Source organism: Cellulomonas sp. GTC20042 (genome assembly GCF_055389595.1).
Window position 1 is genome coordinate 1,999,158 of the sequence record NZ_AP043678.1, and the last position, 56,130, is coordinate 2,055,287.

Here is a 56,130-nt window from a genome sequence, read left to right on the forward strand (position 1 = left end):
CGCCTGGCCGGAGGACGGCCGTGGACGGTCGCTCGCCTATGCCGCGCTGGCACCGACCCGCACGGCGGAGACCTTCGACGAGTGCTGGGCGACGGTGTGGCCGATGGACGAGCGCACCTCGGACCTGATCACCTCGGTGCTGCTGGCCTCGGCGGAACCTCCGTCTGCCTCGACGTCGGTGCTCAACACCTCGTGGGGCACCGAGTTCCGGCCGCGTGACACCTATCTCGGGCGGGACACACGATTCGCGCCGTGGGTGGCAGCTGTGGCCGGGCTGGTGCTCGGCGGGGTCCTGGTGCGGCTGCGTCGCGTGGAGCTGGCCTCTGCCCGGCAAGCCGGGGTGCAGCGGCTCGCGCTCGTCGCGCAGCTGGTGGTCGAGGCATCGGCCACGGCGCTGGTGACCGTCCTGGTCGGCCTCGCGGTGCTCGTGGTCGTGGTCCGGTCGGCGGGTACGGCGGAGCCAGGGCTGCTGACGACGGTGGCGTGCCGGTCGGTGCTGGCGGGCCCCTTCGCGTTCGTCGTGGCAACAGCGGCGGTCGGCGCGACCGCGCGAGCTGCCAGCCTGTTCCGCGACGTCCGGTCGCGCTGACCGCGGCCAGGTCGCCGGCGACGAACGACGCGACCCCGCGGCCCAGGAGGGCGGCGGGGTCGCGTCGGCACGGGTCAGGCGGGGGCGCCGACCTCCGCGACGGCGGCTGCGTCGACGAGCCAGAGGGTGGCCTTGGTGCCGAGGGCGCCGGCTGCGGGGGTGACCTCGACGGGGGCGTCGGCGAGGGCGCTCGCCACTGCGGCGGCCTTCTCGGGGCCGGCGGCGACGACCCAGACCTCACGGGCCGCGCGGATCGCCTCGAAGGTCAGCGAGACGCGCAGCGGCGGGGGCTTGGGGGAGTCGTGCACGCCCGTGGTCGACACGCCGGTCACGCCGACGCCGGGGTGGCCCGGGAACAGCGACGCGACGTGGCCGTCGGGGCCCATGCCGAGCATGAGCACGTCGAACACCGGCACGGCCGCGCCCTCAGGGGCGAAGGACGCGAGGGTGGCGGCATAGGCCTCGGCCGCGACCTCGGGGGTCGGGGTGGAGTCGCTGAGCGCGGGAACGGCATGCACGTTCTCGGCGGGCAGGGCGTCGCCGAGGGCGCTGATCAGCGCGTCACGGGCCTGGGTCTCGTTGCGGTCCTCGTCGCCGTCCGCGAGGAAGCGCTCGTCGCCCCACCACAGGTGCACGCCGGTCCAGTCGACGGCGTCGCGCGCCGGGCTGGCGGCCACCGCCGCGAGGGTGGCGATGCCGACGGTGCCGCCGGTGAGCACGACGTGCACCGGGGAGTGGTCGGACTGCCGGTCGACGATCCGGGTGATCAGCCGGGCGGCGACCGCCTCGGCCAGCACGCGGGCGTCGGGGTGGACCAGCACGGCGCGCTGGTGCGGGGTCGTGGTGCTCATGCGCTCACTCTCGTCATGCCCTTGCGAAGGACCTCGCCGTACACCTCGTCGGCGTCCAGCCGCCGCAGCTCCTCGGCCAGGCACTCGCGCAGCTGGCGGATCGGCAGGGCGATCCGGTGCTCGGGCTGCTCGGGCTGGTGCAGGGCGGCGGTCTTGCCGTCGGGGCGGTCCAGGACGATCGCGCCCGAGCGACGCTCCAGGCGGACCTGAGTGATCGCCGGGGCGTCCGGCTGGCGCTCGATCTCGACCGGGCAGTGCAGGGAGTGCGCGAGCCAGGCGGCCATCAGGTCCACCGAGGGGTGCGTGCTCTCGCCGGAGACGACCGCGCGCTGCACCGGCTCGAAGGGCGGCTGGTCCAGCGTCGCAGCGATCAGCCCGCGCCACAGCGTCGTGCGGGTCCACGCGAGGTCGGTGTCGCCGTCGGTGTAGGTCTGCGACAGGGCGCGCAGCCGGCCGGTGGGGTCGTCGCACTCGGTGGAGTCGGTGATCCGGCGCCGGGCGAGTCGACCGATCGGGTGCTCGCTCGGGTTCTCCGGCATCGAGTACGGCCACCACGCGACGATCGGGGCGTCCGGCAGCATCAGCGGCAGCACCAGGGTGTCCAGGTGCGCGACCTGGTCCGCCGAGGGGCGCAGCACGATCACCTCGCTGGCGCCGGCGTCACCGCCGAGGCGGATCTGCGCGTCCAGGCGGCTGGTGGCGTCGGCGTGCTCCTCGGTCAGCACGACCACCCGGCAGGGGTGCTCGCGGCTGGCGTCGTTGGCCGCCTCGATCGCGGCCTCCGGGTCCTGCGCGCCGACGTCGATGATGAGCGTCAGCACGCGGCCCAGGGCCACCGCGCCGCCCTCGTCGCGCTCCTGCACCAGCCGCTTGTTGATGTCGCGGGTGGTGGTCGCGGGCATGTCGATGATCACGGTCGCCTCCAGGCGCGTCCGTCACGCGCCATCATCTCGTCGGCCGAGTCCGGCCCCCACGTGCCGGCCCGGTACTGGTCCGGCTTGCCCTTGGACGCCCAGTACTCGGTGATGGGGTCCAGGATCTTCCAGGACAGCTCCACCTCCTCGTGCCGGGGGAACAGCGGCGGGTCGCCGAGCAGCACGTCGAGGATCAGCCGCTCGTATGCCTCCGGGGAGGACTCGGTGAACGCGTGGCCGTAGCCGAAGTCCATCGTGACGTCCCGGACCTCCATGGCGGTGCCCGGCACCTTCGCGCCGAACCGCAGGGTGACGCCCTCGTCGGGCTGCACCCGGATCACCAGGGCGTTCTTGCCGAGCTCCTCGGTGGCGGTGGACTCGAAGGGCAGGTGCGGCGCCTTCTTGAACACGATCGCGATCTCGGTGACGCGCCGGCCCAGCCGCTTGCCGGTGCGCAGGTAGAACGGCACGCCGGCCCAGCGGCGGGTGTCGATGTCGACCCGGATCGCCGCGAAGGTCTCGGTGGTGGACTCCGGGTTGAACCCGGGCTCCTCGAGGTAGCCGAGCACCTGTTCGCCGCCCTGCCACCCGGAGGTGTACTGGCCGCGGGCGGTGTGCTTGCCGATGTCCTTCGGCACGCGCACGGCCGAGAGCACCTTGATCTTCTCGGCGGTCAGGTCGTGGGCGTCGAAGGTGACCGGCTCCTCCATCGCCGTGAGGGCGAGCAGCTGGAGCAGGTGGTTCTGGATGACGTCGCGGGCGGCGCCGATCCCGTCGTAGTACCCCGCGCGGCCGCCGATGCCGATGTCCTCGGCCATGGTGATCTGCACGTGGTCGACGTAGTTGGCGTTCCAGATCGGCTCGAACATCTGGTTGGCGAAGCGCAGCGCCAGCAGGTTCTGCACCGTCTCCTTGCCGAGGTAGTGGTCGATCCGGAACACGTCGTCCGGCCGGAACACCTCGGACACCACGGCGTTCAGCTCGCGCGCGGACTTCAGGTCGTGGCCGAACGGCTTCTCGATCACCACGCGACGCCAGGCGTCGGTGTCCGGCTGCGAGAGGCCCGAGCGGGCGAGCTGCTTGCAGACCACCGGGAACGCGCTCGGCGGCACCGACAGGTAGAACGCGTGGTTGCCGCCGGTGCCGCGGTTGACGTCGAGCTCCTCGACGGTCTCGCGCAGCCGGTCGAAGGCGTCGTCGTCGTCGAAGGATCCCTGGACGAACCGGATCCCCTCGGACAGCTGCCGCCAGGTCGACTCGCGGAACGGCGTGCGGGCGTGCTCCTTGACCGAGTCGTGCACGATCTGCGCGAAGTCCTGGTCCTCCCAGTCGCGCCGGGCGAAGCCGGTCAGCGCGAAGCCGGGGGGCAGCAGACCACGGTTGGTCAGGTCGTAGACGGCGGGCATGAGCTTCTTGCGCGCGAGGTCGCCGGTGACGCCGAAGATCACCAGGCCGGAGGGCCCCGCGATCCGCGGCAGGCGGCGGTCGCGGGGGTCGCGCAGCGGGTTGTGGTCCGCGCTGACCTTCGCCGGCCTCACGCGGTCACCCGGTCCAGGCCGGCGCGCACGGTGCCGAGCAGGTCGGTCCAGGACGTCTCGAACTTCTCGACGCCCTCGATCTCCAGCTGGTCGGTCACCTGGTCCAGGTCGATGCCGAGCGCGGCCAGCGCGTCGATCACGCCCTGGGACTCCGCGACGGTGCCGGTGACGGTGTCGCCCCGGAAGTCGCCGTGGTCGGCGACGGCCTGGAGGGTGCCCTCGGGCATGGTGTTCACCACGCCGGCGACCACGAGCTCGTCCACATAGCGGGTGTCCGGGTAGGCCTTGTCCTTGACGCCGGTGGAGGCCCACAGCGGGCGCTGCCGCTTCGCGCCGGCGGCGGCCAGGGTGGTCCAGCGCTCGGCGGCGACGACCTCCTGGTACACCCCGTAGGCGAGCCGGGCGTTGGCGATGGCGGCCTTCCCGCGCAGGGCGGCGGCCTCGTCGGTGCCGATCTCGTCCAGGCGCGGGTCGATCGCGGCGTCCACGCGGGACACGAAGAAGGATGCGACGGAGGCGATCGGGGCCAGGTCGATGCCGGCGGCACGCGCCTGCTCCAGGCCGGACTGGAACGCGTCCAGCACCGCGCGGTAGCGCTCGAGGGAGAAGATCAGCGTGACGTTGACGCTGATCCCGTCGGCGAGCACCTGCGTGATCGCGGGCAGGCCCTCCAGGGTCGCCGGGATCTTGATGAACACGTTCGGGCGGTCGACCGTGGCCCACAGCGCGCGCGCGGAGGCTACGGTGCCGGCGGTGTCGTGCGCGAGGCGCGGGTCGACCTCGATCGACACCCGCCCGTCCACGCCGTCGGTCGCGTCGAACACCGGGCGCAGCACGTCCGCGGCGGCGCGCACGTCGTCGGTGGTGATCGCGAAGACCGCGTCGTCCACGTCCGTGCCGGCCTGCGCCAGGGTCGTCAGCTGCTCGTCGTAGGCGTCGCCCTTCGCGAGGGCGCCGGCGAAGATGGTCGGGTTGGTGGTCACGCCGACCACCCGGCGGTGGTCCACGAGATCCTGCAGGTTCCCGGTGCGCAGCCGCTCGCGGGACAGGTCGTCGAGCCATACGGCGACCCCGGCCTCGCTCACCTGGTCGAGCGGCGTGGTGCTGCCTGTCATCGTGTCGTCACCTCACTCCCGCCCCGACGGTGCACGTCAGGACGTCGACGGACGGTGCCCGGTCGGGGGATCGGGCGCCGCTCACGCCCGGTGCCAAGCAGCCCCGAGCGCGTGTGTCGAGCCTAGTCCCGCCACCAGCAGGTGCGCCGTCCGAGACCCTGTCTCGCCCGTCACGTCGTCTGCGGGAATGCGCGCGGCGGGGTCCGACTGCGCCGAGTTGTCATCTCTTGTCGCTTCGAGGCCGCGTGAAGCGACAAGACGTGACAACTCGGCGAGGGGTGGGGGCGGGATGCGGGGTCGGTGCGGGGTGCGGGATGCGCGCGGCGGGACCGCGTGGGACGAGGGTCGGCAAGATCACAGGGGTGGGACCGAGGTCCTGGGCCCGGTCGGCCGACGTCGGCTAGCCACCAGGCCGTACGATGACGAGGAACGCCGCGGACGGCTCGACGCACCGCGGCCCGACGCCCGGCGGACCGATCTCGGACCGACCCGGGCCGAGACGGAGGACCGGATCGCGTGCGCACGATGAGCCCAGCCGCCCCGACAGGTGCGAGCGCAGCGAGCGCGCACCCGGGCGCCACGGCACAGCCCCGCACCGGGATCCGTGCCCGCGTCGCCGCCTACGTCGCGCTGACCAAGCCGCGGGTGATCGAGCTGCTGCTGGTCACCACGCTGCCGACGATGATCCTGGCCGAGGGCGGTTTCCCCTCGGTGTGGCTGGTGCTCGCCACGCTGGTCGGCGGTGCCGCCGCGGCCGGATCGGCCAACGTGCTCAACTGCTACCTGGACCGTGACATCGACCAGGTGATGAACCGCACGCGCCGCCGCCCGCTGGTGACCGGCGCGATCACCCCGCGCGCGGCGCTGGTGTTCGGCCTGCTGCTCGGGATCGGCTCGCTGACCTGGCTGGCGCTGCTGGTGAACGTGCCCTCGGCGCTGCTGACCGCCGGCGCGATCGTGATCTACGTCGTCGGCTACACCATGATCCTCAAGCGCCGCACCCCGCAGAACATCGTGTGGGGCGGGGCCGCCGGGTGCATGCCGGTGCTGATCGGCTGGTCCTCGGTGACCGGCGGGGTGTCCTGGGCGGCGCTGCTGCTGTTCGGGGTGATCTTCTTCTGGACGCCGCCGCACTACTGGCCGCTGTCGATGAAGTTCCGCAAGGACTACGCGAACGCCGGGGTGCCGATGCTGCCGGTGGTGGCCGCCGACGCGAAGGTCGCCCGCGAGATGATCGCCTACACGCTGGCGATGATCGCGTGCAGCCTGCTGCTGGTGCCGGTCGCCGGGATGACCTGGGTGTACGCCGTCGTCGCCACCGCCCTCGGGGTCTGGTTCCTCTGGTCGTGCATCGCCCTGTACCGTCGCGCGCAGGACCCGTCGCGCGGCAAGCTCAACGCGATGCAGGTCTTCCACGGGTCGATCACCTACCTGTCGCTGCTGTCGGTCGCGGTGGCGGTGGACGTGTTCCTCCCGCTGTAGGGGAGGAGGGCCGCGTGGCGGCGACGGTCGAGCGGGCCACGGCTGTGCCCGCGGTGCCCGCTGCCCCCGAGGCGCCGGAGGTCCCGGCTGCGCTGCGGCACGCCCTGGACGGCTACCTGGCCCACCTGACGGTCGAGCGCGGGCTGTCCGGCAACACGCTGGCCGCCTACCGGCGCGACCTCGGCCGCTACCTGGGCTTCCTCGCGACCACCGGCCGCGCGACCCCCGCCGAGGTGGTGGAGGCCGACGTCGAGGACTTCGTGACCGCGCTGCGCACCGGCTCGGACGGCGGGAGCGCGCTGTCCGCGTCCTCCACGGCGCGCGCGGTGGTGGCGGTGCGCGGCTGGCACCGGTTCTGCGTGCTGGAAGGGATCGCGTTGGACGACCCCGCCCGCGCGGTGCGCCCGCCGCAGCAGTCGCAGCGGCTGCCCAAGGCGATCTCCACCGACGAGGTCGAGCGGCTGCTGGAGGCGTCCTCGCTGGGCGACGGCGTGGTGCCGCTGCGCGACCGGGCGCTGCTGGAGCTGCTGTACTCCACCGGCGCGCGGATCTCCGAGGCGGTCGGCCTGGACGTGGACGACCTGGACCTGACCCGCGATCGTGCCGCCGTGCGGCTGATGGGCAAGGGCCGCAAGGAGCGCGTCGTGCCGGTGGGCTCCTACGCGGTGGACGCGCTGGAGGCGTACCTGGTGCGGGCTCGGCCGGCGCTGGCCTCGGCCGGTCGCGGGCTGGGCGCGGTGTTCCTCAACACCCGGGGCGCGCGCCTGTCCCGGCAGAGCGCCTGGGCCGTGCTGCGCACCGCCGCCGAGCGCGCCGGGCTGCCGGGTGCCGACCACGTGTCCCCGCACACGCTGCGGCACTCCTTCGCCACCCACCTGCTGGCCGGCGGGGCGGACGTCCGCGTGGTGCAGGAGCTGCTCGGCCACGCCTCGGTGACCACCACGCAGATCTACACCAAGGTCACCCCGGACACGCTGCGCGAGGTCTACGCCACCAGCCACCCCCGCGCGCTGCGCCCGCGCTGAGCCCGCGCGCCGGTCGTGCGGGGTGGCGCGCGGCTGCCACCGGTCCTGCTCCGGTAGGTTGTGCGGGTGGCACGCGAGGACATGACCGAGACAGCGCTCGACGCGGTGGGGCGTGCGCTCCCCGACTTCCCGGTCCCCGCGCCGCTGGCCGCCCACGGTCCCGCCCGCGTGATCGCGATGTGCAACCAGAAGGGTGGCGTCGGCAAGACGACCACCACGATCAACCTCGCCGCCGCGCTGGCCGAATACGGCCGCCGGGTGCTGATCGTCGACTTCGACCCGCAGGGCGCCGCCTCCGTCGGTCTCGGGGTCAACCCGCACGAGCTCGACCGCACCGTCTACGACCTGCTGGTCGACCGCAACGCGCAGATCCACGAGCTGATCCGGCCCACCGAGGTCGAGGGCCTGGACGTGCTGCCCGCGAACATCGACCTGTCCGCCGCCGAGGTGCAGCTGGTCAGCGAGGTCGCCCGCGAGTCGATCCTGTCCCGCGTGCTGCGCCCGGTGCTGGACGAGTACGACGTGGTGCTGATCGACTGCCAGCCCTCGCTCGGCCTGCTCACCGTGAACGCGCTGACCGCCGCGCACGGCGTGCTGATCCCGCTGGAGTGCGAGTTCTTCGCGCTGCGCGGCGTCGCGCTGCTGGTCGAGACGATCGAGAAGGTCCGCGACCGGCTCAACCCGCGCCTGGAGGTCGACGGCATCCTGGCGACCATGTACGACCCGCGCACCCTGCACGCCCGCGAGGTCGTGGCCCGGGTGTACGAGGCCTTCGGCGACAACCTGCTCCAGACCGTGATCGGCCGCACCGTGAAGTTCCCGGACGCGTCGGTCGCCGCCGAGCCGATCACCACCTACGCCCCGACGCACGCCGGTGCCCACGCGTACCGGCAGCTCGCCCGTGAGCTCGTCGCCCGTGGCGACGCCGCCTGAGCCTGCCGCGCCGGGGACCGTCGCGGACGACACCGCGGCGCCCGTCGGGTCCAGCGCCTTCGAGGTGCACCTGGAGAACTTCTCCGGGCCGTTCGACCTGCTGCTGGGGCTGATCTCCAAGCACAAGCTCGACATCACCGAGGTCTCGCTGGCGGCGGTGACCGACGAGTTCATCGGCTACATCCGCACCGCCGAGCGGGCCGCCGCCGACGGCGGGCGCACCTGGGACCTCGGGCAGGCCAGCGAGTTCCTGCTGGTGGCCGCGACCCTGCTCGACCTCAAGGCCGCGCGCCTGCTGCCCGCCGGCGACGTCGAGGACGCCGAGGACCTGGAGCTGCTGGAGGCCCGCGACCTGCTGTTCGCCCGGCTGCTCCAGTACCGCGCGTACAAGGTGGTCGCCGCCGACATCGGCAGCCGGCTCGCCGACCAGGCCACCCGGCACCCGCGCACCGTGCAGCTCGAGCCGCACCTCGCCGCGATGCTGCCCGAGCTGGTCTGGCAGATCGGGCCGGAGGAGCTGGCGCAGCTCGCCGCCAAGGCGCTCGCACCGCCGCCCCCGCCGCCCGGCGTGGACATCAGCCACCTGCACGCTCCGGCCGTCAGCGTGCGGGAGCAGGCCGCCGTGATCGCCGACCGGCTGCGGCACGGGGGAGCGACCACGTTCCGCGCGCTGACCGCCGACGCCGGGTCGACCCTGGTGGTCGTCTCGCGGTTCCTCGCGCTGCTGGAGCTGTTCCGCGAGGGCGCGGTCGGCTTCGACCAGGTGACGCCGCTCGGCGAGCTGACCGTGCGGTGGACCGGCGCGGAGGACGGGGACGTCGAGGTGCGGACGGACTACGACGACGGGGACGGCGCGGAGGTCGGCGGCGTGCCGGGCGCGGACGGGCCGGATGCGGGCGGGCCGGGCGCGGACGAGTCCGGAGATGGCGACGAGCAGAGCGTGCGGGACGAGGAGGCGGTCCGATGACCGAGCAGCAGGACGCACCGATCGACGACGCCACCCCGGTGGAGCCCGACGAGCTCGCCTTCGACGTCGAGGACCTGCCCGGCGGCGCGCTGTCCGCGCTGGAGGCGGTGCTCATGGTCGTCGACGAGCCGGTGCCCGCGGTCCGGCTCGCGGCGGTGCTCGGCCTGCCCACCGATCGGGTCGCGGACCTGCTGGCCACGCTGGCCGCCGAGTACCGCGGCGAGCACGGCGGACGCCCCCGCGGCTTCGAGCTGCGCGAGGTCGGCGGCGGGTGGCGGATCTACTCGGCGCCGATCTACCACGAGGTCGCCGGACGGTTCGTGATCGACGGGCAGACCGCGCGCCTGACCCAGGCCGCGTTGGAGACCCTGGCCGTGATCGCGTATCGTCAGCCGGTCACGCGCGGACAGGTCTCTGGGGTCCGCGGCGTGAACGTGGACGGGGTGGTGCGGACGCTGACCGCCCGAGGGCTGGTCGCGGAGACCGGCACCGACCCGACCACAGGTGCGGTCCTCTACCGCACCACGGGATACTTCATGGAGCGGATGGGGCTGTCCAGTCTGGACGAGCTGCCCCCGCTCGCCCCGTACCTGCCCGACATCGACGCGTTCGAGGGGCTGGACGGCGCAGCCGGTACGACAGGAGAAGAGCGATGACCTCAGCAGGACGCGGCCAGGGCGGCGCGGCCCGCCGCAGCGGACCCACCAACGGGCGCAGCGGCGGCGGTGCCGGTGGTGTCGGACGATCCGGGGGGTCGGGCGGCTACGGCGGCTCGCGCGACGGTGGCCCGCGCGGGGGGTCGTCCTCCGGCGGGTACGGCGGCGGGTCCCGTGGGGGTTCGTCCTCCGGTGGCGGCTACGGCGGTTCCCGTGGGGGCTCGTCCTCGGGCGGCTACGGGCAGCGTGACGGTGGCGGTCGTGACGGCGGCTACGGCGGTTCGCGTGACGGTGGTTCGCGCGGCGGGTCTTCGTCCGGTGGTGGCTACGGCGGTTCGCGCGGGGGTTCGTCCTCCGGCGGGTACGGCGGCGGCTCCCGCGGGGGCTCGTCCTCCGGCGGCGGCTACGGCGGCTCGCGGGGCGGGTCGTCGTCGGGCGGCTACGGGCAGCGTGACGGCGGCGGTCGTGACGGCGGCTACGGCGGCGGTCGCGACGGTGGCTACAGCGGCGGCTCCCGTGGGGGTTCGTCCTCCGGCGGCGGCTACGGCCAGCGTGGCGGCTCCGGTGCGTCCGGCGCTCGCGGGCGCGACGAGCGTGGTGGCTTCGGCGGCGCGCGCGGCGACGAGCGCGGCGGGTACCGCGGTGCCGGCGCAGGCGGTCGTGACGACGCGCGCGGCGGCGGTCGCGGTCCGGCCGCGGGTCCGCGCGGTGCCGGTGGCGCCTCGCGCGGTGCAGGCACCGGTGCTGGTGCCCGCGGCGGTGCCGGCTCCCGTGGCGGCGCCTCCGGCGGTGCGCGCTCCGGCCGCCCGTCCTCCCCGGGCATCGGTCGTCCGGGCTCCGCGTGGCCGTCGCGCCCGCGGGTGACCCCGGATCGTCGTCCGCGCAGCACCGAGCCCGAGGTCGACGTGCACGACCCCGAGGGCGTGCGGCTGCAGAAGGTGCTCGCGCAGGCCGGTCTCGGCTCGCGGCGCGCCTGCGAGGAGCTGATCACCTCCGGTCGCGTGACCGTGGACGGGTCGATCGTGACCGAGCTCGGCGTGCGGGTGGACCCGCGCAAGGCCGCGATCCACGTGGACGGCCTGCGCCTCCAGCTCGACGAGTCCGTCATCACGATCGCCCTGAACAAGCCGCTCGGCGTGGTCTCGACCATGCACGACCCGGAGGGCCGGCCGTCGCTGGCCGAGTTCATCGGCAACCGTGAGGAGCGGCTGTTCCACGTCGGTCGGCTCGACGCGGACTCCGAGGGCCTGATCCTGCTGACCAACGACGGCGATCTGGCCAACCGGCTGTCGCACCCCTCGCACGGTGTTGCCAAGACCTACCTGGTGACCGTCGAGGGCCGCGTGCCCGGGTCGCTGGGCGCGCGCCTGAAGAAGGGCGTCGAGCTGGAGGACGGCCCGGTGCAGGTGGTCGACTTCCGGATCATCCACGCGCTGCCGCACGCCAGCATGGTCGAGGTCGTGCTGCACGAGGGCCGCAACCGGATCGTGCGTCGCCTGATGGAGGAGGTCGGGCACCCGGTCACCCGCCTGGTGCGGACCCAGATGGGCTCGATCAAGCTCGGCGACCTGCGCCCGGGGCGCACCCGCGTGCTCGGCAAGGCGGAGCTCGGCTCGCTGATGACGCAGGTGGGCATGTGAACGTGGCCGCGACGGTCGGTCCGGTCCGGGTGGTCGGCACCGGCCTGCTCGGGGCGTCGGTCGGCCTCGCGCTGACCACGCGTGGCGTCGACGTCACCCTGAGCGACCCGTCGCGGACCGCCCTCGCGCTGGCGAGGGACGTCGGCGCCGGCCGTCCGGCCGCCCCGGACGACGCGGAGCCCGCGCTGGTCGTGGTGGCCGCGCCGCCTGACGTGACCGCGGACGTGGTGCGCGCCGAGCTGGTCGCGCACCCCGGCGCCGTCGTCACCGACGTGGCGAGCGTCAAGGGCTACGTGCTGCGCGAGCTGCGCGATGCCGGCGCGGACCTGTCGCGCTACGTCGGCTCGCACCCGATGGCCGGGCGGGAGCGCTCCGGACCGGCGGCGGCGGTGCCGGACCTGTTCGTCGGTCGCCCGTGGGTGATCGTGGACTCGGGGGAGTCGACCCCGGCCGCGCTGCTCGCGGTGCGCTCGCTCGCCACCGATCTGGGCGGTGTGCCGACCACGCTGGACGCCGACGAGCACGACGCCGCGGTGGCGCTGGTCTCGCACGTGCCGCAGGTGATGTCCAGCCTGATCGCCTCGCGGCTGCGCGGGGCGGCGCCGGACGCGCTCGGCCTGGCCGGGCAGGGTCTGCGCGACGTCACCCGGATCGCCGCCAGCGACCCTGCGCTGTGGACGTCGATCCTGGCGGCCAACGCCGCCGCCGTGCGCGACGTGCTGCTGGCGCTGCGGGACGACCTGGACGTCACCCTCGGCGCCCTGGGCAGCGCGGCGGAGGCCAGCGGCCCGGAGGACGTCGCGCTCGGTGCGCTGGCCCGGATCGCGCAGACGATCGCGGACGGCAACACCGGCGTCGGGCTGGTGCCCGGCAAGCACGGCGGCGCCCCGCGCACCTACGCGGTGGTCACGGCGCTGGTGCCGGACCGTCCCGGCGAGCTGGCCCGGCTGCTGACCGACGTCGGCAACGCCGGGGTGAACCTGGAAGAGCTACAGCTCGAGCACGCGGCGGGACGTCCCGTCGGCATGGCGTCGGTCTCCGTCGACCCCGCCCGCTCGGCGCACCTGGAGGCGGAGCTGACGGCCCGCGGATGGAGGTTGGTCCGATGAGCGCGGCGCGGACGGTGGTCGTGGCGATCGACGGGCCCTCGGGCTCCGGCAAGTCGAGCGTCTCCCGGCAGGTCGCCCGGCGGCTCGGCCTGGCCTACCTGGACACCGGGGCGATGTACCGCGCGGCGACCTGGTGGGCGCTGCACCGCGGCGTGCCGCTGACCGACACCGAGGCCGTGGCCACCCTGGTCCGCGAGATGCCGCTGGTGATGGGCGTCGACCCGGCCGCGCCGAGCGTGACCGTGGACGGCACCGACGTCGGCGAGGCGATCCGCGAGACCGCGATCTCCTCGGCGGTCAGCGCCGTGGCCACCAACCTGGAGGTCCGGGCGGAGCTGGGCCGGCGGCAGCGCGCCGAGATCGCCGCGCAGGCGGTCGGCTCGTCGTTCTCCGGCGGGCGGGGGATCGTCGCCGAGGGACGCGACATCACCACCGTGATCGCCCCGGACGCCGACGTGCGCCTGCTGCTCACCGCCTCCGAGGAGGCCCGGCTGGCCCGGCGCGCCCGCGAGGTGCACGGCACGGACGACGCCGCCGCGGTGGCCGCCACCCGTGACCAGGTGGTGCGCCGCGACGCCGACGACTCGACGGTGGTGCAGTTCATGGTCGCCGCCGACGGCGTGGTGACCGTGGACTCCTCCGACCTGGACTTCGAGCAGACCGTGCAGGCCGTGCTGGACGTGGTCGCGCGCACCGCCGGCGTCACGGCGTGAGCGCGGGGTCCCGCCCCGGTCCGTACGAGCCCAGCCCGGCCGGCCCGGCGTGGGCGCGCTGGGTCGGCTGGTTCCTCGCGCACGGCGTCTGGTCGACCCGCGTGGTCGGGCGCGAGCGGGTGCCGGTCGACGGCCCGGTGATCTTCGCGGCCAACCACACCAGCGTCGTGGACGGCCCGATCCTGATCGGCGTCGCGCCGCGGCCCACGCACGTGCTGGTCAAGGAGGAGATGTTCTCCGGGCCGGTGGGGCTGATCCTGCGGGGCGCCGCCCAGATCCCGGTGGACCGCTCCGGCGGTCGTGCTGCGCTGGTGTCGGCGCTGTCCGTGCTCCAGCGTGGGGGAGCGATCGGCATGTTCCCCGAGGGCAGCCGGGGGCGCGGCGACGTCGCCGGTGCCCGCGCGGGTGTCGCCTGGCTCGCCGTGAACGGGGACGCCCCGGTGGTGCCGGTGGCCGTGCTCGGCACCCGTCGCACCGGTGAGTCCGTCGGCCACGTGCCGGGATTCCGTCGGCGCGCGGTGGTGGAGTTCGGCGAGCCGGTGCGGGTCGATCGTCCGGAGGGCGTGTCCCGCCGGGAGGCGACCGCGCAGGCGGCGGAGCAGATCCGCGAGGCGATGTCCGCACTGGTGACCGACGCCTCCGCCCGGCACGGGATCCCGCTGCCCTGAGCCCTGCTCCGCGCGGCCCGCGCGTGCGCGGCGCCGCACGTGCGCCGAGATTGCACGGATGCAGGCTTCAGCGGCCACGAAGGGTGCTTTCGTGCACTCTCGGTGCGACCCGAGCGACAACCGGGCCCACGTCGCGGGCAGGGGGCCGCGTCTGGGACCATGGTGACCATGCGTAACGACCCGGCCGAGCCGACGACCACCGATCCCGCCGAGTCGGAGACCCCCTTCGAGGACGGGACGGACGAGGCGCTGGAGATCAGCCCCGACGCCGAGGCCAACCTGCACGCCCCCGAGACCGAGGAGGAGGCCGCCCGCGAGCGTGCCCTCCGCGTCGGCCTCGAGGAGTACGACCTGGACGACGAGGACGTCGCGCTGCTCGACGGCGAGGGCGGTGACCTCGACGAGGACGGCAACGACCGCGTCCTGCCGGTGCTGGCCGTGGTCGGGCGCCCGAACGTCGGCAAGTCGACGCTGGTCAACCGGATCCTCGGCCGCCGCGAGGCCGTCGTGGAGGACCGCCCGGGCGTGACCCGTGACCGCGTGTCCTACCCCGCGGAGTGGGCCGGTCGCCGCTTCACCCTGGTCGACACCGGTGGCTGGGAGGTCGACGTCGCCGGGATCGAGGCGCGCGTCGCCGAGCAGGCCGAGGTCGCGATCGCGCTGGCCGACGCCGTGGTCTTCGTCGTGGACGCCACCGTCGGCCCGACCGCCACCGACGAGCGCGTGGTCCGCCTGCTGCGCCGTGCCGGCAAGCCGGTGGTGCTCTGCGCCAACAAGGTCGACGGCCCGCGCCTGGAGGCCGACGCCTCCGAGCTGTGGAGCCTGGGCCTCGGCGAGCCGCACCCGGTCTCCGCCCTGCACGGCCGTGGCACCGGCGACCTGCTGGACGCCGCGATGGCCGCGCTGCCCACCGAGTCCGCGCACGGCGTCGCCCGCCCCGGCGGCCCGCGCCGCGTCGCGCTGGTCGGCCGCCCGAACGTCGGCAAGTCCTCGCTGCTCAACAAGGTGCTGGGCGAGAACCGCGTGGTGGTGGACGACGTCGCCGGCACCACCCGTGACCCGGTGGACGAGCTGGTCGAGCTCAAGGGCGTGCCGTACTGGTTCGTCGACACCGCCGGCATCCGCCGCCGCGTGCACCAGACCTCCGGCGCCGACTTCTACGCCTCGCTGCGCACCGCCGCCGCGATCGAGAAGGCCGAGGTCGCCGTCGTGCTGCTCGACGCCTCCGTGCCGATCACCGAGCAGGACATCCGCGTGGTGCAGCAGGTGATCGACTCCGGGCGCGCCCTGGTCATCGCCTACAACAAGTGGGATCTGATGGACGAGGACCGTCGGCCGTACCTGGAGCGGGAGATCGAGCGCGAGCTCGTGCAGATCCCGTGGGCGCCGCGGGTGAACATCTCGGCGCGCACCGGCTGGCACACCGACCGCCTGGTGCCCGCGCTGACCACCTCGCTCGAGTCCTGGGACACCCGCGTGCCGACCGGGCGCCTGAACGCGTTCCTCGGCGAGCTGGTGGCCGCGCACCCGCACCCGCTGCGCGGCGGCAAGCAGCCCCGCGTGCTGTTCGCCACGCAGGCGTCCACCCGCCCGCCGCGGTTCGTGATCTTCGCCTCCGGCTTCCTCGAGGCGGGCTACCGCCGGTACATCGAGCGTCGTCTGCGCGAGACCTTCGGCTTCGAGGGATCGCCGATCTCGATCTCGGTGCGCGTGCGGGAGAAGCGCAAGCGGTGACCGACCGGGGCGGGCCGGAGGACGGCGGGTCGCGCGACGACGGACGGCTGGTCCGGCGCTCGCCCGTGCTCGTCCTCGGGCTGCCCCGCGATCCGCTCGGCCCGCGGCACGTCGCCGGGTTCCTCGCGGTCACGGTGCTGACCGTGCTGGTCACCCGGGGGCTGCTCGCGCTGTCCGGCTACCCGCAGCTCGGCGGCGGCGGCGGCCTGCACATCGCCCACGTGCTGTGGGGCGGGCTGCTGATGGCCGTGGCGGTGCTCGGCGCGCTGTCCTGGGCGGGGCCGGTGGTGCGTCCGCTCGCCGCGCTGGTCGGCGGGATCGGCTTCGGCCTGTTCATCGACGAGATCGGCAAGTTCGTCACCAGCGACAACGACTACTTCTACGAGCCGACCGCCTCGCTGATCTACGTCGTGGTCGTGCTGCTGGTGCTGGCCGGCGAGGTGATCCACGGACGTCGCGCCCGCGACCCGCACGAGACCCTGGCCGCCGCCGCGGACCTGGCGGTCGCCGGGGTGGCCGGTGGCTTCTCCGTGCGTGCACGGCGGCAGGCCCGGGCCCTGGTCGACGAGGCGGGGGACGTGCGCGGCGCCGCCGAGGTGCGGGCGCTGCTCGACGTGGTGGAGGACGACGCCCGCGAGCTGCCCGACCCGATCAGCGGGATCACCGGCCTCGTGGTGCGCGTGTCGCGTCGGGTGGTGCGGGTGCGCTGGGCGCCGCGGGTGACCGTGATCGTGCTCGGCGTCGCCACGCTGTACACCGTCGTGCGCGGGCTCGTGCTCTGGTTCGGCGGGGCGTCGCTGCCCTGGTGGGCGGTCGCCGGGATGCTCGTGTCGGCGGCCGGGTCGCTGGCGTGCTCGGTGGTCGGCCTGCGGGCGGTGGGGCGGGACCGGGCGCGCGGGTACGAGTGGTTCCGGCGGGCCGTGCTGGTGAACCTGCTGCTGACGCAGATCTTCCTGTTCCGGGTGGACCAGTGGAGCGCGGTGAGCGGGCTGGTGGTGGACCTGGTGCTGCTCGGCCTGGTCGCCGCGGAGCTCGACGTGCTGCGCGGGCACGGCCCGGAGGACGCCGAGGCCGACACCAGCCCTGCCGGGGCGGTCGAGCCCGCGCGCTGAGCCCGCGCGCGCGACGCGTGCGCCGAGACTGCACGACATGCCGCGTGGTCCGCGATCGAGACGGCGTGTCGTGCAGTCTCGGTGAGCAGTGGTGTCCGCGTGGTGGACGCATGACGCATGGATGGGTACGACTGAGATACATGTAGACACCATGAGTTCCGTCGCACCGCCGCCTGCCGCCGAGATCGCCTACCAGCACGTCAAGGACGCGCTGCTCACCGGGCGGCTGCCCGGCGGTGAGATGGTCAGCGAGGGTGACGTCGCCACCGAGCTCGCGATGAGCCGCACGCCGGTGCGCGAGGCGTTCCTGCGGCTCTCCACCGAGGGCTGGCTGCGGCTGTTCCCCAAGCGCGGCGCACTGGTGGTGCCGGTGGCGGCGGGGGAGGCCGAAGCGCTGCTCGACGCCCGGCTGCTGCTCGAGTCGCACGCCGTGGAGACGGTGGTCGCGGGACCGCCGGCCGGGCGCGTCGCGCTCGTGGAGGATCTGCGCGGGCACGTGGTCGCGCAGCGTGCGGCGATCGACGCCGCGGACATCACCGGGTACGCCGAGCACGACGCGGCCTTCCACCAGGCGATCGTGGCCGCCGGGGGCAACCCGCTGCTCACCGGGTTCCTGGTGACGCTGCGCGAGCGGCAGCGCCGGATGATCGCGCTGTCCGTCGGTGCGGCGGGGGAGCGCGCGCCGGAGTTCGTCGACGGGCACGACGCGCTGGTCGCCGCGATCGAGGCCGGGGACGCCCCCGCGTTCCGCGCGCTGCTCGCCGCGCACCTGCACACCGCCCACCTCGGCGGGCCGACCGCTGGACGCGCTGCGGAGCCAGCCGTCGGCGCGACCGGGTCCGGCAGACCCGCGACCGGCGCCGCCTCGACCGGATCGGAGCGCTGAGCGTGGCGACCGACACCGCCGACCTGTCCGCTGCCGACCTCGCCACCGACGCGCCCGCGGCGGGCGACACCTCGGGGATCGACCCGAAGGCGTGGCTGCGCGTCGGCGCGCTGATGTTCGCCGTCGCCTGGGGCGGCAACGAGTTCACGCCGCTGCTGGTGATGTACCGCGAGGTCAGCCACCTGTCCGCCCTGACCGTGAATGTGCTGCTGGGCGCCTACGTGCTCGGGATCGTGCCCGCGCTGCTGGTCGGCGGCCCGCTGTCCGACCGCTACGGCCGTCGCCCGCTGCTGCTGCCCGCCGCCCCGCTCGGGATCGTCGGTTCGCTGATCCTCGCGTTCGGCCCCGCCTCGGTGCCCGCGCTGGCCGTCGGACGGGTGCTGTCCGGGCTCGCCCTCGGCCTGGTGATGGCCGTCGGCACCACCTGGATCGCCGAGCTGTGCGCCGCCACCGGCTCCGGTGCCGCGGGTCCGCGCCGGGCGTCGCTCTCGCTCACCCTCGGGTTCCTGCTCGGCGCCGGGATCGCCGGGGTGCTCGCCCAGTGGGGCCCGTGGCGCACCGGCACCCCGTACCTGCTGCACGTCGTCGTGACCGCTGTCGCCGGGGTGATCGTGCTGTCCGTGCCCGAGACGCACCTCGCACCCGCCGCCGCCGACCGGGGACGCCTGCGCGACGACCTGCGGGTGCCCGCCGTCGCGCACCGTCGCTTCCTGCGGGTGGTCGTCCCGCTCGCGCCGTGGGTGTTCGGCGCCGTCGGCTCCGCCTACGCCGTGCTGCCCGGCCTGATGCGCTCGCACTCCGGCGGCGTGCCGATCGCGTTCTCCGCCCTGCTCACCGTGATCACCCTGGCCTGCGGCTTCGGCATCCAGACCCTCGGCCGGCTGATCGACACCCACCGCTCCGCCCGGGCCTCCGTCGTGGCGCTGGTGATCGTGCTGATCGGCATGGTGCTCGCCTCGTGGGCCGCCGCCACGCTGTCGCTGCCCGTCGTCGTGCTGGCCGCCGCCGTGCTCGGCTGCGGGTACGGGCTGGCGCTGGTCGCCGGGCTGTCCGAGGTGCAGCGGATCGCCACTCCCGCCGACCTCGCCGGCCTGACAGCGGTGTACTACTCGGTGGCGTACCTCGGGTTCTTCGTGCCGGCGATCCTCGCCTGGCTGTCGACCCGGTGGACCTACCCGGCGATGTTCATCGGCGGGGTGGGCGTCGCGGCGCTGTGCCTGGTGGTCGTCGCGTGCGCCTGGCGCGCCCACCTGCCCACGGGGGACGGAGGAGCCGTCCGGGTACGGTAGAGTTATCGAGGCTCCTGCGGGGGCCATCGGGCTGTGGCGCAGCTTGGTAGCGCACTTGACTGGGGGTCAAGGGGTCGCAGGTTCAAATCCTGTCAGCCCGACGGGAAAGCCCCGATGAGGATCACTTCTCATCGGGGCTTCGTCGTTCCCGGCGCCGGTCGCCGGGCGGGGAATCGGCTGCTCTCGGCCGATCACACCCCGCTCCGCGCGCCCTGCCCCGCCGCCGGATCACCCCCGCACCGCCCACCGCGCCAGCGCCCCCACCAGCGCCCGATGCCCCGCCGAGTCGTACGACCGCGCGTCGTGCCCCAGCGCGTCCACCGCGACCCGGCTCGCCCCGTGCTCGCGCACCCACGCGGAGGCGACCTGCCGGCCGTCGTGCTCGTGCCAGGCGACGACGTGGCGGTCGCCGACGGGTTGCAGCCGCTGGTAGAGCTCGTCGTGCACGTCGAAGCCGGCGATCTCGGTGCCGTCGGGGAGGGTGCCGCCGTGCACGTGCACGGTGGCCTGCGGCGGGTGCCAGGAGATGCCGGGCAGCCACAGTGCGCCGATCGCGGGGGCCCAGGACGGGTGGTCGCGCAGCGAGGCGAGGGCGGCGTGCACGGCGAGCACGCCGATGCCGCGGTCGAGCGCGTGGGCCAGCCCGGCCACGGACGACGCGGGCGGGTCCTCCGGCACAGAGACGGCATCGTCCTCCGCGCGCCAGGGGTCGCCGGCGGCGACCACGAGCAGGTCCACCCCGTCGAGGCGGGTGAGCGCGCCGTCGACGTGGTCGTCGACCGCGACGTCGAAGCCCTCGGTGCGCAGCAGGTCAGCCAGGATCGCGCCGGTCTCGGCGAACGGGTGCCAGGGGTCGGCGTACCTGCCGGAGCCGGTGATCACCTGCGCGCGCATCGGGCATGCCTCCTGGTCCGGGACGTCGTGGGGGACATAGGGTCGATTGTCCGATCTCCCGAGATCGACCGCGCAACGAGGCCGGAGACGACGTGCACCCGAGGACCAGCACCGCCAGCCCGACGACCCGAGCGTGCACCGCCCGCGCGAGGCCGATGGCCGGGCTGCGCGCGTCCGTGCCGGTGCCCCGGTGAGCGTCCGCCGGGTGGTGATCGCGCCGGACAGCCTCAAGGGGTCGATCGGTGCCGCCGAGGCCGCTCGCGCCCTCGCGGACGGCTGGCACGACGTGCGCCCGGGGGACCGGCTCGACCTGCTGCCGGTGGCCGACGGCGGCGAGGGCACGCTGGCGGCGGTCGCCACGGCGAGTCCGGGGTCGCGCCGGGTGCCGGTGGTCGTGCCCGGCCCCGATGACCGGCCGGTCGGTACGTGCTGGCTGCTGCTCGCGCCCGACGCCGGCGCGGATTCCGGAAGCGGGACCGGGGTGGTCGAGCTCGCCGGCACCTCCGGGATCGAGCTGCTGGGCAGCCCGCCCCGGCTCCGCCCGCTGGACGCGCACACCCGCGGCTTCGGGACGGCGGTCGGCGCGGCGCTGGACCACGGCGTGCACCGGCTGGTGCTCGGGATCGGCTCCAGCGCCTCCACTGACGGCGGCACCGGTCTGCTCACCGCGCTCGGCGGCCGGCTGCTCGACGGCGACGACCGGCCGATCCTCCCGGGGGCGCGCGGGCTGGACGCGCTGGCCCGGGTCGACCTGTCCGCGCTGCGCCTGCCGCCGCCGGGCGGGGCCGTGGTGCTCAGCGACGTGGTGAACCCGCTCACCGGCCCGGACGGGGCGGCGGCGGTGTTCGGGCCGCAGAAGGGGCTCGTCGGCCCGGACGCCGAGCGGGTGGACCGGGGGCTGGCCCGGCTGGCGCGGCTGCTCGGCGTCGACCCGGGCACGCCCGGCGCGGGGGCCGCGGGCGGCACGGGCGCCGCGCTGCTCGCCTGGGGTGCGCGGCTGGTGCCGGGGGCCCCGGAGATCGCCCGGCTGGTCGGCCTGCCGGAGGCGGTGGCCCGGGCCGATCTCGTCGTGACCGGTGAGGGCGCGTACGACGCGCAGTCCGCGTCCGGCAAGGCCCCCGGGTTCGTGGCCGACCTGGCGCGCAGGCACGGGGTCGCGGTCGCGCTGGTCGCCGGGCGGGTGGCACCGGGATCGGCGCGGGGCTTCGCGGCGGTGCGGTCGCTGACCGACCTCGCCGGGTCCGTGGAGGCAGCGCTCGCCGACCCGGCGCGTTGGCTGCGGGTGGCCGGGGCGCAGCTCGCGGTCGCGCTCGGTGGCGGGGCGGACGCGATCGGCGCGGGCGATCCGGGTGCGGGCGGTGGCGACGCGGAACTGGCGGGTGCGGCCGTCGAGCGGGCCACCCCCGCGGAGGGCTGATCGAGATCGGTCCTGGCTCTGCCGGTCGTCCGCGCACTCGGCCGGGGCGTCGACGTCCGCGGCGGACAGGGGCGCTGTCGATCCGGGCGCCGCGGACCATCTGCTTGACCTGGAGCGCGCTCCAGGTCCGACGCTCGACCCATGGACACCACGACGCCCACCGCCCCGCAGATCGTGCTCGGCACGATGGACTACGGCACCCACGTCGACCCCGACCGCGCGTTCGCGATCCTGGACCGCTTCGTCGAGGCGGGCGGCACCTGGCTCGACACCGCGAACTGCTACTCGTTCTGGTCCGACCCGAGCGGCCTCGGCGGGGCGAGCGAGCGGGTGATCGGGCGCTGGCTCGCCGAGCGCCCCGGCGTGCGCGAGCGGGTGAGGATCGCCACGAAGGTGCGGCAGGACCCGCTGGTGGCGCACCGCTGGCCGGAGTCGGCGGAGGGCCTGTCGCGCACGGCGATCCGGGACGGCTTCGCACGCAGCCTGGACCGGCTGGGCGTCGAGCGGGTCGACCTGCTCTGGGCGCACGCCGAGGACCGGGAGGTGCCGCTGGCCGAGACGGTGCACGCCTTCGGCGAGCTTGTCGCCGAGGGACGGACCCTGCGGGTCGGGGCGGCGAACCACCCGTCGTGGCGGGTGGAGCGGGCACGGTCGATCGCGCGGGACGCCGGGATCGCGCCGTGGTCGGCGGTGCAGCTGCGGCACTCGCTCGCCCAGCCGCGCCCGGAGGCCGTGCTGCCGGACGCCGGTCACCGGCTGATGACCCCGGACGACCTGGACCTCGCCCGCGAGGAGTGCCTGGACCTGTGGACGTACACGCCGCTGCTGCACGGTGGTTACGTGCGCGCCGACCGGCCGTTCCCGCCCGCCTACGACCACCCCGGCACTGCCCGCGTGCTCACGGTGCTGGCCGAGGTGGCGGCACAGGTCGGCGCCACCCGGAACCAGGTGGTGCTGGCGTGGCTGCTGCGGCAGGGGATCAGCCCGCTGGTCGGGATCAGCCGGGTCGAGCACCTGGACGAGGCGATCGACGCGCAGGACCTGGTGCTGACCGACGCGCACATGGCAGCCTTCGCGGCAGCACGCTGACCCGCGCCATCCGAGGGAGGATCCGTGGACGCACCGACGCTGACGCCGGCCGAGACAGCGGCCCGCACCGGCCTGACGATCGACACCCTGCGCTACTACGAGAAGGAGGGGCTGGTCGGACCGGTCGGGCGCGCGTCCAGCGGGCACCGCGCGTACACCGACGACGACCTGTTCTGGATCGGGCTGGTGACCTGCCTGCGGGACGCCGGCCTCGGGATCGCCGAGCTGCGCGAGTTCACCACGCTGCTGCGCGGCGAGGCCGATGCCGCCGACCGGGTGGCGTTCCTGCGCGCGCACCGGGCCGACCTGGAGGCGCGGGTGGCGACGATCCAGCGGGCGATCGGCGTGCTCACCGACAAGATCGGGTACTACTCGGCGCCGCAGGTGTGACGGGCCGGTGTCGGAGGGCGCTGCTAGCGTCCGGCGGGTGTCCTCCTTCGACGACAAGCCGATCCTCGATCTGACGATCGAGCAGTGGCAGGCGTACCTGGAGGGATCGCCGAGCCCGGACGGGGTGCGCCTCAAGCTGCGCAAGAAGACGTCGTCGGCACCCGGGATCACCTGGTCCGAGGCGCTGGACGTCGCGCTGTGCCACGGGTGGATCGACGGGCAGGGCAAGCGGCTGGACGACGACTACTCCTTGCAGGCGTTCACGCCCCGGCGCAAGAACAGCCCGTGGTCCCAGATCAACCGCGAGCACGTCGCCCGGCTGATCGCCGAGGGGCGGATGCGCGCGGGCGGGCTCGCCGAGGTCGAGCGCGCGCAGGCCGACGGTCGGTGGGACGCCGCCTACCGGATGCGCGACGCGGCCCCGCCCGCCGACCTCCAGGCCGCCCTGGACGCGAACCCCGCGGCGGCGGCGTTCCTCGCGACGCTCACCCGCACCGAGCGGTTCCGGATCTACTTCCGGCTGACGTCGATCAAGACCCCCGCCGTGCGCGCCGCACGGATCGTGGACGTGGTGGAGAAGGCCGCCCGGGGCGAGCAGCACTACCGCTGAGCCGGGCGCGCCCGTGCCCGCGGGCGTCAGGCGCGCAGGATCGAGGTCATCTTCTTGCCGCGCGCGACCTCGTCCACCAGCTTGTCCATGTAGCGGATCTGCTGCATGAGCGGGTCCTCGATCTCCTCGACGCGCATCCCGCAGATCACGCCGGTGATCAGCGACGCGTTCGGGTTCATCGCCGGGGCCTGCGCGAAGAACGTGCGCAGGTCGGTTCCGTCGGCGGTGACCTCGGCCAGCCCCGCGTCATCGTAGCCGGTGAGCCAGGTGATCACCTGGTCCACCTCCGCGCGGGTGTGCCCCTTGCGCTCCGCCTTCGTGACGTACAGCGGGTAGATGCTGCCGAACGGCATGCTGTAGATCCGGTGCTCGGCCATGCGCTGCTCCTCGTCGTCGGGCCCGGGCTTCATTGGAGCACGATCTGCGGGGCGGGATCAGGCGGGACCGAGGTGGGGGAGCCGATCGCGGAGGGCGACGAGACCGTCGGCGAGCGCCCGGTCGTCACGCGGGTGCGCGGGCAGTCCGATGTGCTCCTCGCGGTAGGCGGCGATCCACGCCTGCAACGCGTCGGCGTCCAGGCCCTCGTGCAGGCGGTGGAGTAACGGGCCGATCATGCCGTCGTACTCGTCGTCGGGAGCCTCGCCGGCCACGCCGATCGCGTCCCAGGTGAGCAGGAGCGCCCTGATCTGCGCGGTCTCGCCGCGAGCGTCCCGTCTGCGCATACAGACATCATGCCCGCGCGGGAAGTCCTGACCGGTGTCGTTCAGTGCTGCTCGGTCGGGGAATCGTCTGCCGGGGTGGTGGCCGTCAGCGCCCGGACCGCGTCGATCGTGTCGGCCTCGGCGGCGGTCTTGTCCTCCCGGTACCGGACCACCCGCGCGAAGCGCAGCGCCAATCCGCCGGGGTAGCGCGGCGAGCGCTGCACCCCGTCGAATGCGACCTCCACCACCTGCTCCGGCCGCAGCGTGACGGTCCACCCGTCGTCGGCCACCTCCAGATCGCGGAACCGGGCGGTCTGCCAGGCGAGCATCTCGTCGGTCATGCCCTTGAAGGTCTTGCCGAGCATGACGAAGCCGCCGGCGGGGTCGCGGGCGCCGAGGTGGATGTTCGACAGGCTGCCGACCCGGCGGCCCGATCCGCGCTCGACCGCGAGCACCACCAGGTCGAGGGTGTGCCGGGGCTTGACCTTGACCCAGGCTGCCCCGCGCCGACCGGCGTCGTAGGGGGCGTCGGGGTCCTTGATCACGACGCCCTCCTGGCCCTCGGCCACCCAGCGGGCGAAGGCCTCGGCGGCGGCGGGGGTGTCGGCGTCGGTGATCCGGGGGACGGCGAAGGCCCGGGCGGTCGGGCCGGATCCCGCGTCGACGGGCCCGGACAGCACCGCGTCCAGGGCGGCGAGGCGCTGGTGCAGCGGGGCGTCCAGCAGGTCGACACCGTCCCGGTGCAGCAGGTCGAAGAAGAACGGGTGCAGCGGGAGCGCCGCGGCGACGTCGGCGTCCCGGGTGGCGGAGCGTGCGGCGGTCTCCTGGAACGGGCGCGGTCGGCCGTCGGCGCCCACGGCCAGCGCCTCGCCGTCGAGCACGACGCTGCGCACGGCGAGCCCGCGCACGGCGGCGACCACCTCGGGCAGCCGGTCGGTGATGTCGTCCAGGCTGCGGGTGAACACACGCACCTCGTCGCCGTCGCGGTGCACCTGGATCCGGATGCCGTCGAGCTTGGCGTCGACCACGACCGCGCGTCCGTCGAACCCGGCGACGGCGGTGGCGACGTCCGGGGCGGAGGCGGCGAGCATCGGGCGCACCGGGCGGCCGACGGTCAGCCCGAAGGCGTCCAGCGCGGCGCGGGCGGCTGCGGGGTTCTCGGCGGCGAGGGCGACGGAGGCGACCGGCTCGGTGGCCCCGGCGAGCATGGCGGCGCGACGCACGACCTCGGCGGGCACGTCGGCGGCCTCGGCCACCGCGTCGAGCAGCAGCGCGTCCAGGGCGCCCTGGCGCAGCTCGCCGGTGACCAGCCCGGCAAGAAGGTGCTGCTCCGGGGCGGTCGCGGCGGCGAACAGGTCGGTGGCGAGGGCGGTGCGTGCGGTGGCGGAGCCGGGGCCGGCGAGCGCGGACATCCGCTCGAAGACGGCGTCCACGGCGAGCACGTCGAGGATGGGGTCGGCGGCGGGCTCGGGCAGGTGCTGGAGCGAGCGCCAGCCGAGGCCGGTGCGGCGCTGGCGCAGCTCGCCGGCGAGGTAGCGGGCGACCACGGGCACCTCGGCGGGCTCGGCACGGCGCAGCACCTCGGCCAGCAGGCGGCGCTTGGCCAGGCGGGAACGGGTGGCGCTCAGGGCCGCAGTGGTCGCGGCAAGGTCGGCGAGGAGCACGCGGCCATCCTCCCGCCGGGGTCCGACACGCGCGCGGGGGTGCGCGCGGCGGCCGCTCAGGCGCCGAGTTCGGTGGTTCGTGCGGAAAAGGTGCCCCCGAACCACCGAACTCGGCCCGAACCACCGAACTCGCGGGCAGGGGAGTGCGGGAGAGGGAGGGAGCGGGGGAGCGGGGTGAGCGGGGGGAACGCAGGGGTGGGGGCACCCTCGCCAGGGGGTGCGGGGCGGTGGCAGGATCGGGGCGGCGGTCACCGAGCAGGTGGGGGCGGACGTGGATCTGGACGTCGACGGGGTCGAGCAGCAGGTCTCGACGGGTGTGCTGCCGGGCTGGTCGCGGGTCGAGGAGCTGGTGGTCGAGGGCCACGCGCGCTACCGCGACCACGGCGCGGGCCGGGTGGCCGACTACATCCCCGCGCTGGCGCGGGCCGATCCCGACCTGTTCGGGGTGTGCGTGGCCGAGTCCGGCGGGGACGTGCACGTCGCGGGGGATGCCGACGTCGAGTTCACCGTGCAGTCGATCTCCAAGGCGTTCGTCTACGCGCTGGTCTGCGAGCAGGTGGGTCACCGCGTGGTGCTGGACCGGGTGGGGGTGAACGCGACCGGGCTGCCGTTCTCCTCGGTGATGGCCGTCGAGCTCAACGACGGCCACCCGATGAACCCGCTGGTCAACGCCGGTGCGCTCGCCACGACGGCGCTGCTGCCGGCGACCTCCGCCGAGGACCGCTGGGAACGCGTGCGTGCCGGGCTGTCCCGGTTCGCCGGGCGCTCGCTGCTGCTGGACGAGGAGGTGTACCGGTCGGAGGCCGCCACCAACCAGCGGAACCGGGCGATCGCGCGGCTGCTGGAGAGCTACGGGCGCCTGGAGCCGGACCCGCTCGAGGTGGTGGACGTCTACACCCGGCAGTGCTCTCTGCGGGTGAGCGCCCGGGATCTCGCGGTGATGGGCGCGACTCTGGCGGACGGCGGCGTGAACCCGGTGACGGGGGAGCGCGTGGTCTCGGCGGAGGTGTGCCGGGACACGCTGGCGGTGCTGGCCACCGCGGGCCTGTACGAGCGGTCCGGGGAGTGGCTGGTCGAGATCGGCCTGCCGGCGAAGTCGGGCGTGGCGGGCGGCATCGTCGCGGTGGCGCCGGGCAAGGGGGCGATCGGGACGTTCTCGCCGCTGCTCGACCGCGCCGGGAACAGCGTGCGGGGGCAGCGGGTGACGGCCTACCTGTCCCGGACGCTCGGGCTGAACCTGTTCGCGTCGGCCGTCCAGGTCAGGTCACGGGGGGAGCACGGCAGATGAGCACGGTCGAGGACGGGACGGAACGCCGGTCGTGGGTGCCGATGGTGGGGCTGTTCCTCGCCCAGGTGCTGATGTCCTTCAACGTCGCCGCGCTGCCGGTGTCGCTGGGCGGGATGGTCGAGGACTTCGGGGTGCCGCCGACCGTGGTCAGCTCGACGATCGTCACCTACGGCCTGGCGGTCGCGGCGCTGGTCATGACGGGGGCGAAGCTCGGCCAGCGGATCGGCTGGGTGACGGTGTTCCGGGTGGTGGTGGCGACCTTCGCGGTCTCGGCGCTGCTGATGATGCTCGCGCCGACCGTGGGCTGGGCCATCGCGGGCCAGGCGCTCGCGGGGGCCTCCGCCGCGATCATCGTGCCGTCGCTGGTGGCGCTGGTGGCAGAGAACTACCGCGGGCCGCAGCAGGCCACCGCGATCGGGTCGCTCGGCTCGGCGCGGGCGATCTCCGGGGTGACCGCGTTCTTCGTCGGCGGGGCGCTCGGCACGCTGGTCGGCTGGCGCCCGGTGTTCGGGATCGTGCTCGTGCTGGCGGTGGCCGTGTTCGCACTGAGCTTCCGGCTGCGCGCGGACCGGGGTGACCCGGGCATCCGGATCGACCTGGTGGCCGCGGTGCTGATCGGCGCGGCGATCGTCTCGCTGACCCTGGGCTTCAACAACCTCAACGCGTGGGGGCTGCTGGCGGCGTCCGCGGACGCGCCCTTCGACGTGGCCGGCGTGTCCCCGGCGCCGCTGCTGGTGGTGCTCGGCGTGGTGCTCGGCCAGACGTTCTTCTGGTGGACGCGGCGGCGGGCGGCGACCGGGCGGACCCCGCTGGTGGACCTCGGGGTGCTGTCAGAGCCGAGCGAGCGGGCGGCGGTCTACGCGATGTTCGTGGTGGTGGCGCTGGAGGCGGCGCTCAACTTCACCGTGCCGCTCTACATCCAGATCGTGCAGGGGCGCACGCCCTTCGACACCGCGCTGGCGATGATGCCGTTCAACCTCACCGTGTTCGTGACGGCGACCCTCGTGGTGCGGTTCTACGGGCGGTTCAGCCCGCGGGCGATCGGCACGGCCGGCTTCGGGCTGACCACGGTGGCGCTGGTGTGGCTGGCGTTCGTGGTGACCAACAACTGGGAGACGGTGCCGACGATCGCCGGGCTGCTGGTGTTCGGTGTCGGGCAGGGCGCGCTGGTGACGCTGGTGTTCAACGTGCTGGTGAGCGCCGCGCCGACGCACCTGGCCGGTGACGTGGGGTCGATCCGCGGGACCACGCAGAACCTCGCCTCGGCGGTGGGGACCGCGACGGTGGGGGCGCTGCTGGTGACGATCCTCGGCGTCGGCGTGGGGCGCGCGGTCCTCGACCACCCGGAGCTGCCGCCGGCGCTGGTGGCGCAGGTGGACCTGGACCAGGTGAACTTCATCAGCAACGACGAGCTGCGCTCGGTGCTGGCCGCCACCGACGCCGACCCGGCGCAGGTGGACGCGGCCGTGCGGCTGAACGAGCAGGCGCGGCTGGACACCCTGCGCCTGGGGCTGCTGGTGCTGGCGGCGGTGAGCGCGACGGCGGTGCTGCCGGCGAGCAGGCTGCCGCGGTACCGCGCGGGGGAGATCCCCGACCCGGCGCCCGAGCCCGCGGCCTGATCGACCCGGTGTGGGCCTCAGGTCGCCGGGCGTGCGCGGCGGTCGGCGGCGCGGTCCTTGAGGAAGACCGCCACGAGGATCCAGCCGCCGAGAGCAGTGACGATCCAGACGATCAGCGGGGCGAGCACCCAGGCGGTGACGTCGGACAGCCGGATCCCGCCGGGGAACAGGGTGGCGATGAACAGCGCGACCAGCGTGGACACCAGGCCGATCCCGCCGAGCAGCGGGTTGGCGTACCGGCGGGCGACGTTGAAGATGAACGGCCCGAGGATCCCCTGCGCGACGGTGAACACCACCACCGCGACCAGGAAGCCGGAGACGGACACGTGCACGCCGGGCACCAGCCACGCGGCGATCAGCAGGCCGAGGGCGGCGGTGCCGAGGTTGATGGCGATGCGGATCAGGAAGCGGATCATGGGGTCCCCCGAACGCTCGTGCGGATCTGACCGGGCCGGCGCTGGCCCGAGCGTAGCGCCGGACCCGTACGCTGCGGGGCGTGACGCGGACCCGTGATGCCGAGACCCGGCGGCTGCCGGTGTACGGCGCGGGCGAGGTGCACGTGCCCTACCGGGTCAAGAACACCTACGAGACGTTGCACGCGCCGGTGTCCTGGGCGGAGCACGCGCACCCGACGCACGAGCTGCTCTGGCACGACCGGGGCGCGTCGACGGCGGTGGTGGGCGAGCGGGTGTGGACGGTGACGCCGACGCTGGCGCTGTGGATCCCGGCCGGGGTGCGGCACTCGGGCACCGCGCCGGCGGGGGTGCTGCACCGGGCCGCGCAGCTCGCCGTGCACGCGTCGCCGGCCATCGCGGACCGTCCGGTGGCCGTGGAGATGACCCCGCTGCTGCGCCTGCTGCTGGACCGCCTGGTGGACGAGGACGGCGCGCTGGACGACGCGGCCCGCGAGCGCACGGAGGCGGTGGTGCTGGACCTGATCGTGCCCGCGCCGCACGAGCTGGTGCTGCGGGTGCCGGCCTCGCCGCTGCTGGAGCCGGTGCTGGCGGCGCTGCGGGACGACCCGGGCGACCCGACGACGCTGGAGGAGTGGGCGGAGCGGCTCGGGGTGAGCACGCGCACGCTGGGCCGGGCGTTCCACACCGAGACCGGGCTGGGCTTCGCGCGCTGGGTGGCGACGGCGCGGGCGCAGCGGGCGGTGGTGCTGATCGCGCAGGGGGAGGACCTGGAGGACATCGCCTCCGCGGTGGGCTTCCGCTCGGTCAGCGCCTTCGGGACGGCGTTCCGCCGAGTCACCGGCATGACCCCCGGCGCGTTCCGGAGCGATCCGGCCGCCTGATCGCTGTCGTTCTCGCGACATCTGGTGTCGTGATGGCGCGATTGCGCCGCGGATGAGGACTGCCTTACCTTAGCAAGGCAATCCTTACCTCGCCCGGATCAGGGTGGCGGACGTGCTGGTGAGCGACGGGGCAGACCCCTCGATCCCGGCGCCCGCGCGGGCGGATCGCACCCCCATCGCGCCGTTCGCGGCACCACCCGGAAGGACCCCATGTCTCCCGCTCCCCGCTGGATCGCGGCCTCCGCGACCGCCCTGCTCGCGCTGGGCCTGGCCGCCTGCTCCACCGGCTCCGACGACATCGCCGCCGAGCCCACCACCGGCTCCGGCACCGAGTTCGATGCCGTGACCATCGAGCACGCCTTCGGCACCACCGTCATCGAGGAGAAGCCCGAGCGCGTCGCCACCGTCGCGTGGGCCAACCACGAGGTCCCGCTGGCCCTCGGCGTGGTGCCGGTCGGCATGGCGGCCGCCAACTTCGGCGACGACGACGGCAACGGGTTGCTGCCGTGGGTCGAGGAGAAGCTCGAGGAGCTCGGCGGCGAGGCCCCGGTGCTCTTCGACGAGAACGACGGCATCGACTTCGAGGCCGTCGCCGGCACCGAGCCCGACGTGATCCTCGCGGCCTACTCCGGCCTGACCCAGGAGGACTACGACACGCTGAGCGAGATCGCCCCCGTCGTCGCCTACCCGGAGAACGCCTGGGGCACCGACTGGCGCCAGATGATCGAGTTCAACGCCCTCGGCATGGGCATGGGCGACGAGGGCGAGCAGCTGATCAGCGACCTCGAGGACGAGATGGCCGAGAAGGTCGCCGCGTACCCGGCGCTGGAGGGCAAGTCCGTCGCGTTCATGACGCACGTCGACCCGACCGACCTGTCGGAGATCTCCTTCTACTCCACGCACGACACCCGCGTGAAGTTCTTCGAGGACCTGGGCCTGACCCACCCGCAGAGCATCCTCGACGCCTCGGACGCCACCGACGAGTTCGCGATCACGGTCAGCACCGAGCAGGCCGACTCGTTCAGCGACGTGGACGTCATCGTCACCTACGGCGACGCCTCGATGATCGACGCGCTGGCCGCCGACCCGGTGCTCGCGCAGATGCCCGCCGTGGCGAACCGCGCGATCGTGGCGCTGCCCTCCTCGGCGCCGCTGGGCACCGCCGCCAACCCGACCCCGCTGGCGATCTCCTGGATCCTGGACGACTACCTCGGCCTGATCGCCGAGGCCGCGTCCGCCTCCGCGTGACCCAGACCCGCAGCACCGCCGTCCCGGACCTCGCACCCGACCAGCACGCGCTGGCCGTCGTGCGGCGTCCGGGACGCGCGCGTGCGCTCGCCCTGCTGGCCGTGGTGGCCGTGGTCGTCGTGCTGGCCGTCCTGTCGGTGGCCTTCGGCTCGCGGGTGGTCGGCTGGGACGCCGTCGTGGACGGGGTGCGCGGTGCCTTCGGCGGGCCGCTGGACGGCTTCGACCAGGCCGCCGTCGCCAAGCGCGTCCCGCGCACGGTGCTCGCTCTGGTCGCCGGCGCCGGCCTCGGCCTGGCCGGTGCGGTGATGCAGGGCGTCACCCGCAACCCGCTCGCCGATCCGGGGATCCTCGGCGTCAACATGGGCGCCTCGCTCGCGGTGGTCGTCGGCATGGCCTGGTTCGGCCTCGGCACCGCGCGCGGCTACGTGTGGGCGGCGATCCTCGGCGCCGGCCTGACCGCGGTGCTGGTCTACGTGATCGGCTCGCTGGGCAACGGCGGTGCGACCCCGCTCAAGCTGGCGCTGGCCGGTGCGGCGACCTCGGCGGCGCTCGCCTCCTTCATCAGCGCCGTCGTGCTCGGCCGCAACGACCTGGGCGAGAACGTGCAGTCCTGGCAGATCGGCGGGGTCGGCGGCGCCACCTGGTCGCAGCTCGGGATCGTCTGGCCATTCCTCGCCGCCGGCATCGCGATCTGCCTGCTGTCCGCGCGCGGCCTCAACCTGCTCGCCCTCGGCGACGAGCTCGCCGCCGGCCTCGGCCAGCGGGTCGCGCTCGCCCGCGCCGCCGCGTCCCTCGGCGCCGTGGTGCTCTGCGGGGCGGTCACGGCGGTCACCGGGCCGATCGGCTTCGTCGGGCTCGTCGTCCCGCACCTGTGCCGGCTGCTGGTCGGCGTGGACCACCGCTGGCTGCTGCCGTTCTCCGCGCTCGGCGGGGCCGCGCTGCTCACCGGCGCCGACGTGCTCGGCCGGCTGGTCGCCCGCCCCGAGGAGGTCGCCGTCGGCATCATCACGGCGTTCCTCGGCGCCCCGTTCTTCATCTGGGTGGTCCGCCGCCAGAAGGTGCGTGCCCTGTGACCGACCTGTCCCTGGCCGCGACGCCCGCGGCGGCGCGACATGCCGCCGTGTTGGCGGAGGTGCGCGCCGGTCGGCACGAGCGCACCCGCCGCCGCGCCACCGTGCTGATCGTGCTCGCGATCGGCGTGGTCTCGGTCTACGCGCTGACCCTGATGGTCGGCCAGACCGCGCACAGCCCGGCCACCGTGCTCCGGGTGCTGCTCGGCGAGGACGTGCCCGGCGCCTCCTTCACGATCGGCACCCTGCGCCTGCCGCGCGCCACCCTCGGCCTGCTCGCCGGGCTGTCCTTCGGGATCGCCGGCGTCACCTTCCAGACCATGTTGCGCAACCCGCTGGCCAGCCCGGACATCATCGGCATCTCCTCGGGTGCGTCCACGGCCGCCGCCTTCGCGATCGTGGTGCTCGGTCTCGGCGGGGCGGCGGTGTCGGTCTTCGCGATCGTCGCCGGCCTCGGGATCGCCCTGCTGGTCTACCTGCTGTCCTACCGCGGCGGTGTCGCCGGCACCCGGCTCGTGCTGGTCGGGATCGGTGTCGCGGCGGTGCTGCAGAGCGCCACCTCGTACATCCTCGACCGCGCGCCGGAGTGGGCGTTGCAGGACGCGATGCGCTGGCTCACCGGCAGCCTGAACGGGGCGTCCTGGTCGGAGATCGGCCCGCTCGCCCTCGCGCTCGTCGTGCTCGGCCCGGTGCTGCTCGGCCGGGGCCGCGACCTCGGGCTGCTCCAGCTCGGCGACGACACCGCCGCCGCGCTCGGCGTGCGCGTCGACCGCACCCGCCTGGTCGGCGTGGTCGCCGCCGTCACCCTGCTCGCCTTCGCCACCGCCGCGTCCGGGCCGATCGCCTTCGTCGCGTTCCTCGCCGGCCCGGTCGCCGCCCGGCTGATCGGCCCGCGCGGATCGCTGCTGCTGCCCGCCGCGCTGGTCGGGGCCCTGCTCGTGCTGGTCGCCGACTTCTGCGGGCAGTTCGTCGTCGGCACCCGCTACCCGGTCGGCGTCGTCACCGGTGTGCTCGGCGCGCCCTCCCTGCTCTACCTCATCGTCCGCACCAACCGCGCCGGAGGGTCCCTGTGACCGACACCGTCGACCACGTCGATCACACGCTGGAGGCCCAGCACCTCACCCTCGGCTACCAGGACCGGGTGGTGATCCAGGACCTCGACCTGATCGTGCCGCCCGGCCGGATCACCGCGATCGTCGGGGCGAACGCCTGCGGCAAGTCGACGCTGCTGCGCTCCATGTCCCGCCTGCTCACACCCTCCCAGGGCCAGGTGCTCCTCGACGGTGCGGCGGTGCACCGCCTGCCCGCCAAGCAGCTCGCCCGCACCCTCGGCCTGCTGCCGCAGCAGCCGATCGCCCCCGAGGGCATCACCGTCGCCGACCTGGTCGGACGCGGTCGCCACCCGCACCAGCGGATGTTCAGCCGCCCCAGCCGCGAGGACGACGAGGCGGTGGCCGACGCCCTGCTCGCCGCCGACGTGGTCGACCTCGCCGACAGGCCGGTGGACGAGCTGTCCGGCGGGCAGCGCCAGCGGGTGTGGATCGCGATGGCCCTCGCCCAGCAGACCGGCGTGCTGCTGCTCGACGAGCCGACCACCTTCCTCGACGTCACCCACCAGGTCGAGGTGCTGGACCTGCTCACCGACCTCAACCGCCGGCGCGGCACCACCATCGTCATGGTGCTGCACGACCTGAACCTCGCCGCCCGCTACGCCGACCACCTGGTGGCTCTGGCCGACGGGCGCGTGCACTCGGCGGGGGCCGCCGCCGACGTGCTCACCCCGGCGATGGTCGAGGCGGTGTTCGGGCTGCGCAGCGCCGTGGTCACCGACCCGGTGTCCGGCACGCCGCTCATGGTGCCGATCGGGCGGCACCACGCCGCGGTGCCGGACGGGCGGCCGCTGGCCGCGGTGCCGGACGGGGTGGCGGGGCCGGTCTGACGACGCGAGCGAGCCGGGGATCGCCCCAGGTCGCCCCGTCTGTCGAATTGCGCAGAACGGTCCTGAGCGGTCGATCCCGGTTGCTAGGTTCGACGCGTCCGTGACACCCCGCGCGATCCGAGGCATCGATGTGAACGAGCCGCTGCCGGTCTACTACGTCCCATGCACCGTCGATCCTGAGGGTGACCTGCGTGTCACCTTACGGAGAACCCGTGACGGGCGTACTGCCCTCCTTGTGTACTCAGCCCTCGACCGGCTCCGTGGCGGTGCCGGAGACGTCCCCTGGGCGCTCCTGTCCGTGGAGGACCTCTCCCGGGTGAAGACCGAGTCTCCTTACGACGTGATCTACCAGGACCTGCGGATCCCCGAAGAGTTCCGGGCCGTGGTCGCATGACTCACGGGATCGAGGTCAGCTACGAGGAACTCGGCGCACTCCGATCGCGGCTGTTCGAGGCGGCGTCTATTGTGGGGGAGACGACCGGATCGATGCCGCGCACACCTGGTGGGACCCTCGGGAGTGTGGCTGTCGCAGCGATGACGAGCCACCTGCTGGAGAACGTGGCTCATCTCTGCCTGGCCCTGGAGTCGGCCTCGGAGGCAGTCCAGGCGAGCCGCGATGCCTACGCCGACGCCGAGTCCCGTGTCGTCGAGCGCTCGCAGATGCACATGAGGGCACTGTGAGCGCGATCGACACCTCGATCGACGCTGATGTGCCCGGCACGCGGCTGTTGTCGGACTGGCTGCGTCGGGATCTCGGCTCGGCGATCGACTCAGCGACAGCCTCCCTGCGCTACGCCCGCGAGGATCGAGGCACGTGGATCGGTACCGCGGGCGACGCGTTCCGAGGTCGGATGTCGACCCTCTCTGGCTCGTCAGAGTCCGCCTCGGCACGCACCTCGGAGATGGCTGCCGGGCTGGAACGTTTCGCGGACGTGGTCGCCGACGCCCAGATCCGTATGGAGGGCGTGCGGAGCGAGGCGCTTGCCGCCGGCCTGACCGTGACGGCTACCGCGATCGTCGCACCGAGCAGCCCCGGACCGATCCCGCTCAATCCCGGACTCGCGGCGACTCCCGCGGAGGCTCAGTCATTCGAACGCGCCGCGAACGCCCGTCGTACGGCCGTCGCTCGGTGCGCCGCCTTTGACTCTGCCTCGGCCGAAGTCGAGTCGATCCGAGAGGACGTCGAGGAGGCTGAGCGCGCGCTAGCCTCCGTGGAGGCGGCGGTGAAGACACTGCTGATCCCGGCAGTCGACTTCGTCACGGGTGCGGGCATCTCAGCAGTGGTCGGGCGTGGCGCGATCGAGATGCGCGGATACGCCGCTCTCCTGAGGCAGCAGGCGAACTCGTTCGCCGCGAACGCGGCGCGCCCAGGCAGCGCGCTCACTCCTGGGCTCTTCTACCGCGACCTCGATGACGCGGCGCGGGCGGCAGCACAAGCGACCACCGTGGCCGATGACGCGTCGAAGCTGGTCAGAGCCGGGAAGGTTGGTGGGGTTGTCGTCGGCGCCGTGCTGACGGGTTTCTCGATCCACTCGGACATCGAGGCAGGCGAGAGCACGACGCAGGCGGTCGTATCGAACGGAGGCGGTCTGATCGCCTCGATCGTCGCCGGTGCTGCAGCAGGCACCGCGATCGGAGGAGTCGCAGGTTCGATCGTCCCCGGCGCGGGCAACGTGGTGGGCGCGGTCGGAGGTGCGATCGTGGGAGGCGTGGTGGGCATCTTCACATCCGGTGCGATCGACGGCCTCTTCGAGCACGACCTCGACGTGGGCGAGGCGTTGAAGAACGGCTGGAACGATCTGAAGGACACCGGCGCGGCGATCGGTGACCTCGCGGTGGATGGTGTCGAGGCGGTCGGCGACATGATCGGGCGTGCCGGCGACGGGCTGTCCGACGCGTGGGATGCGGTGTTCGGATGACCCGCCGCGGGTCCACCCCCGACCGGGTCCCCTCGCCCGAGGAGTGGCAGCGCCTCGGTGTCGACCTCGACCGCCACGCTGCTCGGCAGCGTCGGCTGGAGGTCCCGACGGCCCTCGGCATCGTCGCGTTCGGGCTGCTGATCGCGGTGCTCGGGCGGCAGAGCGCTCCGGGCCTGGTGCTCGCCGGCTGGCTCGTCGCGATCGGTCTGCTGCTGCTCGCGCCGTGGGTGGTGCGCTCCCGTGAGCGGCGCGGGCGGTCCCGTGCTCCGGCACCTCGGCTGGCGACGCTCGACGGTCGGCCGGCGACGGTGCTGCCGGCGGATCGCACCCTCGGCTACGCCGGTGCCGGGATCGTGCTGGTCACGGCGGTGTGGCTGCTCGGGACGGCGGCGACGCTCGGGACGGGCGAGGACGGTTCGCTCGCGGTGCTGCTGGCCGTGCTGGGGGTGATCCCGCTCGGTGCGGGGGCGTGGCTGGTGCATCGGGCACGACGCGTCGGCATCTGGCTCACCGCTGAGGCGCTGGTCCTGCGTGCGGCAGGGCGGGACGCGTCGTCCCGGACCGTGTGGGCGCTCGTCCGCGAGGTGAACGCGCCGGTCCCTCCGGACGACCTGCTGATGCTCCGCCGGGTCACCGTCCCGGAGGACTCCTCCACGATGCGTCCGATGCCCGGCTCGGCGGACAGCGGGGTCCTGTTCATCCGCTCCGGCGTGCACGCGATCGACGGGGCCGCGCTCGCGGCGGTGATCCGCGAGTACGCGCGCCCTGGCCGCGCCGCCGAGATCGGCACCCCGGCGAGCCTCGGCACGATCGCGCGGATCGCCGCCACGGCGCCCACCACCCCGCCGTCGGCCTGAGGCTCACCCCGGGTCCGGCAGCATCGGCATCTCGAACCCCGCCCCCTGCCGCAGCAGCGCCCCGCGGGTGAGCGCGCCGGAGCCGAACCGCACCGCGACCGCGTCCACCGCGGCGTCGAGCCCGGCGGCGCCGGTGCCGTCGAGGTCGAGCTGCGGCTGCACCCACGTGTCGGCGGACAGGCCGCCGACGGCGATGCCGACCAGGGTGATCCCGCGGGCGGCGATCAGCGGGGCGGCCTCGTCCAGCAGCCGCAGCGCGACGTCGGCGATCTGCTGCCCGGAGTCGGTGGGACGCGGCACCGAGCGGGACCGGGTGGCGCGGGTGTAGTCGGCGAACCGCAGCCGGAGCACGATCGTCTGCGCCTGACGGTGCCCGCCGCGCAGCCTGCGGCAGACCCGGTCGACCAGGCCGAGCAGCGCGGCGCGGACCGCCTCCGGCCGGTGCGGCCCCTGGCCGAGCGCCCGCTGCGCGCCGACGGACCCGCGGCGGCGCCCGGTCTCGACGCGGTCCGGGGTGCGGCCGTGCACGACGGCGTGCAGGTGCCGGCCCTGCGCGGGGCCGAGGGCGGCGACCAGCACCTCGCGGGGGAGCGCGGCGACGTCCCCGGCGGTGACGATGCCGTACTCGTGCAGCTTGCGGGCGGTGACGTCGCCGACGCCCCAGAGCTGCTCGACCGGCAGCGGGTGCAGGAACGCGTCCTCACCCTCCGGCGGCACCAGCAGCAGGCCGTCGGGCTTCGCGACGCGCGAGGCCACCTTGGCGAGGAACGGCGTGCGGGCCACCCCGACGGTGATCGGCAGGCCGACCTCGGTGCGCACCCGCTCGCGCAGCCGTGCGCCGATCGCCACCGGCGGCAGATCGATCCGGTGCAGCCCGCGCACGTCGAGGAAGGCCTCGTCGATCGACACGCCCTGCACCAGGGGAGTGGTGTCCTCGAAGATCGCGAACACCGCACGGCTGGCGGCGGTGTACGCCTCGAACCGGGGCCGGACCACGATCAGCCCCGGGCACAGCGCCCGCGCGTGCCGGCCACCCATCGCCGTCCGCACCCCGCGCCGCTTGGCCTCGTAGGACGCCGCGAGCACCACGCCGCCGCCCACCGCCACCGGACGGCCGCGCAGCCGTGGGTCGTCGCGCTGCTCGACGGCGGCGTAGAACGCGTCGAGGTCCGCGTGCAGGATGCCGGCGCGCGGGTCGGGCGCGTCGAGCGGGTCGATCGGGCCGAGCGGCGGCCGGTGCGGGCGCGAGGACATAGAACACATGTTCGATCACGGGTCCGACATCCGCCCCGACTCCTGGGTGCGGCGCACCGACTACGCAGATCGCGGTCGGACTACCTAGATCTGCCGCGAGAACTACTCAGATCGCCACTCAGACGCTCAGCGGGCAGGCATCGTGGTCCGGGCGCCGCAGACGCGGGCCGGCCCGAGACGGGACGAGGAGTGCGGATGAGCAACACGGGGAGGAAGCCGGCCGAGCGCACGGCTGCCGCCACGATCGTGGAGGTGCTCGCGCACCTGTCCGACCCCCCGGACGAGCGTCCGCTGCCACCCCCGACGCCGGCCCCGGAGCCACCCCCCGTCGACGACGACGAGGAGGACGCGCCCGTGCGCCCGGTGGTGCCGGAGGAGATCGCCTACCTCCCGGCGAGCCGGCTCGTCCCCCCGCGGCGGAACGAGCCCCAGCGCCTCGTGCGGGTGAGCGTGGTCGAGGACGAGGGGCTGATGCGCAGCCTGCTCACCCGATCGATCGACGCGCACCCGGGCCTGCGGGTGGTCCACTCGCTGCCCGGCTACCAGGAGGCCCGGCTCGCGATCACCCCGGGGAGCACCGACATCGCCCTGCTCGACATCAGCCTGATGGACGGCAACGGCATCGCGCTCGGCGTGCAGCTGCAACGGGTGGACCCGCAGCTGTCGGTGGTCCTCATGTCCGGGCAGGACCACGTCGGGCTGTTCAGCGCGATCCGCAAGGAGATGGTCCGCCCGTGGAGCTACCTGTCCAAGCGCTCCACCTTCACCGAGGAGGTCCTCGCAGGCACCCTGCTCGCCGTCGCACGGGGCAGCGTGGTCGTCGACCCGTACCTGGTGCGCCGCTCCCAGCCCCGCCCCGGCTCGCCGGTGTCCGAGCTCACCACCATCCAGTTCCAGGTGCTCCGGCTCGCCGCCGAGGGGCTCTCGAACATCTCGATCGCCGAGTGCCTGGACATCTCCGCCCGCTCGGTCGAGAGCCACCTGCGCGGGATCTACGCGAAGTTCGAGCTGGACGACCAGACGCAGAACCGCCGGGTCGCGGCGGCGCTGGACTTCCTGGAGCAGACCGGGCGGACCTGGCCGACACCGGTGGTCTGACCGGAGCCGCCGGGGCCGCGGGGTCGTGGGCGTCTCGCGATCCGGCGTGCGCGGGGCGGGTCGTCATGGGGACACTGGGAGCGTCCCGCCCCCGTCCTTCGGAGCACCGCTCGTGACCCCGTCCGCCCGCACGATCGGTGCGCCCGCCGCCCTGCGGATCCCGCGTGGGCGCGCGCTCGGGCGGGGGATCGCGGTGCTCGGCGGGCTCGTGGTCGCGCTCGCGGCACCCACCCCGGCGCTCGCGGCTCCTGCGGCCCAGGCCGCGGCCGCGACACCCGGCACGTTCGCGGTCGTGGGGCCGGCGCTCGCGGCGGTCCCTGCCACGTCCCGCTCGGCCGCACCGCTGCCGGCCGCACCGGGATCGCCGCTGCCCGACCCCGACGGCCCGCACCTGCCCCGCACCTTCCCGCGCCCGCTGCCGGACCCGAACGCGACCCCGGCACCCGCACCCACCCCCGCCGACGCCCTCGCCCGCCTCGCCGCGCTCGCGGCCGGGCACGGCACCGACGACCCCGCCTCCCCGTGGGTGGTGGTGAACAAGGCCCGCCCGCTCGACCCGGTGGACCACGTGCCCGCGGCCCTGGTGACGGTCGGCGCGGTGCAGGCGCGCCCGGAGGTCGCCGGACCGTTGCAGGCGCTGCTGGACGCGGCGGCGGCGGACGGACTCACGCTGCCGGTGCTCAGCGGGTACCGCTCGTACGCCGACCAGGTGCGGGTGCACGGCGGCTGGGTGGCGGCACTGGGGCAGGAGCGTGCCGATCAGGTGTCCGCCCGCCCTGGGCACTCGGAGCACCAGACCGGCCTGGCGGTGGACCTGGGCAGCGGCAGCGACCCGGCCTGCGACTTCGAGGCGTGCTACGCGCAGACCGCGGAGGGCCGGTGGCTGGCGGAGCGGGCCGGGGAGTTCGGCTTCGTGGTCCGCTACACGCCGGAGGGCCGCGAGGTGACGGGCTTCGACGCGGAGGGCTGGCACCTGCGCTGGGTCGGGCCGGAGGTGGTCGAGGCGCTGCGGGCGAGCGGGGCGGTCACCCTGGAGGAGCTGTTCGGCCTGCCAGGCGGCTGGCAGTACCCGTGACCGCCGTCGCGGCGCGCCCGGTGGCCCGCCGAGCAGCCGTCCCGGCGGGCGAGGCTCAGGCGGGCCGGTCCTCCCGCGCAGCCTGGTCGCGCAGCCAGCGGGTGTCGTCGTTGACGTAGGCGTAGTACAGGCCGATCAGCAGCCCGCCGCCGAGGAAGTTGCCGACCAGGGCGATCCCGACGTTGCCGAGCGCCGGTCCGAGCGCGATGCCCTCGTGCAGCCCGACGATCGTGAACAGCACACTGTTGGCGACGGAGTGCTCCAGGCCGAGGAACGCGAAGATGAACACGGCGGTGATCATCACCAGGCTCTTGGTGAGGTCGTCCTTGATCAGCCCGTTGTAGACCAGCAGCATCGCGAGGTTGATGCAGAAGTTGCACAGCACCGCGCGGACCAGCAGGTCGCCCCAGCCGGTCGCGCCGTCGGTGATGTAGGCGAGCTTGTGCTCGACGGAGGCGACCATCTCGGCCATCGGCGCGCCGTCGGCGATCGTGGAGAACCGGATCAGCAGGGCGATGAACAGCCCGCCGACCAGGTTGCCGAGGTAGCAGAGCACCAGCATCCGTGCCGCACGCAGCCAGCCGGTGCGCCGGTGGTAGGCGCCGATCGAGACCAGCATCATGTTCGAGGTCAGCAGCTCGGACCGCGAGTAGTAGATGAACACCAGGGCCCAGCCGAAGACGGCGGCGCCGACCAGCCGACCGATCGGGCGCAGGGTCGAGGTGCCGAGGTCGACGGCGTCGAAGGCCGCCACCACGGCGTAGTTCGTCGCGTACAGCAGACCGATGATCACGCCGGCCATCGCGGCGCGCTGCAGGTACCGGCGGCGCAGCGCTCCGGACATCGTCGTCTTGGTCTCGAGCACCTCGAGGGCGGTGCTGATGAACTGCTTGCCGGGGAACAACGGCTGCGGGTCAGGGGTGGCCACCCGCACACGCTGCCACAGGTGAGTACTCCCGGCGCAGCAGGATGGCGGTTCCCCGTCGCGCCGGGCCCCCACGAGTGCGCCTCAAGGGTGAAAGACCTGGTCACCACGGGGTGATCCGCTCAGCCCACGCTCAAGGTCGCGCCGGTGCGCCCGATGGGAGCGGGTGAGGGACCACCCGTCCCGCAGCACCGACCACCACCCGCGCCCCACCCCGGCACCGAGCAGAACACGGACCCCGCCACGAACACGACCACCGCCTCCGACCCCGGGCTGGAGGACGCTCGTCCCTCCGACTGGGCGCGTGCGGTGGACGAGCTGGCGCTGCTGGCGGAGCACGACGCCCGGGCCTGCGTGCGGCGGGCGTCCGAGCTGGTGCCGGCGGCGCGTGCGGCGGGGGCCGTGGACGCCGAGATGCAGATGTGCTTCTACACGGCGGTGGCGCACCACGCGCTCGGCGAGGACTCGCGGGCGCTGGAGCGGGCGCAGCGCACCGAACGGCTGGCGCAGGACGCCGGCGAGCTGGTGTGGCAGTCGCGGGCGCTGGCGCGGCAGGGGATGGTGCACCACGACCTCGGGCACGTCGAGGACGCGGTGGACCTGCTGACCCGGGCCGCCGAGCTGCGGCAGGAGGCGGACGACCGCGCGGGCACCGCCGACGTGCTGACCATGCTCGGCACCGTCTACACGGCGATGCCGCACTTCGCCCCGCAGGCGGCCGGGGTGCTGACCCAGGCGCGCCGGCTGTGGCTGGCGGCGGGCGACCCGGACCGGGCGTCGATCGCCCTGGCCCACCTGGCCCGCACCTTCGTCGAGACCAGCCGCCGGCTCGCGCAGGAGAACCCGCGCGGCGCCCGTGCCTCGGCGCGCCGGGCGCTGGCCCTGGCGACCGACGCGGTGGGCGAGGCGGACGCGGCGGGCCTGAGCCGGACCGCGATCGACGCGCGCTTCACCGTGGCGACCGCGCACCTGCTGGCCAGCGACCTCGCGGCGGCGAGCGCGGTGCTGGACACCGCGGCAAGCATGCTGGCGGACTTCCCGTCGAACGGGCAGCAGATCGTGCTGCACCGGATCCGGGCGCAGGTGGCGCTGGCGCAGGGCCGGGCGCACGCGGCGGCGGCGGAGGCCAGCGCGGGGCTGACCGTCTGCGAGGACATGCGGCGACCGGCCGAGCGGACCGAGCTGCTGCGGGTGCTCGTGGCGGCGAGCGAGGAGACCGGCGACCTGGCCGGGGCGCTGCGGGCGCTCCACGAGCTGCACGAGCTGACCGTGCGGCTGACCGACGCGATGGCCGAGCGCCGGGCGATGCTGCTCGGCTCCCGGATGGAGATCGAGCAGGCGGAGCGGCAGGCCGAGTCGGAGCGCCGCCGCTCCGAGGCCCTGGAGGAGCGCAACGCCCGCCTGGCGCACGAGGCCGCGCACGACCCGCTGACCGGGCTGGCCAACCGCCGGGCGCTGGACCGCGAGCTGGCCGCGCGCGCCGAGGCGGGCCGACCGTTCGCGGTGGGCCTGGTGGACGTGGACCACTTCAAGCGGGTGAACGACACCTGGTCGCACCAGGTCGGCGACGAGGTGCTGATCCGGGTGGCGGCGACGCTGCGCGACGTGCTGCGCCGGGACGACCTGGCCGCGCGCTACGGCGGCGAGGAGTTCGCGCTGCTGCTGGACGGGCTGGACGACCGGGTGGCGCGCGAGGTCTGCGAGCGGGTGCGGGCCGCCGTCGCCGAGATCGCCTGGGACGGGCCGATGTCGGGGGAGCGGCTGACCGTGAGCATCGGCGTGGCCGCGCACGCGACGGGGGTGGCGGTCGAGGCGGTGCTCGCCGGTGCGGACGCGGCGCTGTACGAAGCGAAGGCCGGCGGGCGCGACCAGGTGCGGGTCGGGCGCGCGATGGAGCTGGGCGAGCCGGTCTGATCCGGGCGCGCCCCGGTCACGCGCCGGCCGCGATCCCACCCGCCTCACGCGCCGCGGCCTCGATCCTGGCGCGGTGCGCCGCCCGCTCCTCGGCCGTGCGACCGGGGATGTTCGGGTCGGCGGGCCCGTTGCCGACCTGCCCGTCGATCAGCTCGCGCAGGATGTCCGCGTGGCCGGCGTGCCGGGCGGTCTCGACGCACAGGTGCACCAGGATCTGGTGCAGGGTCACGTCGGCGCGCTCCGCCGGCCACCACGGCACGTGACCGGGGGCGTCCAGCGGCAGCGCCTCGATCGTGGCGTCGGCGTGCCGGGCGCCGGCGTGGTGCAGGGCGACCACCTCAGCGACGGACTCGTCGGCGGGCACCCACATGTCGGCGTCGGGCTCGGCGTCGTCGGCCATCCAGGGCAGGGCGATCCCGGCGGGGCGGCCGAACACCTCGCCCAGGTACTCGATCTCGACGCTCGCGACGTGCTTGACCAGGCCGAGCAGGTTGGTGCCGGTGGGGGTCATCGGGCGGCGCAGGTCGTACTCGGAGAGCCCGTCGGTCTTGGCCAGCAGGTCCGCACGGCGCAGCCGGAGGTAGCGCAGCAGGGTGGTCTTCTCGTCCATGGGACCAGTGTGCGCCGGGGCCGCCGCACGGCGTCCGGGGGAACGGCCACCGGAACGGGTGGGGAAGCGCTCGCCCGGACGGGTATCGCTGCACGTCAGCGGATGCGAAGGGCTCCCGCCCGGGGTAGGGGGCAGCGTTACCATCGAGGTCATGCCCTCTGCCACGGCCGCCGGTCCCGAGACCGACGCCGCACCCGGAACCGCGCCCGTCGAGGACGGCGGCGTCCCGACCCGCACCCGGGAGCAGATCGACACGCTCCTGGCGGACGTCGGCACCGTCGCGGCCGTGGAGCGGCTGACCGGCGGGCTGTTCGCCACCACGTACCGGGTGACCCTGGCCGGCGGCCGGCGGCTGGTGGTCAAGACCGCCCCCACCGCCACCGACCGGTTGCTCACCTACGAGCACGACCTGCTGCGCACGGAGGCCGAGGTGTACCGGATCGCCTCCGGGCGGTCGGGCCTGCTGATGCCCGCGGTGGTGAAGACCGACTTCTCCCGGCAGGTGCTGCCCGGCGACGTGCTGGTGGTCGAGCACCTGAGCGGCGTGCCGCTGACCGACCTGCGCGCCGAGGGTGACCTCTCGCCGACGGACGAGCAGCGGATCCAGCACGACCTGGGCGCGTTCATGGCCCGGCTGCACACCGTGCACGGCACCCGGTTCGGCTACCCGAACGCCGAGGCCGGGCTGGTCGGCGGCACCTGGCCGGACGCGTTCGGGCGGATGGTCGAGGCGCTGCTCGCCGACGCGCACCGCTGGGGGACCCTGCTGCCGCACGACCGGATCCGCACCGCGGTGGCCCGGCACCGGACCGCGCTCGCCGAGGTGACCGTGCCCTCGCTGGTCCACACCGACCTGTGGTCCGGCAACCTGTTCGTCGACCCCTCGACGGTGCGGCTCACCGGCGTGATCGACACCGAGCGCTCGGTGTGGGGCGACCCGCTGCTCGAGCTCGCCGGCGCCGACCAGACCGGACGGGGGCCGGTGCCGGAGGCGCTGGTCGCGGGCTACGCCGCCGAGGCGGGGGACCTGCCGCTCGGCACCCCCTCCGGCGAGGTCCGGCTGCTGCTGTACCGGCTGTACATGGCGCTGGTGCTCACCGTCGAGATCGCCCCGCGCGGCTACGCCGGTGACGGGATCGGCCACTACCGGTCGGTGTGCGAGGCGAACGTGGTCGCCGCGCTGGACGCCCTCGCCTGAGCGCACCCGTGCGACACCCCCGGACGGGTGACGGTCCGGCCTCGCCACCTGCGAGCTCGTCGCAGCGCGTGCATCGGGACGCCGTCCCACCGACACTGGGCACGTGATCGACCCGTCGCACCTCGTCTCGGCGCTGGCCCGCCGGGTGGGTCGTGCTGCGCCGACCGAGCCGCTGGTCGCCCGGATGTGCCGCGCGGTGGTGGACCTGCTGGACGTGGACGGCGGGTCCGTGACCTGTGCCCCCGCCGAGGAGGGCCGTGCCGTGCTGTGCGCGACCGATCCGTTCGCGCGACGGGTGGCCGAGATCGAGGAGGTCACCGGCGAGGGCCCCGGCATGACCGCCTTCCGCGAGCAGCGGTCGTCCGCCGCGCTGCTCGGCGTGCGCGCCGGCGGCGTCCCCGGACCGGAGCGGACGATCGCCTTCCCGCTGTTCGTCGCCGCGCTGGGCGAGGACGCCGACCTGGACGCCGAGGGCGCCGTGGAGGTGCGCTCCTGGCCGGTGCGCGCCGGCGGGGTGCCGGTGGCCGTGCTGACCCTGCACGTGCGCGGCGCCTACCGGCGTGCGCTCCCCGTGGCCGAGGGGCAGGTGCTCGCGGACGCGCTGTCCGGCTCGATCGCCGGCGGCGCGCCGACCGCCGCGGTGCGGCAGGCGGAGGAGCGTCGACGGGCCCGGGTGCACCGCGCCGTGGGCATGGTGGTCGCGCAGACCGGCCTGCCCCCGACGGACGCGCTGGCGCTGCTGCGGGCACGGGCCTTCACCGGCTCGACCGGGCTGTCCGAGGTGGTCGAGGCGGTGCTGGACCGGCGCCTGGCGTTCTCCGGCGACCGCACCCGCTGACCGCCGCCGCGGCCCGCGCGATGAAGGCGGACCTCACCCCATCGAGCGATCCCGACGGTCCAGCAGGTACTGGCACCCGCATCCAGCCTTGACAGAGCCCTTCGGCGTGCCACGATGTCGGAGCGCGTTCGCGCGCGGTCGCACGGACGCGAAGGGCGCACCTGGGAAGGCTGCGCGGATGCAGGGGGACGCATGGCGCAGGAGGCGTGCGCGGTCTGGCCGGGGGTCGAGCCAGCCCGGAGCGTGGACGCGCTCCTGGGCGACCTCCTGGCCCACGCGACCGCGCAGGCGGGATCACCCGTCGAGGGATCGGTGTGGGCGCGCCGGCGCGGCACGGACTGGTGGCTGGCGAGCTCCGGCGACCGGGTCGACCGCTGCGACGCCGCCGCGGTGCGCGCGGACGGACCGCGCGCGGTGCCGGGCGAGGCGCTGCACGTGCCGGACGTCAGCCAGGAGCAGCGCTGGCACCGCTGGCGCGAGGTCGTCCTGGGCCAGCACTTCCGCTCGGTGACCGTGCTGCACGCCGACCTCACCCGCGGCGACCAGGTGTCGCTGACGCTCTACGGCGACCGGCCGGCGTCCTGCCCGGAGTCGGTGGTGGAGCGCGCCCGCCGGTTCGTGGTGCAGATGGCCTCGCTGGTCGACCTGCACGCCACGATCCCGGAGCGCTCCGACCTGCCCGGCGGCGGGGCGGGGTACCGGCGCCGGCACGTGACCGTCGAGCAGGCGGTCGGCGTGCTGATGGAGCGTCGGGGCTGCGACGCCACCGAGGCGCTGCACGTGCTCACCGTGACCGCGGCAGCCCGCTCCTCCACCGTCGAGCAGGTGGCCGAGGCCGTGGTCGAGGGCGCCGTGAGCACCGTCACGCTGCACCGGCTGCCCTGAGCGCACGCCCCGGGACCGACGGCCCAGATCGGACCCGGTGCCGGAGCTACCGTGCTGGGACCCGGGTCCGACGACGTGCCCGGACGGACGGTCGAGGGAGTGGTCATGCGGGTGCTGGTGGTGTTCGAGAGCATGTTCGGCAACGGCCGGGCGGTGGCCGAGGCGGTGGCCGCCGGGCTGCGCGCGGCGGACCCGACCGCCGACGTGCGCGCGGTGAACGTGCTCGACGTGCCGGACGCCCCCGAGTGCGACCTGCTGGTGGTCGGCGGCCCCACCCACATGCTCACGCTGAGCAAGCCGGAGACCCGCGCCAGCCGGCCGCAGAAGATCGACTCCGACGAGGCGCGCCGCCGCGCCGCGGGGGAGCCGGGCGCCGACACCGGCCGCGGGGTCCGCGAGTGGCTGGAGCAGCTGCCGCCCGCCGACGGCACCCCGGCGGCCGCCTACGACACCCGGGTCGACAACCCGGTCCCGGTGCCTCGACGGGCCGCCGCCGGCATCGCCAAGCGGCTGTCCCGCGCCGGCTACGACGTGGTGCGGCACCCCGAGGGCTTCCACGTCGCGGGCACCGTCGGGCCGTTGCAGCCGGGCGAGCTGGACCGCGCGGCCGCCTGGGGCGCCGACCTGCTGCGCCGCACCGCACCCGCCGCCTGAGGCCCGCACCCGCCGCCAGGCACCCGGCGCCGTCCACGCACGTCAGGCGTCACCTGCCGGAAACCTCGGCCCGCGTAGGCTGCCGCGCAGGCGGCCCGCACCGGTGCCGCACCCGAGACAGGAGCGCTGCGGTGGAGATCGACGTCTCGTCGACCGTGTTCTGGGTGAACGGCACGCTGGTGCCGGCGGCGGAGGCGACGACCTCCGCGCGCGACCACGGCTTCGTGGTCGGTGACGGGGTGTTCGAGGCGGTGAAGGTCGACCACGGCCGGATCTTCGCGCTCACGCGGCACCTGCGCCGCATGGAGCGCTCCGCCGCGGGGATCGGCCTGACCGGCTTCGACGTCGAGACCGTGCGCCGCGCCGCGCACGAGGTGGTCGAGGCCAACGCCGACCTGCTGACCACCGGCTTCGACCTGCTGCGGATCACCTTCACCGGCGGCCCCGGCCTGCTGGGCAGCGGACGCGTCGGCGACGCCACCCCGACCCTGGTGCTGGGCGTCACCCCGGGGCACGACCCGGACCCGCAGACCTCGATCATCACCGTGCCCTACCGGCGCAACGACGTCGGCGCGCTCACCGGTCTGAAGACCACCTCCTACGGCGAGAACGTGCTGGCGCTCGCCCAGGCGCACGCCGCCGGGGCCAGCGAGGCGGTGTTCGCCAACACCAAGGGCCTGCTCTGCGAGGGCACCGGGACCAACGTGTTCGTGGTGCGCGACGGCGAGCTGCTGACCCCGCCGCTGATCTCCGGCTGCCTGGCGGGCGTCACGCGCGCGCTGGTGCTGGAGTGGTTCGGCGGGCGCGAGGTCGATCTGCCCTACGACGCGCTGACCACCTCGGACGAGGTGTTCCTCACCTCCACCGGCCGCGACGTGCAGCCCGTGGTGGCGGTCGACGGGGTGCCGATCGGTGGTGGCGTGGTCGGTCCGGTCACCCGTGAGGTGGCCCGGGTGTTCGACGCGCAGCAGCGCGACCACCTCGATCCCTGACCTGATCGCCGCGCCTGCCTGCCTGAGCACCCGGCCCGCGCGCCCAGCCGGGCCCCGTAGCCTGTGCCCGTGGACGGACGCACACGGGGCTGGGTGATCGCGCGGGTCAAGGGTGCGCCGGTGGTGCTGACGCCGAGCAGCGCGCTCACGGCGGCGGTGATCGCCCTGGTGTTCGCGCCGACCGTGCAGGCCCGGGCGCCGCAGCTCGGCGCCGGATCGACCTACCTGGTGGCGCTGGGCTTCGCGGTGCTCCTGCTGCTGTCGGTGCTGGTGCACGAGCTCGCGCACGGGCTGGTCGCGCAGGCGCGCGGGCTGCGGGTGCGCGAGTACGCGCTCACCCTGATCGGCGGGCACACCGCCTTCGGCGGCGGGACGATCACCGCCGGCACCAGCGCCCTGGTCGCGGTGGTCGGCCCGGTGGCGAACCTGGTGCTGGCCGGTCTGCTCGGCCTGGCCGCGACGCTGGTGGAGCCCTACGGGCTGGCGCACCTGCTGCTGTTCGCCGGGGCGTTCTCCAACGCGTTCGTCGGCGGCTTCAACCTGGTGCCCGGCCTGCCGCTGGACGGCGGGCAGGTGCTGGAGGCGCTGGTCTGGCGGATCACCGGGGACCGCCGGCGCGGGGCCGTGGTCGCCGGCTGGTGCGGGCGGGTGGTCGCGATCGGCTTCGTGCTCTGGGTGCTCGGGATCCCGCTGCTGGCCGGGCGCACGCCGGACCTGGTCGCCGTGGTGTGGGCCGCGATCGTCGGGGCGTTCCTCTGGTCCGGCGCCTCGCAGGCGATCCGCTCCGCGCAGTCCTCCCGGGCGGTGGACGCGGTGACCGTGCAGCGGGTCGGCGTGCCCGCCGTCGCGGTGCCGGCCACGGCGGTGCTGGCCGAGGCGGACGCGGCGCGCGGGCTGGCCCGGGCCGAGGCCGTGCTGCTGCTGTCCCCGGACGGGCGGGTGGCGGCCTACGTCGACCCGGCGGCCGCCGCCGCGGTGCCCCCGCACGACCGTGCGCACGTGCCGGTGACCGCCGTCGCGGTGACCCTGCCCGCCGGCGCCGCCGTCGACGGCCGGCTGCAGGGCGTCGACCTGGTGCGCGCGGTGGGCCAGGTCGCTCGGTGGGCGCCGGTGATGGTGGCGGTGGTGGACGGGCGTCCGGTGGCCCTGATCCGCTCGCAGGACGTGGCGGCGGCGCTGCGGACCCCCGCGCGCTCCTAGACTCGTCCACCGTGACCGACGAGACCGCCGTGCCCGCCCCTGCCCCCACGACCCCGGGCACGTCCACCGGCGCCCACCTGCGCCGCGGGCTGCTGCGCGTGGGGGAGCGGGTGCAGCTCACCGACCCGCGCGGCCGGCTGCACACGATCACGCTGGCCCCCGAGGCCACGTTCCACACCCACAAGGGCTACTTCCGCCACGAGGAGCTGATCGGCGCCCCCGAGGGCACCGTGGTCCGCAGCACCGGCGGCGTGGACTACCTGGCCCTGCGCCCGCTGCTCAGCGACTACACGCTGTCCATGCCGCGCGGCGCGGCGGTGGTCTACCCCAAGGACGCCGGGCAGATCGTCGCGATGGCCGACATCTTCCCCGGGGCGCGGGTGGTCGAGGCCGGCGTCGGCTCGGGTGCGCTCACCCTGTCGCTGCTGCGCGCGGTCGGCGACGGCGGGCACCTGCGCTCGATCGAGCGGCGGGAGGACTTCGCGTCGATCGCGCGCGGGAACGTCGAGACCTTCTTCGGCGGGCCGCACCCGGCCTGGACGCTGTCCACCGGCGACCTGTCCGACGTGCTGCCGGTCACCGAGCAGCCCGGGTCGGTCGACCGCGTGGTGCTCGACATGCTCGCCCCGTGGGAGAACCTGGAGGCCGTGGCGGTGGCCCTGGCCCCCGGCGGCGTGCTGATCTGCTACGTCGCGACCACCACGCAGCTGTCCCGCCTGGCCGAGGACATCCGCGCGGACGGGCGCTACACCGAGCCGACCGCCTGGGAGTCGATGGTCCGCGGCTGGCACCTGGAGGGTCTGGCGGTCCGCCCCGAGCACCGGATGATCGGCCACACCGGCTTCCTGCTCACCGCCCGGCGGCTGGCCGACGGCGTCGAGCCCCCGCTGCGCAAGCGCCGTCCCGCCAAGGGCAGCCAGATCGACGGGGACGCGCCCCTGACGGACGAGTCCGACGAGGCGGTCAGCACCCGCTCCGTCCGGCAGATCCCCGCCGAGGAGTGGACCCCCGAGGCCGTCGGCGAGCGCCCCCTCTCCGAGAAGAAGCTCCGCCGCGTCCGCCGCGACATCGGCCGCGACTGACCCCGCTCCGCTCGCACCCCCCGCTCCGCTCCCACCCCTCCCGCGAGTTCGGTGGTTCGGGCCGAGTTCGGTGGTTGCGCGGTGCTTTTTTCGCACGAACCACCGAACTCGGCGCGGGGAGCGCGCGGAGAGGGAGCGCGGGAGGCGCGCAGCGCGTGCGCGAGGGAGCGTGGGGGAGCGTGCGCGGCGCGCGTCCCGCCAGCGATTGACAGCGGTGGTTAACCTCGTGGAACCCCGCGATCGGAGGTAGGGCGATGACCGAACCGGCAGCACGCGACCTGCAGCGCGAGCTCGCGCTCCTGGCCGCCAAGAACGAGCGCCTGTCCGACGCGCTGGTCGCCGCGCGCGACCAGATCATCGAGCTCAAGCGGCAGATCGACGACCTCGCCAAGCCCCCGGGCACCTACGCGACCTTCCTCGCCGCGCGCACCGACGGCACGGTGGACATCGTCTCCGCCGGGCGCAAGATGCACGTGGGCGCCTCGCCGGCGGTCGACGTGCGCCGGCTGCGGCCCGGCCAGGAGGTCATGCTCAACGAGGCGCTGACGGTGGTCGAGGTCGGCGGGTACGAGCAGGTCGGCGAGCTGGTCACCGTCAAGGAGCTGCTGGGCCGGGACCGCGCGCTGGTGGTCGGACGTGGTGACGAGGAGCGGGTGGTCCGGCTGGCCGGGCAGGTGTCCGACGGCTCGGTGCGGGTCGGTGACGCGCTGACCGTCGAGGCGCGCAGCGGCTTCGTGTTCGAGCGGGTGCCCCGCGCCGAGGTCGAGGACCTGGTGCTCGAGGAGGTGCCGGACATCGACTACGCGGACATCGGCGGGCTGGGTCCGCAGATCGAGCAGATCCGCGACGCCGTCGAGCTGCCGTTCCTGCACCCCGAGCTGTTCCGCGAGCACGGTCTCAAGCCGCCGAAGGGCGTGCTGCTGTACGGCCCTCCCGGCTGCGGCAAGACGCTGATCGCCAAGGCGGTGGCGCACTCGCTCGCCGCGACGGCGGCCCGGGCGCGCGGCGAGGAGGTCACCGACGCCAAGAGCTACTTCCTCAACGTCAAGGGCCCCGAGCTGCTGAACAAGTACGTCGGCGAGACCGAGCGGCACATCCGGCTGATCTTCTCCCGAGCGCGCGAGAAGGCGTCCCAGGGGCACCCGGTGGTGGTGTTCTTCGACGAGATGGAGTCGCTGTTCCGCACCCGTGGCACGGGGGTGTCCAGCGACGTCGAGACCACGATCGTCCCGCAGCTGCTCGCCGAGATCGACGGTGTGGAGCGGCTGGAGAACGTGATCGTGATCGGCGCCTCGAACCGCGAGGACATGATCGACCCCGCGATCCTGCGGCCCGGCCGGCTCGACGTGAAGATCAAGATCGAGCGCCCGGACGCCGAGGGGGCCCGCGAGATCTTCGCCAAGTACCTCACCGCCGACCTGCCGATCCACGCCGACGACCTGGCCGAGCACCGCGGGTCCGCGCGGGACGCGGTGGACGCGATGGTGTCGCGGGCCGTGGAGCGGATGTACTCCGAGGACGACGAGAACCGCTTCCTCGAGGTCACCTACGCCAGCGGCGACAAGGAGATCCTCTACTTCAAGGACTTCAACTCCGGCGCGATGATCCAGAACGTCGTGGACCGGGCGAAGAAGTCGGCGATCAAGGACCTGCTGTCCACCGGTCAGCGCGGCCTGCGGGTGGAGCACCTGCTGACGGCGTGCGTGGACGAGTTCAAGGAGAACGAGGACCTGCCGAACACCACCAACCCCGACGACTGGGCGCGCATCTCCGGCAAGAAGGGGGAGCGCATCGTGTTCATCCGCACGATCGTCCAGGACAAGAAGGGCGAGGAGGCCTCGCGCCGGATCGAGAACGTCACCAGCACGGGCCAGTACCTCTAGGCGGGCCGGACCGGCCGGGCGCGCGTGCCGAGCACGAGCAGGGCGAGCGCGACCAGGCCGAAGACGACCGTGAACGGGTGCACGACGTGCAGCCAGACCGGCTGCGCGGCGATCCACAGCGCCAGCACGGCACCGGTGCCGACGGCGAGCGTGCCGGTGCGCGGGTCGCGGCGCAGGGCGGCGGTCCCGGTGGCGGCGGTGGGCAGCCCGATCAGCAGGGCGAGCGCGACGCCGGGCCAGACCCAGGAGGTGAAGGGCGTGCGGGCCAGGATCTCCGCGCCCAGGTCGAGCGTGCCGGTGAGGAAGCCGATCGCGCCGACCAGCGCGCCCACGGTGGTGACCAGGGCGAGCGTGGCGATCGTGCGGCGGTGCGGCGTGGCGGTCGCGGGCATCGGTGTAGGCTCCTCGGGATAGAGTGACACGACGTAACGTAATGCACCGCAGGAGGACTCGTGGCCGGCCGACCCCGCGACCCCGCCGTGGACGCCGCGCTGCTCGACGCCGCCGACGCCCTGCTCGCCAAGGGCGGCTACGCCGCGGTGACCGTGGAGGCGGTGGCCGCCCGCGCCGGGGTGAGCCGCCCGACCGTCTACCGGCGCTGGCCCTCGCGGGTCGCGGTGGTGATGGCGGCGGTGGCCCGGCACGAGGACCCCGACCCCGCGGCGGACACCGGCAGCCTGGTCGCGGACCTGCGCGCGGTGGCCCGTGCGGTGGCGACGGTGACCGCGCGCCCGGCCTTCGCCACGGTGCTGCCGGGGCTGCTGGTCGACCTGGCCGACGACCCCGGGACGCGTGCGGCGCTGATCGGCGAGTGGGTCGCGCCGCGCGCCGCCTCGCTGGCCGACGCGCTGGCCCGGGCGGCCCGTCGCGGGGAGATCGCGGTCGAGGCGGCGGGGGAGCAGACCGTCCTCGCGCTGGCGGAGCTGCTGGTGGGGCCGCTGCTGTACCGCGCGCTGCTCGCCGGGGCCCCCGCGTCCGCCGCCGAGGCCGCGCGGGTCGCCGATCGTGCGCTGCGGGCGCTGGACCTCGGCGCTCCGGCGGATCAGACCCACACCACCGGCTGACGCCTCGCACAGCCACCGCACAGACCCGGACGGCTCAATGGACGTGTCCTGTTCACCGCACGTTCATCGAGGTGCCCATGCCTGCCGCCGCCCTGTTCGCGATCGACCTGGTCGCCATCAGCATCCTGACCTTCGCCCTGTACTTCCCCCGGCACCGCCGGCGTGACCTGGTGGTCGCGTTCCTCGGCGTGAACGTCGGCGTGCTGGCCGTCGCCGGGGCGCTGTCCTCCTCGACGGTCGGCGCCGGCCTCGGGCTCGGCCTGTTCGGCGTGCTGTCGATCATCCGGCTGCGGTCCTCGGAGATCGACCAGCGGGAGGTCGCGTACTACTTCTCGGCGCTGGCGCTCGGCCTGATCGGCGGGCTCGGATCGTCCCTCGGCGCGCTGGCACCGGCGCTGATGGCGCTGATCCTGGTCGCCATGCTGGTCGGTGACCACCCGGGGCTGCTGCGCCGCTACGAGCACCAGGTCGTCGTGCTGGACGGGGCCTTCGGGGACCGGACCGCGCTGGTGGCCCGCCTGGAGGAGGTGCTGGGCGCCCGGGTGCACGGCGTGACCGTGCAGCGGCTCGACCTGGTGGACGACGTGACCGTGGTGGACGTGCGCTACCAGGTGCTCGACCGCACGGCCGTGCCGGTGGAGCTGGCGGCGGACCGTCGCGCCGAGGTGCTGACCGGGGCCGGCCGATGACCGCCCTGTCCGGCCCCCCGGCCGTGATCGTCCCGGACCTCGCCAGGATGCCGACGATCACCCTGGCCGAGATCGAGGCCACCGCCGCCCTGCAGACCCGGGTCGACCGCAAGTACGTGCTGCCGCTGACCGCGCTGGCCGCCCTGCACGACGCGCTGCCGGCGGGCACCCGGCGGCTGGTGATCGACGAGGCCGACACCTTCGGCTACGAGTCGGTGTACTTCGACACCCCGGACCTGGAGTGCTTCCACCTCGCGGCCGGCAGGCGTCGTCGCCGGTACAAGGTCCGCACCCGGACGTACTGCGACACCGGCGGCTCCTGGCTCGAGGTCAAGACCCGCGGCCCGCGCGGCACGACGGTGAAGAACCGGCAGGAGCACGCCACCGACCTGCGCGGCTCGCTGGCCGACGGCCTGCCGTTCGTCCGCGAGGTGCTGACCGGGCAGGGCGTGCCCGTCCCCGCCGACCTGACGCTCGTCCCGACCCTGACCACCCGCTACGCGCGGCGCACCCTCTACCTGCCGGACGGCGCCCGGATGACCGTGGACACCGGCCTGGAGTGGAGCGACGCGGACGCGGCGGCCGGTGTGCCCGCGCACGCCGTGGTCGAGACCAAGAGCACCGCCGGGGCGTCCTGCGCCGATCGCGCGCTCTGGTCGCTCGGCCACCGCCCCACCCGCATCTCGAAGTACGCGACCGGCCTGGTCGTGCTCGACCCGACGCTGAGCGCGCGCCCCTGGCGCCGCACCGTGCGCCGCACCCTCACCCCCTGAGACCTCACCCCATCCCGACGAGGTCGGTGGTTCGTGCAGGACACGCCATCGCGACACGCCGCGTGAGCGACCGAACCACCGACCTCGTGCAGAGCAAGGAGATCCCCGTGCGACACCCTCGAACCCTTCTGGCCGCCTCGGCCGTGCTGGTCGCCGTGCTGGCCGGCTGCTCCACCGCGGTCAGCGCGGCGGACACCGACGGCACCTCCGTCACGACCACCACCACCGAGGACGGCACCACCGACACCTCGGTCGCCGCGGGATCGACCGCCGACGAGGTGCTGGCCGCGAACCTCACCGTGCACGACGCGGCGGGCGACGACCCGGGCGACACCACCGGCACGATCACGCTGGACGGCGACTCCGCGAGCAGCGACGCCGAGGGCGTGACCGTGGACGGCGGCGTCGTCACGATCACCGCCGGTGGCACCTACACGATCTCCGGCACCCTCGACGACGGGCAGATCGTGGTCGCCACCGGGGACGAGGTCGTGCGCCTGGTGCTCGACGGGGCGGAGATCTCCAGCAGCACCAGCGCCGCGATCTGGGTGCAGGAGGCCGGCTCGGTCACCGTCGAGCTCGCCGCCGGGTCGCAGAACACCCTGTCCGACACCACCGCCTACGGCGACGGCGAGGACGAGCCGACCGGCGCGCTGTACTCCACCGCGGACCTCGCGATCACCGGCGAGGGCGCGCTCACCGTGCACGGCAACGCCAACGACGCGATCGTCGGCAAGGACGGGCTGGTGATCAGCGGCGGCACGATCACCGTG

General features: G+C 74.5%; 57 protein-coding genes and 1 tRNA gene (2 of these 58 running past the window's edge). 45 read left to right on the plus strand and 13 right to left on the minus strand.

Annotated features, from left to right (window positions below; all coding sequences use genetic code 11):
• Positions 1–589: the 3' portion of a hypothetical protein gene (locus tag ACZ5HG_RS09170; RefSeq protein WP_464181976.1), read on the plus strand. The gene continues 485 nt to the left of window position 1, outside the view; the window shows 589 of its 1,074 coding nt (coding positions 486–1,074); its start codon lies beyond the left edge, outside the window; it ends in the stop codon at positions 587–589.
• Between the two features lie 74 nt (positions 590–663).
• Here the strand turns inward: ACZ5HG_RS09170 and pgl are convergent, their stop codons facing one another.
• From pgl to tal, 4 genes are read right to left on the minus strand one after another with little or no spacing between them, the layout of a single operon-like run.
• Positions 664–1,440, minus strand: a complete 777-nt coding sequence (gene pgl, locus ACZ5HG_RS09175; RefSeq protein ID WP_464181977.1) for a 6-phosphogluconolactonase — start codon at positions 1,438–1,440, stop codon at positions 664–666.
• Positions 1,437–2,354: a glucose-6-phosphate dehydrogenase assembly protein OpcA gene (locus tag ACZ5HG_RS09180; RefSeq protein WP_464181978.1), complete on the minus strand. Its 918-nt coding sequence runs from the start codon at positions 2,352–2,354 to the stop codon at positions 1,437–1,439. Before ACZ5HG_RS09180 ends, pgl begins: the two co-directional genes overlap by 4 nt.
• A complete protein-coding gene (zwf, locus tag ACZ5HG_RS09185; RefSeq protein WP_464181980.1) occupies positions 2,351–3,892 on the minus strand; it encodes a glucose-6-phosphate dehydrogenase in 1,542 nt (513 codons plus the stop codon). Before zwf ends, ACZ5HG_RS09180 begins: the two co-directional genes overlap by 4 nt.
• On the minus strand, positions 3,889–5,007 hold the full coding sequence (tal, locus tag ACZ5HG_RS09190; protein ID WP_464181982.1) for a transaldolase: 1,119 nt from the start codon (positions 5,005–5,007) through the stop codon (positions 3,889–3,891). The genes zwf and tal overlap by 4 nt, the downstream gene beginning before the upstream one ends.
• A gap of 525 nt (positions 5,008–5,532) precedes the next feature.
• On the opposite strand from tal, the gene ACZ5HG_RS09195 reads away from it, so the two are divergent.
• The 14 genes from ACZ5HG_RS09195 to ACZ5HG_RS09260 all read left to right on the plus strand — a co-directional run bounded on the left by ACZ5HG_RS09195 (position 5,533) and on the right by ACZ5HG_RS09260 (position 19,322).
• Positions 5,533–6,489 carry a heme o synthase gene (locus ACZ5HG_RS09195; RefSeq protein ID WP_464181983.1) on the plus strand — a complete coding sequence of 319 codons (957 nt, stop codon included), beginning with the start codon at positions 5,533–5,535 and terminating at the stop codon, positions 6,487–6,489.
• A 44-nt stretch (positions 6,490–6,533) separates the two neighbouring features.
• Complete coding sequence (xerD, locus tag ACZ5HG_RS09200) at positions 6,534–7,514, plus strand: site-specific tyrosine recombinase XerD (protein ID WP_464182132.1); 981 nt, start codon at positions 6,534–6,536, stop codon at positions 7,512–7,514.
• Between the two features lie 81 nt (positions 7,515–7,595).
• Positions 7,596–8,447, plus strand: a complete 852-nt coding sequence (locus ACZ5HG_RS09205; protein WP_464182133.1) for a ParA family protein — start codon at positions 7,596–7,598, stop codon at positions 8,445–8,447.
• Complete coding sequence (locus ACZ5HG_RS09210) at positions 8,431–9,414, plus strand: segregation and condensation protein A (RefSeq protein ID WP_464181985.1); 984 nt, start codon at positions 8,431–8,433, stop codon at positions 9,412–9,414. Before ACZ5HG_RS09205 ends, ACZ5HG_RS09210 begins: the two co-directional genes overlap by 17 nt.
• On the plus strand, positions 9,411–10,070 hold the full coding sequence (scpB, locus tag ACZ5HG_RS09215) for an SMC-Scp complex subunit ScpB (protein ID WP_464181986.1): 660 nt from the start codon (positions 9,411–9,413) through the stop codon (positions 10,068–10,070). The genes ACZ5HG_RS09210 and scpB overlap by 4 nt, the downstream gene beginning before the upstream one ends.
• Positions 10,067–11,710, plus strand: coding sequence for a pseudouridine synthase (locus ACZ5HG_RS09220; RefSeq protein WP_464181987.1), 1,644 nt, complete (start codon positions 10,067–10,069; stop codon positions 11,708–11,710). Before scpB ends, ACZ5HG_RS09220 begins: the two co-directional genes overlap by 4 nt.
• Positions 11,707–12,819, plus strand: a complete 1,113-nt coding sequence (locus ACZ5HG_RS09225) for a prephenate dehydrogenase (RefSeq protein WP_464181988.1) — start codon at positions 11,707–11,709, stop codon at positions 12,817–12,819. The genes ACZ5HG_RS09220 and ACZ5HG_RS09225 overlap by 4 nt, the downstream gene beginning before the upstream one ends.
• Positions 12,816–13,532, plus strand: coding sequence for a (d)CMP kinase (cmk, locus tag ACZ5HG_RS09230; RefSeq protein WP_464181989.1), 717 nt, complete (start codon positions 12,816–12,818; stop codon positions 13,530–13,532). Before ACZ5HG_RS09225 ends, cmk begins: the two co-directional genes overlap by 4 nt.
• A complete protein-coding gene (locus ACZ5HG_RS09235) occupies positions 13,529–14,200 on the plus strand; it encodes a lysophospholipid acyltransferase family protein (RefSeq protein WP_464181990.1) in 672 nt (223 codons plus the stop codon). The genes cmk and ACZ5HG_RS09235 overlap by 4 nt, the downstream gene beginning before the upstream one ends.
• Before the next feature lie 168 nt (positions 14,201–14,368).
• The gene (gene der / locus ACZ5HG_RS09240) at positions 14,369–15,934 is read left to right on the plus strand and encodes a ribosome biogenesis GTPase Der (RefSeq protein ID WP_464181991.1); all 1,566 of its coding nucleotides are present in this window, start codon (positions 14,369–14,371) and stop codon (positions 15,932–15,934) included.
• Positions 15,931–17,046, plus strand: a complete 1,116-nt coding sequence (locus ACZ5HG_RS09245; RefSeq protein ID WP_464181992.1) for a hypothetical protein — start codon at positions 15,931–15,933, stop codon at positions 17,044–17,046. The genes der and ACZ5HG_RS09245 overlap by 4 nt, the downstream gene beginning before the upstream one ends.
• A 151-nt stretch (positions 17,047–17,197) precedes the next feature.
• The gene (locus ACZ5HG_RS09250; RefSeq protein ID WP_464181993.1) at positions 17,198–17,932 is read left to right on the plus strand and encodes a GntR family transcriptional regulator; all 735 of its coding nucleotides are present in this window, start codon (positions 17,198–17,200) and stop codon (positions 17,930–17,932) included.
• Between the two features lie 2 nt (positions 17,933–17,934).
• Positions 17,935–19,221, plus strand: a complete 1,287-nt coding sequence (locus tag ACZ5HG_RS09255) for an MFS transporter (RefSeq protein WP_464181994.1) — start codon at positions 17,935–17,937, stop codon at positions 19,219–19,221.
• A gap of 27 nt (positions 19,222–19,248) precedes the next feature.
• Positions 19,249–19,322: transfer RNA gene (locus ACZ5HG_RS09260), tRNA-Pro, on the plus strand.
• Between the two features lie 127 nt (positions 19,323–19,449).
• Here the strand turns inward: ACZ5HG_RS09260 and ACZ5HG_RS09265 are convergent.
• Positions 19,450–20,115, minus strand: coding sequence for a ThuA domain-containing protein (locus ACZ5HG_RS09265; protein WP_464181995.1), 666 nt, complete (start codon positions 20,113–20,115; stop codon positions 19,450–19,452).
• A 190-nt stretch (positions 20,116–20,305) separates the two neighbouring features.
• Between ACZ5HG_RS09265 and ACZ5HG_RS09270 the strand changes: the two genes are divergently transcribed.
• The 4 genes from ACZ5HG_RS09270 to ACZ5HG_RS09285 all read left to right on the plus strand — a co-directional run bounded on the left by ACZ5HG_RS09270 (position 20,306) and on the right by ACZ5HG_RS09285 (position 23,621).
• Positions 20,306–21,532 carry a glycerate kinase gene (locus ACZ5HG_RS09270; RefSeq protein WP_464181996.1) on the plus strand — a complete coding sequence of 409 codons (1,227 nt, stop codon included), beginning with the start codon at positions 20,306–20,308 and terminating at the stop codon, positions 21,530–21,532.
• A gap of 141 nt (positions 21,533–21,673) precedes the next feature.
• Positions 21,674–22,621: an aldo/keto reductase gene (locus ACZ5HG_RS09275; RefSeq protein ID WP_464181997.1), complete on the plus strand. Its 948-nt coding sequence runs from the start codon at positions 21,674–21,676 to the stop codon at positions 22,619–22,621.
• 24 nt (positions 22,622–22,645) lie between these two features.
• The gene (locus ACZ5HG_RS09280; RefSeq protein WP_464181998.1) at positions 22,646–23,011 is read left to right on the plus strand and encodes a MerR family transcriptional regulator; all 366 of its coding nucleotides are present in this window, start codon (positions 22,646–22,648) and stop codon (positions 23,009–23,011) included.
• A 37-nt stretch (positions 23,012–23,048) separates the two neighbouring features.
• A complete protein-coding gene (locus ACZ5HG_RS09285) occupies positions 23,049–23,621 on the plus strand; it encodes a YdeI/OmpD-associated family protein (protein WP_464181999.1) in 573 nt (190 codons plus the stop codon).
• Between the two features lie 26 nt (positions 23,622–23,647).
• On the opposite strand, the gene ACZ5HG_RS09290 is transcribed toward ACZ5HG_RS09285, so the two are convergent.
• The 3 genes from ACZ5HG_RS09290 to ACZ5HG_RS09300 are packed head-to-tail and all read right to left on the minus strand — an operon-like array spanning position 23,648 to position 25,986.
• Complete coding sequence (locus tag ACZ5HG_RS09290; RefSeq protein WP_464182134.1) at positions 23,648–23,998, minus strand: DUF2200 domain-containing protein; 351 nt, start codon at positions 23,996–23,998, stop codon at positions 23,648–23,650.
• Positions 23,999–24,055: 57 nt separating this feature from the next.
• A complete protein-coding gene (locus tag ACZ5HG_RS09295) occupies positions 24,056–24,343 on the minus strand; it encodes a hypothetical protein (RefSeq protein WP_464182000.1) in 288 nt (95 codons plus the stop codon).
• A gap of 41 nt (positions 24,344–24,384) precedes the next feature.
• A complete protein-coding gene (locus ACZ5HG_RS09300) occupies positions 24,385–25,986 on the minus strand; it encodes an ATP-dependent DNA ligase (protein ID WP_464182001.1) in 1,602 nt (533 codons plus the stop codon).
• Positions 25,987–26,257: 271 nt separating this feature from the next.
• Between ACZ5HG_RS09300 and glsA the strand changes: the two genes are divergently transcribed.
• Together glsA and ACZ5HG_RS09310 are read left to right on the plus strand one after the other, a co-directional pair.
• Entirely contained in the window at positions 26,258–27,274 is a 1,017-nt protein-coding gene (glsA, locus tag ACZ5HG_RS09305; protein WP_464182002.1) for a glutaminase A, read from the plus strand.
• A complete protein-coding gene (locus ACZ5HG_RS09310) occupies positions 27,271–28,893 on the plus strand; it encodes an MFS transporter (RefSeq protein ID WP_464182004.1) in 1,623 nt (540 codons plus the stop codon). Before glsA ends, ACZ5HG_RS09310 begins: the two co-directional genes overlap by 4 nt.
• A 17-nt stretch (positions 28,894–28,910) precedes the next feature.
• Here the strand turns inward: ACZ5HG_RS09310 and ACZ5HG_RS09315 are convergent, their stop codons facing one another.
• Positions 28,911–29,309: a phage holin family protein gene (locus tag ACZ5HG_RS09315; RefSeq protein WP_464182006.1), complete on the minus strand. Its 399-nt coding sequence runs from the start codon at positions 29,307–29,309 to the stop codon at positions 28,911–28,913.
• Between the two features lie 80 nt (positions 29,310–29,389).
• On the opposite strand from ACZ5HG_RS09315, the gene ACZ5HG_RS09320 reads away from it, so the two are divergent.
• The 9 genes from ACZ5HG_RS09320 to ACZ5HG_RS09360 all read left to right on the plus strand — a co-directional run bounded on the left by ACZ5HG_RS09320 (position 29,390) and on the right by ACZ5HG_RS09360 (position 37,223).
• Positions 29,390–30,190 carry a helix-turn-helix transcriptional regulator gene (locus ACZ5HG_RS09320; protein ID WP_464182007.1) on the plus strand — a complete coding sequence of 267 codons (801 nt, stop codon included), beginning with the start codon at positions 29,390–29,392 and terminating at the stop codon, positions 30,188–30,190.
• Between the two features lie 210 nt (positions 30,191–30,400).
• The gene (locus ACZ5HG_RS09325) at positions 30,401–31,438 is read left to right on the plus strand and encodes an iron-siderophore ABC transporter substrate-binding protein (RefSeq protein ID WP_464182008.1); all 1,038 of its coding nucleotides are present in this window, start codon (positions 30,401–30,403) and stop codon (positions 31,436–31,438) included.
• On the plus strand, positions 31,435–32,511 hold the full coding sequence (locus ACZ5HG_RS09330) for a FecCD family ABC transporter permease (protein ID WP_464182009.1): 1,077 nt from the start codon (positions 31,435–31,437) through the stop codon (positions 32,509–32,511). Before ACZ5HG_RS09325 ends, ACZ5HG_RS09330 begins: the two co-directional genes overlap by 4 nt.
• Complete coding sequence (locus tag ACZ5HG_RS09335; RefSeq protein WP_464182010.1) at positions 32,508–33,581, plus strand: FecCD family ABC transporter permease; 1,074 nt, start codon at positions 32,508–32,510, stop codon at positions 33,579–33,581. Before ACZ5HG_RS09330 ends, ACZ5HG_RS09335 begins: the two co-directional genes overlap by 4 nt.
• Positions 33,578–34,447, plus strand: coding sequence for an ABC transporter ATP-binding protein (locus ACZ5HG_RS09340; protein ID WP_464182012.1), 870 nt, complete (start codon positions 33,578–33,580; stop codon positions 34,445–34,447). Before ACZ5HG_RS09335 ends, ACZ5HG_RS09340 begins: the two co-directional genes overlap by 4 nt.
• A 130-nt stretch (positions 34,448–34,577) precedes the next feature.
• Positions 34,578–34,841 carry an SAV_915 family protein gene (locus ACZ5HG_RS09345; protein WP_464182013.1) on the plus strand — a complete coding sequence of 88 codons (264 nt, stop codon included), beginning with the start codon at positions 34,578–34,580 and terminating at the stop codon, positions 34,839–34,841.
• Positions 34,838–35,128: a hypothetical protein gene (locus tag ACZ5HG_RS09350; RefSeq protein WP_464182014.1), complete on the plus strand. Its 291-nt coding sequence runs from the start codon at positions 34,838–34,840 to the stop codon at positions 35,126–35,128. Before ACZ5HG_RS09345 ends, ACZ5HG_RS09350 begins: the two co-directional genes overlap by 4 nt.
• Complete coding sequence (locus tag ACZ5HG_RS09355; protein ID WP_464182015.1) at positions 35,125–36,366, plus strand: hypothetical protein; 1,242 nt, start codon at positions 35,125–35,127, stop codon at positions 36,364–36,366. The genes ACZ5HG_RS09350 and ACZ5HG_RS09355 overlap by 4 nt, the downstream gene beginning before the upstream one ends.
• Complete coding sequence (locus ACZ5HG_RS09360) at positions 36,363–37,223, plus strand: hypothetical protein (protein WP_464182016.1); 861 nt, start codon at positions 36,363–36,365, stop codon at positions 37,221–37,223. The genes ACZ5HG_RS09355 and ACZ5HG_RS09360 overlap by 4 nt, the downstream gene beginning before the upstream one ends.
• Before the next feature lie 3 nt (positions 37,224–37,226).
• Here ACZ5HG_RS09360 and dinB read toward each other — a convergent pair whose 3' ends face one another.
• On the minus strand, positions 37,227–38,477 hold the full coding sequence (gene dinB / locus ACZ5HG_RS09365; RefSeq protein ID WP_464182018.1) for a DNA polymerase IV: 1,251 nt from the start codon (positions 38,475–38,477) through the stop codon (positions 37,227–37,229).
• Positions 38,478–38,672: 195 nt separating this feature from the next.
• On the opposite strand from dinB, the gene ACZ5HG_RS09370 reads away from it, so the two are divergent.
• A complete protein-coding gene (locus ACZ5HG_RS09370) occupies positions 38,673–39,575 on the plus strand; it encodes a response regulator transcription factor (protein ID WP_464182019.1) in 903 nt (300 codons plus the stop codon).
• Between the two features lie 112 nt (positions 39,576–39,687).
• Positions 39,688–40,650 carry a M15 family metallopeptidase gene (locus ACZ5HG_RS09375; protein WP_464182020.1) on the plus strand — a complete coding sequence of 321 codons (963 nt, stop codon included), beginning with the start codon at positions 39,688–39,690 and terminating at the stop codon, positions 40,648–40,650.
• A gap of 55 nt (positions 40,651–40,705) precedes the next feature.
• Here ACZ5HG_RS09375 and ACZ5HG_RS09380 read toward each other — a convergent pair whose 3' ends face one another.
• Entirely contained in the window at positions 40,706–41,578 is an 873-nt protein-coding gene (locus ACZ5HG_RS09380) for a formate/nitrite transporter family protein (RefSeq protein ID WP_464182021.1), read from the minus strand.
• Between the two features lie 153 nt (positions 41,579–41,731).
• Between ACZ5HG_RS09380 and ACZ5HG_RS09385 the strand changes: the two genes are divergently transcribed.
• Positions 41,732–43,489: a GGDEF domain-containing protein gene (locus ACZ5HG_RS09385; RefSeq protein WP_464182022.1), complete on the plus strand. Its 1,758-nt coding sequence runs from the start codon at positions 41,732–41,734 to the stop codon at positions 43,487–43,489.
• A 16-nt stretch (positions 43,490–43,505) separates the two neighbouring features.
• Here the strand turns inward: ACZ5HG_RS09385 and ACZ5HG_RS09390 are convergent, their stop codons facing one another.
• Positions 43,506–44,099 (minus strand): DinB family protein, encoded by a 594-nt coding sequence (locus tag ACZ5HG_RS09390; RefSeq protein WP_464182024.1) that lies wholly within the window; start codon positions 44,097–44,099, stop codon positions 43,506–43,508.
• A 151-nt stretch (positions 44,100–44,250) separates the two neighbouring features.
• On the opposite strand from ACZ5HG_RS09390, the gene ACZ5HG_RS09395 reads away from it, so the two are divergent.
• The 8 genes from ACZ5HG_RS09395 to arc all read left to right on the plus strand — a co-directional run bounded on the left by ACZ5HG_RS09395 (position 44,251) and on the right by arc (position 52,831).
• A complete protein-coding gene (locus ACZ5HG_RS09395; RefSeq protein ID WP_464182025.1) occupies positions 44,251–45,297 on the plus strand; it encodes a phosphotransferase family protein in 1,047 nt (348 codons plus the stop codon).
• A 103-nt stretch (positions 45,298–45,400) separates the two neighbouring features.
• A complete protein-coding gene (locus ACZ5HG_RS09400; RefSeq protein WP_464182026.1) occupies positions 45,401–46,135 on the plus strand; it encodes a hypothetical protein in 735 nt (244 codons plus the stop codon).
• A gap of 243 nt (positions 46,136–46,378) precedes the next feature.
• A complete protein-coding gene (locus ACZ5HG_RS09405; protein ID WP_464182027.1) occupies positions 46,379–47,020 on the plus strand; it encodes an ANTAR domain-containing protein in 642 nt (213 codons plus the stop codon).
• 51 nt (positions 47,021–47,071) lie between these two features.
• Positions 47,072–47,674 (plus strand): flavodoxin family protein, encoded by a 603-nt coding sequence (locus tag ACZ5HG_RS09410; protein WP_464182028.1) that lies wholly within the window; start codon positions 47,072–47,074, stop codon positions 47,672–47,674.
• Positions 47,675–47,805: 131 nt separating this feature from the next.
• Positions 47,806–48,666: an aminotransferase class IV gene (locus tag ACZ5HG_RS09415; RefSeq protein WP_464182029.1), complete on the plus strand. Its 861-nt coding sequence runs from the start codon at positions 47,806–47,808 to the stop codon at positions 48,664–48,666.
• Positions 48,667–48,735: 69 nt separating this feature from the next.
• Positions 48,736–49,866: a site-2 protease family protein gene (locus ACZ5HG_RS09420; protein ID WP_464182030.1), complete on the plus strand. Its 1,131-nt coding sequence runs from the start codon at positions 48,736–48,738 to the stop codon at positions 49,864–49,866.
• A gap of 11 nt (positions 49,867–49,877) precedes the next feature.
• Positions 49,878–50,948 (plus strand): tRNA (adenine-N1)-methyltransferase, encoded by a 1,071-nt coding sequence (locus ACZ5HG_RS09425; RefSeq protein WP_464182031.1) that lies wholly within the window; start codon positions 49,878–49,880, stop codon positions 50,946–50,948.
• 254 nt (positions 50,949–51,202) lie between these two features.
• The gene (gene arc, locus ACZ5HG_RS09430; protein ID WP_464182032.1) at positions 51,203–52,831 is read left to right on the plus strand and encodes a proteasome ATPase; all 1,629 of its coding nucleotides are present in this window, start codon (positions 51,203–51,205) and stop codon (positions 52,829–52,831) included.
• On the opposite strand, the gene ACZ5HG_RS09435 is transcribed toward arc, so the two are convergent.
• Positions 52,828–53,223 (minus strand): hypothetical protein, encoded by a 396-nt coding sequence (locus tag ACZ5HG_RS09435; RefSeq protein WP_464182033.1) that lies wholly within the window; start codon positions 53,221–53,223, stop codon positions 52,828–52,830. The genes arc and ACZ5HG_RS09435 overlap by 4 nt on opposite strands.
• Positions 53,224–53,283: 60 nt before the next feature.
• On the opposite strand from ACZ5HG_RS09435, the gene ACZ5HG_RS09440 reads away from it, so the two are divergent.
• The 4 genes from ACZ5HG_RS09440 to ACZ5HG_RS09455 form a co-directional block, all read left to right on the plus strand.
• Complete coding sequence (locus ACZ5HG_RS09440) at positions 53,284–53,895, plus strand: TetR-like C-terminal domain-containing protein (protein WP_464182034.1); 612 nt, start codon at positions 53,284–53,286, stop codon at positions 53,893–53,895.
• A gap of 77 nt (positions 53,896–53,972) precedes the next feature.
• Positions 53,973–54,584, plus strand: a complete 612-nt coding sequence (locus tag ACZ5HG_RS09445) for a DUF4956 domain-containing protein (protein WP_464182035.1) — start codon at positions 53,973–53,975, stop codon at positions 54,582–54,584.
• Positions 54,581–55,357 carry a VTC domain-containing protein gene (locus ACZ5HG_RS09450; RefSeq protein ID WP_464182036.1) on the plus strand — a complete coding sequence of 259 codons (777 nt, stop codon included), beginning with the start codon at positions 54,581–54,583 and terminating at the stop codon, positions 55,355–55,357. The genes ACZ5HG_RS09445 and ACZ5HG_RS09450 overlap by 4 nt, the downstream gene beginning before the upstream one ends.
• 107 nt (positions 55,358–55,464) lie before the next feature.
• A protein-coding gene (locus ACZ5HG_RS09455; protein WP_464182038.1) for a carbohydrate-binding domain-containing protein crosses the window boundary here: on the plus strand, positions 55,465–56,130 show its 5' portion. Its footprint extends 1,122 nt past the window's final position; the window shows 666 of its 1,788 coding nt (coding positions 1–666); its start codon is at positions 55,465–55,467; the stop codon falls past the right edge of the window.

Bases quoted from the DNA above. Each gene is read 5' to 3' on its own strand.
- pgl (WP_464181977.1), bottom strand. From the start codon at position 1,440: ATGAGCACCACGACCCCGCACCAGCGCGCCGTGCTGGTCCACCCCGAC.
- tal (WP_464181982.1), bottom strand. From the start codon at position 5,007: ATGACAGGCAGCACCACGCCGCTCGACCAGGTGAGCGAGGCCGGGGTC.
- ACZ5HG_RS09195 (WP_464181983.1), top strand. From the start codon at position 5,533: ATGAGCCCAGCCGCCCCGACAGGTGCGAGCGCAGCGAGCGCGCACCCG.
- ACZ5HG_RS09205 (WP_464182133.1), top strand. From the start codon at position 7,596: ATGACCGAGACAGCGCTCGACGCGGTGGGGCGTGCGCTCCCCGACTTC.
- scpB (WP_464181986.1), top strand. From the start codon at position 9,411: ATGACCGAGCAGCAGGACGCACCGATCGACGACGCCACCCCGGTGGAG.
- ACZ5HG_RS09220 (WP_464181987.1), top strand. From the start codon at position 10,067: ATGACCTCAGCAGGACGCGGCCAGGGCGGCGCGGCCCGCCGCAGCGGA.
- cmk (WP_464181989.1), top strand. From the start codon at position 12,816: ATGAGCGCGGCGCGGACGGTGGTCGTGGCGATCGACGGGCCCTCGGGC.
- der (WP_464181991.1), top strand. From the start codon at position 14,369: ATGCGTAACGACCCGGCCGAGCCGACGACCACCGATCCCGCCGAGTCG.
- ACZ5HG_RS09250 (WP_464181993.1), top strand. From the start codon at position 17,198: ATGAGTTCCGTCGCACCGCCGCCTGCCGCCGAGATCGCCTACCAGCAC.
- ACZ5HG_RS09265 (WP_464181995.1), bottom strand. From the start codon at position 20,115: ATGCGCGCGCAGGTGATCACCGGCTCCGGCAGGTACGCCGACCCCTGG.
- ACZ5HG_RS09275 (WP_464181997.1), top strand. From the start codon at position 21,674: ATGGACACCACGACGCCCACCGCCCCGCAGATCGTGCTCGGCACGATG.
- ACZ5HG_RS09290 (WP_464182134.1), bottom strand. From the start codon at position 23,998: ATGGCCGAGCACCGGATCTACAGCATGCCGTTCGGCAGCATCTACCCG.
- ACZ5HG_RS09295 (WP_464182000.1), bottom strand. From the start codon at position 24,343: ATGCGCAGACGGGACGCTCGCGGCGAGACCGCGCAGATCAGGGCGCTC.
- ACZ5HG_RS09310 (WP_464182004.1), top strand. From the start codon at position 27,271: ATGAGCACGGTCGAGGACGGGACGGAACGCCGGTCGTGGGTGCCGATG.
- ACZ5HG_RS09315 (WP_464182006.1), bottom strand. From the start codon at position 29,309: ATGATCCGCTTCCTGATCCGCATCGCCATCAACCTCGGCACCGCCGCC.
- ACZ5HG_RS09325 (WP_464182008.1), top strand. From the start codon at position 30,401: ATGTCTCCCGCTCCCCGCTGGATCGCGGCCTCCGCGACCGCCCTGCTC.
- ACZ5HG_RS09350 (WP_464182014.1), top strand. From the start codon at position 34,838: ATGACTCACGGGATCGAGGTCAGCTACGAGGAACTCGGCGCACTCCGA.
- ACZ5HG_RS09360 (WP_464182016.1), top strand. From the start codon at position 36,363: ATGACCCGCCGCGGGTCCACCCCCGACCGGGTCCCCTCGCCCGAGGAG.
- dinB (WP_464182018.1), bottom strand. From the start codon at position 38,477: ATGTCCTCGCGCCCGCACCGGCCGCCGCTCGGCCCGATCGACCCGCTC.
- ACZ5HG_RS09370 (WP_464182019.1), top strand. From the start codon at position 38,673: ATGAGCAACACGGGGAGGAAGCCGGCCGAGCGCACGGCTGCCGCCACG.
- ACZ5HG_RS09385 (WP_464182022.1), top strand. From the start codon at position 41,732: ATGGGAGCGGGTGAGGGACCACCCGTCCCGCAGCACCGACCACCACCC.
- ACZ5HG_RS09390 (WP_464182024.1), bottom strand. From the start codon at position 44,099: ATGGACGAGAAGACCACCCTGCTGCGCTACCTCCGGCTGCGCCGTGCG.
- ACZ5HG_RS09395 (WP_464182025.1), top strand. From the start codon at position 44,251: ATGCCCTCTGCCACGGCCGCCGGTCCCGAGACCGACGCCGCACCCGGA.
- arc (WP_464182032.1), top strand. From the start codon at position 51,203: ATGACCGAACCGGCAGCACGCGACCTGCAGCGCGAGCTCGCGCTCCTG.
- ACZ5HG_RS09435 (WP_464182033.1), bottom strand. From the start codon at position 53,223: ATGCCCGCGACCGCCACGCCGCACCGCCGCACGATCGCCACGCTCGCC.
- ACZ5HG_RS09445 (WP_464182035.1), top strand. From the start codon at position 53,973: ATGCCTGCCGCCGCCCTGTTCGCGATCGACCTGGTCGCCATCAGCATC.
- ACZ5HG_RS09450 (WP_464182036.1), top strand. From the start codon at position 54,581: ATGACCGCCCTGTCCGGCCCCCCGGCCGTGATCGTCCCGGACCTCGCC.